The sequence below is a fragment of the Nitrincola nitratireducens genome (assembly GCF_000585235.1).
Taxonomy (GTDB): domain Bacteria; phylum Pseudomonadota; class Gammaproteobacteria; order Pseudomonadales; family Balneatricaceae; genus Nitrincola; species Nitrincola alkalisediminis.
On record NZ_AONB01000002.1, the window covers coordinates 113,915 to 171,585 of the forward strand.

The 57,671-nt window shown below is 48.2% G+C and carries 55 protein-coding genes and 3 pseudogenes (2 of these 58 running past the window's edge); 38 read left to right on the top strand and 20 right to left on the bottom strand.

What is annotated here, in order from left to right; all coding sequences use genetic code 11:
• Positions 1-465, bottom strand: partial view of a cytochrome b/b6 domain-containing protein gene (locus tag D791_RS03010; protein WP_036507645.1) — the 5' portion only. 213 nt of this gene lie to the left of the window's left edge; the window shows 465 of its 678 coding nt (coding positions 1-465); the start codon lies at positions 463-465; the stop codon falls past the left edge of the window.
• 88 nt (positions 466-553) lie between these two features.
• On the opposite strand from D791_RS03010, the gene D791_RS03015 reads away from it, so the two are divergent.
• The 7 genes from D791_RS03015 (at position 554) to D791_RS03040 (ending at position 8,557) form a co-directional block, all read left to right on the top strand.
• Complete coding sequence (locus D791_RS03015) at positions 554-2,410, top strand: ABC transporter ATP-binding protein (protein WP_237748489.1); 1,857 nt, start codon at positions 554-556, stop codon at positions 2,408-2,410.
• A 21-nt stretch (positions 2,411-2,431) separates the two neighbouring features.
• Positions 2,432-4,150, top strand: coding sequence for a sensor histidine kinase (locus D791_RS03020; RefSeq protein ID WP_036507647.1), 1,719 nt, complete (start codon positions 2,432-2,434; stop codon positions 4,148-4,150).
• On the top strand, positions 4,147-5,445 hold the full coding sequence (locus D791_RS18760; protein ID WP_051514082.1) for a diguanylate cyclase: 1,299 nt from the start codon (positions 4,147-4,149) through the stop codon (positions 5,443-5,445). The genes D791_RS03020 and D791_RS18760 overlap by 4 nt, the downstream gene beginning before the upstream one ends.
• Positions 5,446-5,880: 435 nt before the next feature.
• A complete protein-coding gene (locus D791_RS03030; RefSeq protein ID WP_036507648.1) occupies positions 5,881-6,930 on the top strand; it encodes an ABC transporter substrate-binding protein in 1,050 nt (349 codons plus the stop codon).
• 50 nt (positions 6,931-6,980) lie between these two features.
• Complete coding sequence (locus D791_RS03035) at positions 6,981-7,568, top strand: ABC transporter ATP-binding protein (RefSeq protein WP_237748490.1); 588 nt, start codon at positions 6,981-6,983, stop codon at positions 7,566-7,568.
• Complete coding sequence (locus D791_RS20620) at positions 7,520-7,759, top strand: hypothetical protein (protein ID WP_237748491.1); 240 nt, start codon at positions 7,520-7,522, stop codon at positions 7,757-7,759. Before D791_RS03035 ends, D791_RS20620 begins: the two co-directional genes overlap by 49 nt.
• A gap of 15 nt (positions 7,760-7,774) precedes the next feature.
• A complete protein-coding gene (locus tag D791_RS03040; protein WP_036507650.1) occupies positions 7,775-8,557 on the top strand; it encodes an ABC transporter permease in 783 nt (260 codons plus the stop codon).
• A gap of 64 nt (positions 8,558-8,621) precedes the next feature.
• Here the strand turns inward: D791_RS03040 and D791_RS03045 are convergent, their stop codons facing one another.
• A complete protein-coding gene (locus D791_RS03045) occupies positions 8,622-9,530 on the bottom strand; it encodes a LysR family transcriptional regulator (protein ID WP_036507652.1) in 909 nt (302 codons plus the stop codon).
• Positions 9,531-9,755: 225 nt separating this feature from the next.
• Between D791_RS03045 and aptA the strand changes: the two genes are divergently transcribed.
• Together aptA and D791_RS03055 are read left to right on the top strand one after the other, a co-directional pair.
• Positions 9,756-11,099: an omega-aminotransferase AptA gene (gene aptA / locus D791_RS03050; RefSeq protein WP_036507654.1), complete on the top strand. Its 1,344-nt coding sequence runs from the start codon at positions 9,756-9,758 to the stop codon at positions 11,097-11,099.
• A gap of 36 nt (positions 11,100-11,135) precedes the next feature.
• A complete protein-coding gene (locus D791_RS03055; protein ID WP_036507657.1) occupies positions 11,136-12,629 on the top strand; it encodes a CoA-acylating methylmalonate-semialdehyde dehydrogenase in 1,494 nt (497 codons plus the stop codon).
• A gap of 100 nt (positions 12,630-12,729) precedes the next feature.
• On the opposite strand, the gene D791_RS03060 is transcribed toward D791_RS03055, so the two are convergent.
• Positions 12,730-13,602 (bottom strand): LysR family transcriptional regulator, encoded by an 873-nt coding sequence (locus D791_RS03060; protein ID WP_036507660.1) that lies wholly within the window; start codon positions 13,600-13,602, stop codon positions 12,730-12,732.
• 152 nt (positions 13,603-13,754) lie between these two features.
• Between D791_RS03060 and D791_RS03065 the strand changes: the two genes are divergently transcribed.
• Positions 13,755-14,855, top strand: coding sequence for an NADH:flavin oxidoreductase/NADH oxidase (locus tag D791_RS03065; protein ID WP_036507662.1), 1,101 nt, complete (start codon positions 13,755-13,757; stop codon positions 14,853-14,855).
• A gap of 94 nt (positions 14,856-14,949) precedes the next feature.
• On the opposite strand, the gene rarD is transcribed toward D791_RS03065, so the two are convergent.
• A complete protein-coding gene (rarD, locus tag D791_RS03070) occupies positions 14,950-15,789 on the bottom strand; it encodes an EamA family transporter RarD (RefSeq protein WP_237748492.1) in 840 nt (279 codons plus the stop codon).
• Positions 15,790-15,972: 183 nt separating this feature from the next.
• On the opposite strand from rarD, the gene D791_RS03075 reads away from it, so the two are divergent.
• The 3 genes from D791_RS03075 to D791_RS03085 all read left to right on the top strand — a co-directional run bounded on the left by D791_RS03075 (position 15,973) and on the right by D791_RS03085 (position 17,157).
• The gene (locus D791_RS03075) at positions 15,973-16,260 is read left to right on the top strand and encodes a type II toxin-antitoxin system RelE/ParE family toxin (RefSeq protein WP_051514086.1); all 288 of its coding nucleotides are present in this window, start codon (positions 15,973-15,975) and stop codon (positions 16,258-16,260) included.
• Between the two features lie 31 nt (positions 16,261-16,291).
• Complete coding sequence (locus tag D791_RS03080) at positions 16,292-16,567, top strand: helix-turn-helix domain-containing protein (protein WP_036507664.1); 276 nt, start codon at positions 16,292-16,294, stop codon at positions 16,565-16,567.
• Positions 16,568-16,686: 119 nt separating this feature from the next.
• Complete coding sequence (locus D791_RS03085) at positions 16,687-17,157, top strand: Lrp/AsnC family transcriptional regulator (RefSeq protein WP_036507667.1); 471 nt, start codon at positions 16,687-16,689, stop codon at positions 17,155-17,157.
• On the opposite strand, the gene D791_RS03090 is transcribed toward D791_RS03085, so the two are convergent.
• Positions 17,154-19,433, bottom strand: a complete 2,280-nt coding sequence (locus tag D791_RS03090; RefSeq protein WP_036507669.1) for a bifunctional diguanylate cyclase/phosphodiesterase — start codon at positions 19,431-19,433, stop codon at positions 17,154-17,156. The genes D791_RS03085 and D791_RS03090 overlap by 4 nt on opposite strands.
• A 290-nt stretch (positions 19,434-19,723) precedes the next feature.
• Positions 19,724-20,611 carry a YghX family hydrolase gene (yghX, locus tag D791_RS03095; protein ID WP_036507672.1) on the bottom strand — a complete coding sequence of 296 codons (888 nt, stop codon included), beginning with the start codon at positions 20,609-20,611 and terminating at the stop codon, positions 19,724-19,726.
• 176 nt (positions 20,612-20,787) lie between these two features.
• On the opposite strand from yghX, the gene D791_RS03100 reads away from it, so the two are divergent.
• The 7 genes and pseudogenes from D791_RS03100 (at position 20,788) to D791_RS03130 (ending at position 26,811) form a co-directional block, all read left to right on the top strand.
• A complete protein-coding gene (locus D791_RS03100) occupies positions 20,788-21,129 on the top strand; it encodes an FKBP-type peptidyl-prolyl cis-trans isomerase (RefSeq protein WP_036508090.1) in 342 nt (113 codons plus the stop codon).
• A 135-nt stretch (positions 21,130-21,264) separates the two neighbouring features.
• Entirely contained in the window at positions 21,265-22,323 is a 1,059-nt protein-coding gene (locus D791_RS03105) for a threonine aldolase family protein (protein ID WP_036507673.1), read from the top strand.
• 106 nt (positions 22,324-22,429) lie between these two features.
• The gene (locus D791_RS03110; protein ID WP_036507675.1) at positions 22,430-23,227 is read left to right on the top strand and encodes a siderophore-interacting protein; all 798 of its coding nucleotides are present in this window, start codon (positions 22,430-22,432) and stop codon (positions 23,225-23,227) included.
• Positions 23,228-23,232: 5 nt separating this feature from the next.
• Complete coding sequence (locus D791_RS03115; RefSeq protein ID WP_051514088.1) at positions 23,233-24,144, top strand: siderophore ABC transporter substrate-binding protein; 912 nt, start codon at positions 23,233-23,235, stop codon at positions 24,142-24,144.
• The gene (locus tag D791_RS03120; RefSeq protein WP_164481312.1) at positions 24,119-25,105 is read left to right on the top strand and encodes an ABC transporter permease; all 987 of its coding nucleotides are present in this window, start codon (positions 24,119-24,121) and stop codon (positions 25,103-25,105) included. The genes D791_RS03115 and D791_RS03120 overlap by 26 nt, the downstream gene beginning before the upstream one ends.
• Before the next feature lie 67 nt (positions 25,106-25,172).
• Positions 25,173-26,056, top strand: a pseudogene (locus tag D791_RS21660) (iron chelate uptake ABC transporter family permease subunit).
• Entirely contained in the window at positions 26,053-26,811 is a 759-nt protein-coding gene (locus D791_RS03130) for an iron ABC transporter ATP-binding protein (RefSeq protein ID WP_036507676.1), read from the top strand. The pseudogene D791_RS21660 and the gene D791_RS03130 overlap by 4 nt, the downstream one beginning before the upstream one ends.
• Here the strand turns inward: D791_RS03130 and D791_RS03135 are convergent.
• Positions 26,777-27,709: a LysR family transcriptional regulator gene (locus D791_RS03135; RefSeq protein WP_036507679.1), complete on the bottom strand. Its 933-nt coding sequence runs from the start codon at positions 27,707-27,709 to the stop codon at positions 26,777-26,779. The two genes, D791_RS03130 and D791_RS03135, sit on opposite strands and share 35 nt — an antisense overlap.
• A gap of 150 nt (positions 27,710-27,859) precedes the next feature.
• Here D791_RS03135 and D791_RS03140 point away from each other — a divergent pair, with 150 nt between their 5' ends.
• From D791_RS03140 to D791_RS03165, 6 genes are all read left to right on the top strand, one after another.
• Positions 27,860-28,894 (top strand): ABC transporter substrate-binding protein, encoded by a 1,035-nt coding sequence (locus tag D791_RS03140; protein ID WP_036507681.1) that lies wholly within the window; start codon positions 27,860-27,862, stop codon positions 28,892-28,894.
• 67 nt (positions 28,895-28,961) lie between these two features.
• Positions 28,962-29,981: an ABC transporter substrate-binding protein gene (locus D791_RS03145; protein ID WP_081763698.1), complete on the top strand. Its 1,020-nt coding sequence runs from the start codon at positions 28,962-28,964 to the stop codon at positions 29,979-29,981.
• A 6-nt stretch (positions 29,982-29,987) separates the two neighbouring features.
• A complete protein-coding gene (locus tag D791_RS03150; protein WP_036507684.1) occupies positions 29,988-31,022 on the top strand; it encodes a FecCD family ABC transporter permease in 1,035 nt (344 codons plus the stop codon).
• Complete coding sequence (locus D791_RS03155; protein ID WP_036507696.1) at positions 31,019-31,771, top strand: ABC transporter ATP-binding protein; 753 nt, start codon at positions 31,019-31,021, stop codon at positions 31,769-31,771. The genes D791_RS03150 and D791_RS03155 overlap by 4 nt, the downstream gene beginning before the upstream one ends.
• A 17-nt stretch (positions 31,772-31,788) precedes the next feature.
• Positions 31,789-32,226 (top strand): pseudoazurin, encoded by a 438-nt coding sequence (locus tag D791_RS03160; protein ID WP_036507699.1) that lies wholly within the window; start codon positions 31,789-31,791, stop codon positions 32,224-32,226.
• 9 nt (positions 32,227-32,235) lie between these two features.
• On the top strand, positions 32,236-33,114 hold the full coding sequence (locus D791_RS03165) for a DMT family transporter (RefSeq protein WP_036507702.1): 879 nt from the start codon (positions 32,236-32,238) through the stop codon (positions 33,112-33,114).
• Between the two features lie 14 nt (positions 33,115-33,128).
• Here D791_RS03165 and D791_RS03170 read toward each other — a convergent pair whose 3' ends face one another.
• On the bottom strand, positions 33,129-34,055 hold the full coding sequence (locus tag D791_RS03170; protein WP_036507704.1) for a DMT family transporter: 927 nt from the start codon (positions 34,053-34,055) through the stop codon (positions 33,129-33,131).
• 849 nt (positions 34,056-34,904) lie between these two features.
• Here D791_RS03170 and D791_RS21960 point away from each other — a divergent pair.
• Positions 34,905-35,156, top strand: coding sequence for a helix-turn-helix transcriptional regulator (locus D791_RS21960; protein ID WP_202806804.1), 252 nt, complete (start codon positions 34,905-34,907; stop codon positions 35,154-35,156).
• Positions 35,157-35,391: 235 nt separating this feature from the next.
• Here the strand turns inward: D791_RS21960 and tnpA are convergent, their stop codons facing one another.
• The gene (gene tnpA, locus D791_RS03180) at positions 35,392-35,799 is read right to left on the bottom strand and encodes an IS200/IS605 family transposase (protein ID WP_420329333.1); all 408 of its coding nucleotides are present in this window, start codon (positions 35,797-35,799) and stop codon (positions 35,392-35,394) included.
• 64 nt (positions 35,800-35,863) lie between these two features.
• Here tnpA and D791_RS03185 point away from each other — a divergent pair, with 64 nt between their 5' ends.
• From D791_RS03185 to D791_RS03195, 3 genes are read left to right on the top strand one after another with little or no spacing between them, the layout of a single operon-like run.
• On the top strand, positions 35,864-37,114 hold the full coding sequence (locus D791_RS03185) for an RNA-guided endonuclease InsQ/TnpB family protein (RefSeq protein WP_237748494.1): 1,251 nt from the start codon (positions 35,864-35,866) through the stop codon (positions 37,112-37,114).
• A gap of 20 nt (positions 37,115-37,134) precedes the next feature.
• Positions 37,135-37,362 carry an efflux RND transporter periplasmic adaptor subunit gene (locus D791_RS03190; protein ID WP_036507710.1) on the top strand — a complete coding sequence of 76 codons (228 nt, stop codon included), beginning with the start codon at positions 37,135-37,137 and terminating at the stop codon, positions 37,360-37,362.
• An 8-nt stretch (positions 37,363-37,370) separates the two neighbouring features.
• Complete coding sequence (locus D791_RS03195) at positions 37,371-37,559, top strand: efflux RND transporter permease subunit (protein WP_036507712.1); 189 nt, start codon at positions 37,371-37,373, stop codon at positions 37,557-37,559.
• A 95-nt stretch (positions 37,560-37,654) separates the two neighbouring features.
• On the opposite strand, the gene D791_RS03200 is transcribed toward D791_RS03195, so the two are convergent.
• Genes D791_RS03200 through D791_RS03225 form a run of 6 tightly spaced genes read right to left on the bottom strand, consistent with a single transcriptional unit; the run spans position 37,655 to position 43,597 of the window.
• Entirely contained in the window at positions 37,655-39,394 is a 1,740-nt protein-coding gene (locus D791_RS03200; RefSeq protein WP_036507714.1) for an ABC transporter substrate-binding protein, read from the bottom strand.
• Between the two features lie 59 nt (positions 39,395-39,453).
• Entirely contained in the window at positions 39,454-39,726 is a 273-nt protein-coding gene (locus D791_RS03205) for a DUF2160 domain-containing protein (RefSeq protein WP_036507715.1), read from the bottom strand.
• Between the two features lie 11 nt (positions 39,727-39,737).
• Complete coding sequence (locus D791_RS03210) at positions 39,738-40,532, bottom strand: carbohydrate ABC transporter permease (RefSeq protein ID WP_036507717.1); 795 nt, start codon at positions 40,530-40,532, stop codon at positions 39,738-39,740.
• Between the two features lie 14 nt (positions 40,533-40,546).
• A complete protein-coding gene (locus D791_RS03215) occupies positions 40,547-41,416 on the bottom strand; it encodes a carbohydrate ABC transporter permease (RefSeq protein ID WP_036507719.1) in 870 nt (289 codons plus the stop codon).
• Entirely contained in the window at positions 41,406-42,506 is a 1,101-nt protein-coding gene (locus tag D791_RS03220) for an ABC transporter ATP-binding protein (protein WP_036507720.1), read from the bottom strand. The genes D791_RS03215 and D791_RS03220 overlap by 11 nt, the downstream gene beginning before the upstream one ends.
• A 2-nt stretch (positions 42,507-42,508) precedes the next feature.
• Positions 42,509-43,597, bottom strand: a complete 1,089-nt coding sequence (locus tag D791_RS03225) for an ABC transporter ATP-binding protein (protein WP_036507723.1) — start codon at positions 43,595-43,597, stop codon at positions 42,509-42,511.
• A 591-nt stretch (positions 43,598-44,188) separates the two neighbouring features.
• Between D791_RS03225 and D791_RS03230 the strand changes: the two genes are divergently transcribed.
• The 4 genes and pseudogenes from D791_RS03230 (at position 44,189) to D791_RS03245 (ending at position 46,956) form a co-directional block, all read left to right on the top strand.
• On the top strand, positions 44,189-45,859 hold the full coding sequence (locus tag D791_RS03230; protein WP_237748495.1) for a sigma-54-dependent Fis family transcriptional regulator: 1,671 nt from the start codon (positions 44,189-44,191) through the stop codon (positions 45,857-45,859).
• Positions 45,860-46,045: 186 nt separating this feature from the next.
• Positions 46,046-46,216, top strand: a pseudogene (gene tdh, locus D791_RS03235) (L-threonine 3-dehydrogenase); the annotation flags it as partial.
• Between the two features lie 123 nt (positions 46,217-46,339).
• Positions 46,340-46,636, top strand: a complete 297-nt coding sequence (locus D791_RS03240; protein WP_051514090.1) for a nucleotidyltransferase domain-containing protein — start codon at positions 46,340-46,342, stop codon at positions 46,634-46,636.
• Entirely contained in the window at positions 46,633-46,956 is a 324-nt protein-coding gene (locus D791_RS03245; RefSeq protein WP_036507727.1) for a hypothetical protein, read from the top strand. Before D791_RS03240 ends, D791_RS03245 begins: the two co-directional genes overlap by 4 nt.
• On the opposite strand, the gene glpD is transcribed toward D791_RS03245, so the two are convergent.
• Positions 46,953-48,494, bottom strand: a complete 1,542-nt coding sequence (glpD, locus tag D791_RS03250; RefSeq protein ID WP_036507730.1) for a glycerol-3-phosphate dehydrogenase — start codon at positions 48,492-48,494, stop codon at positions 46,953-46,955. The two genes, D791_RS03245 and glpD, sit on opposite strands and share 4 nt — an antisense overlap.
• Before the next feature lie 116 nt (positions 48,495-48,610).
• Positions 48,611-49,381 (bottom strand): DeoR/GlpR family transcriptional regulator, encoded by a 771-nt coding sequence (locus tag D791_RS03255; RefSeq protein WP_036507732.1) that lies wholly within the window; start codon positions 49,379-49,381, stop codon positions 48,611-48,613.
• 214 nt (positions 49,382-49,595) lie between these two features.
• Here D791_RS03255 and glpK point away from each other — a divergent pair, with 214 nt between their 5' ends.
• The 3 genes from glpK to D791_RS03265 are packed head-to-tail and all read left to right on the top strand — an operon-like array spanning position 49,596 to position 52,093.
• Positions 49,596-51,089 (top strand): glycerol kinase GlpK, encoded by a 1,494-nt coding sequence (gene glpK, locus D791_RS03260; protein ID WP_036507734.1) that lies wholly within the window; start codon positions 49,596-49,598, stop codon positions 51,087-51,089.
• Positions 51,090-51,122: 33 nt separating this feature from the next.
• Positions 51,123-51,446 (top strand): Rossmann-fold NAD(P)-binding domain-containing protein, encoded by a 324-nt coding sequence (locus D791_RS21665; RefSeq protein ID WP_337588589.1) that lies wholly within the window; start codon positions 51,123-51,125, stop codon positions 51,444-51,446.
• A gap of 14 nt (positions 51,447-51,460) precedes the next feature.
• On the top strand, positions 51,461-52,093 hold the full coding sequence (locus tag D791_RS03265; RefSeq protein WP_337588590.1) for an NAD(P)-dependent oxidoreductase: 633 nt from the start codon (positions 51,461-51,463) through the stop codon (positions 52,091-52,093).
• A 68-nt stretch (positions 52,094-52,161) separates the two neighbouring features.
• Here D791_RS03265 and D791_RS03270 read toward each other — a convergent pair.
• The 3 genes and pseudogenes from D791_RS03270 to amaB all read right to left on the bottom strand — a co-directional run bounded on the left by D791_RS03270 (position 52,162) and on the right by amaB (position 57,431).
• Positions 52,162-54,197, bottom strand: a pseudogene (locus tag D791_RS03270) (oxidoreductase).
• 310 nt (positions 54,198-54,507) lie between these two features.
• Positions 54,508-55,788: an L-pipecolate oxidase gene (gene amaA / locus D791_RS03275; RefSeq protein WP_036507736.1), complete on the bottom strand. Its 1,281-nt coding sequence runs from the start codon at positions 55,786-55,788 to the stop codon at positions 54,508-54,510.
• Between the two features lie 149 nt (positions 55,789-55,937).
• Positions 55,938-57,431 (bottom strand): L-piperidine-6-carboxylate dehydrogenase, encoded by a 1,494-nt coding sequence (amaB, locus tag D791_RS03280; RefSeq protein WP_036507739.1) that lies wholly within the window; start codon positions 57,429-57,431, stop codon positions 55,938-55,940.
• A 128-nt stretch (positions 57,432-57,559) separates the two neighbouring features.
• On the opposite strand from amaB, the gene gcvA reads away from it, so the two are divergent.
• Positions 57,560-57,671: the beginning of a transcriptional regulator GcvA gene (gene gcvA / locus D791_RS03285; RefSeq protein ID WP_036507743.1), read on the top strand. The gene runs 773 nt beyond the window's last position; only the first 112 of its 885 coding nucleotides appear in the window; it begins with the start codon at positions 57,560-57,562; the stop codon falls past the right edge of the window.

A 57,671-nucleotide genomic window follows, 5' to 3' on the forward strand; every position in this document is an offset into this window, starting at 1 on the left:
GATGTAATCAAAAAACTGATGATGCCAACTGGACATCCAGCGCGTTGTATCTCGGCTGGCACTGCTGTAAAGGGGACCCGAGTATAGAATGTCGTCACTGGTATACAAGCCTGTAAGTAGCTGAAAACCAACCGCACCCAGTAAGACGATGACCATCAAGCCACCCAGCGGGTTATGGCCAACATAGTGTAAAGGCTTGCGGGTTAGGATGGACTGAGTGTATTCAACTAGGGTTTTTGGGCCGACCAAAAAACGACTGAAACGAGCGGCAGGCGTTCCGATAAATCCCCAAATAACCCGATACACGAGCAACCCCATGAGTATTTGCGCGAGGAGCATATGATGTTCTAAGGCATCAAAGCTTTGGCTCTGAGTGGCGGAGAACCAAAGTAAAAATAGCAAAAGGGGTAAACACCAATGAAAAACACGGATACTCCAATCCCAGACTTTGACGGGTGTATTCATAATTGTCTCCTTGTGGATAAGCAATAACGGCTTAAATCTTGTAAAATCATAACATACTCATATGTTAAGTTGTGTTAAGGAACGTGAATTGCGCGCTCAAGTGTCCCGACCAGTGTCTCCTATCCAAAACACACTGAAAAACTTCTTTTCAGTCTTTAAGTACAGTCGTCGAGCGTTAGAGTTGGTGTGGAGTACATCGAAGCCCCTGACGGTGGGGTTGACACTCTTAACGCTGGTCGCTGGTGTTTTGCCGGCGGTTGCTGCCTACTTAGGTCAATTGATTGTTGATGAAGTGGTAAGTTCCGTTGCGCTGAATGCGCAAGGACTGGCCGTTGACTATAAGCCCGTGATTCAGTGGGTATTGCTAGAAGCCTTAGTGTTGATGATGTTGGCGGCTGCACAGCGAGGACTCTCGGCACAACAATCCATATTACGCGCACTCATGGGGCAGCGAGTGAACGTCATGATTCTAGAAAAGGCGCAAACGCTGTCATTAGAGCAGTTCGAAGACTCTGAGTTCTATGACAAGCTGACGCGTGCACGCCGCGAGGCTTCGACACGTCCTTTAGCCTTGGTAAACAAAACCTTCAGCCTGATTCAAAACTCACTCGCGCTTTTGAGTTTTTCGATTCTGCTCATTCAGTTTTCGCCTTGGGTATTGCTGATTCTATTTGTAGCGGCATTGCCAGTGTTTATTTCCGAAGCTAAATTTTCGGGCGATGCTTTCCAGCTGTCGCGATGGCGCTCCCCAGAGTTGCGCAAACAGCTTTATTTGGAAACGTTATTGGCCAGAGAAGATAGCATTAAAGAAGTAAAGCTCTTTGGCTTAGGCCCTCGTTTTTTGGATAAATACCGTGAGATTTTCAACACGCTGTTTGGTGCAGAAAAGCGCCTGATCATTCGGCGCGATCTCTGGGGATTTGTACTAGGGCTGTTAGGGACCTTGGCGTTTTATGGTGCATATGTATGGATAGTAGTCGACACCATACAAGGCATGATTACGCTTGGACAGATGACCATGTTTTTGCTGGTGTTCAAACAAGGACAAAGCGCGATCAGTACCAATCTAACTGCGATTAGTGGCATGTACGAGGACAACTTATATCTTTCGAATCTCTACGAGTATTTAGAGCAGCCTGTGGAAAAGGAAGCAGGGGTGTTAACCCAAGGACAAGACCCGACGCAGGGAATTGTCTTTGAGAACGTCTGTTTTACTTACCCCGGGGCGACAAAACCTGCCTTAGATAATGTGAGTTTTCATTTGCCGCCGGGACAATCCTTGGCCTTGGTGGGCGAAAATGGTTCGGGAAAAACGACCCTGATTAAATTGCTGACTCGTTTGTATACACCCTCCAGTGGGCGCATTTTGCTGGATGGCAATGATCTTAACGACTGGGCACCGCACGTGCTGCGTGAGCGTGTTGGTGTCATCTTCCAAGACTTCGTGCGCTATCAGCTCTTAGTGGGTGAAAATCTAGGTGCGGGCGATGTGTCAGCCTTTGATGATGAAACGCGTTGGAAAGAAGCCGCACGTTTGGGCTTGGCCAGTGAATTTATTGACGATTTAAGCCAACAGTACCACACTCAATTAGGTCGATGGTTTCAAGGAGGGCAAGAGCTGTCTGGTGGACAGTGGCAAAAAATTGCACTGGGGCGTGCTTTTATGCGCTCTAAAGCCGATATTCTTGTTTTAGATGAGCCGACCGCCGCGATGGATGCAGAAGCCGAAGCACAGATTTTTGAACACTTTCGGCGCCATACGGAGAGGCGAATGGTGATTCTAATTTCGCATCGCTTTTCCAGTGTCCGCAGTGCAGATCACATTATCCTCATGCGACAGGGCTGTATTGTTGAGCGAGGTAATCATGACTCTTTGTTAGCGCTGAATGGCCGTTATGCCGAATTGTTTCGAATACAAGCGAAAGGCTATCAATTGGATGACTGATTTCAATATGAGGGGGCTGAGATGAAGCGCTTGGTAACTGGGTTATCAGGCTGGATGCCCGATATGACATTAACCCGCATCTCATTAATGGTCCTTTGGGTCTTTTTATTAACGGTGTTGAGTTACTTTTATTTTGAAACGACCCGTGGTTACTTGAATCGTGCATTGATGCAAAGTGAGGCAAATGTTCGTGCCTTGGCATTGACTCAGAAAGAGTTGGTTGAGGCCAAGCTGTCTGAAGTTGATCGTTCGTTGTTATTTTTAAGGGACCTATGGTTTGAATCCCCTGAAGACATTATCACTCTTCAAAAAATCATGCTTGCTAAAAAGGAGGTGAATACAGAACTACTGGATTATCTATTGATCAATGCTGAAGGTGACGTTGATACTTGGTCTCGAGATGAAGAAAGGCCACATTTATCAGATCGAGCCTATTTTCAACATTTTCAGAACTCTTTAGATGATGTTCCGTACCTCTCTTCACCCAAGCACTCGCGGGTTAAAGACTCTAGGCTTTTTATTGCAGTTGCCCGTCCATTACGTCATCAAGATACCTTTTCTGGCGTTCTGATGGCGGCTTTAGATATTGAACGATTAGCAGATGATTTAGGAGGTATTTCTGCAGGTTTAGGGTTAACAACGGCACTTTTGAAGTTTGATGGCGAGGTAATTTATCGGGTTCCTTTTGGTGCCATTGAGCCCGGCACAGTCATTGAAACCTTACATCAATGGCAGGGAGCCCCGCCTGATGATTATAGTTATCGCGGTATGGCGCCTGTGGATGGACGTTTACGCCAAATACATTATCAGCACTTAAAAAACTGGCCTCTTTTAGTTGTTGTAACAAGTGACTTAGAGCCGTTAATGTTGGACTATCAGGCATTTGTTAAAAATGAACGCTTTAAATTTAGTTTTTTTCTTGCTAGCGCCACGCTCATACTTGCACTGTGTGGTTGGTTAATCGAACGGCGACGACGTTTGGAATTAGATTTAAAGCAGCAGGAGTTGCATTATTTAACCCATTACTCTGATGCGTTGAAACGTTCGAATGATGAATTGGAGCAGTTTGCTTACATTGCCTCTCATGACTTGCGCCAACCCTTACGAATGATTGTGAGTTTTAGTCGCATACTGAGTGCGCATCCCTCAATTGCTGAGAATCAAGAGGCAAAAGAGCAAATGAGTTATGTGCTCGAAGCAGGTCAGCGAATGGATGAAATGCTGATGGCACTGCTTGAATACTCACGGATTGGCCATGATGGCGAGCCGATTATAGAGCAGGATAGCCTAGCACTCGTACAGGAGGCTTTGGTGTATTTGCATCCGGATATTGTTAAATCTCAGGCGTCTATTTCTCTGGAAGGGGAATGGCCAAGGGTTTACCTGCCTCATAATGAAGGGGTGCGTCTTTTTCAAAATCTTATCAGTAATGCCATTAAGTTTAGACAGCCATCTCAATTACCGACTATTGTCCTCTATGCAGAGGAGGTAGAAAACAGCTATAAATTTATAGTTGAAGATCAAGGGATTGGACTGGAGCAGAATCAGCTTGACCGAATTTTTTTAGTGTTTCAACGCTTAAATCCGCGCAGTGCATATGAAGGAACGGGTATAGGTCTGTCTATTTGCAAAAAAATTATTGAACGTTGCGGTGGATCGATCCATGCAGAATCAGAGGGTATTAATCAAGGGTGCCGTTTGATCTTTACACTGCCAAAGAGCGATACGAGAGCTTTATGAATGATACTTCCATTTTACAGTCAGAGAAATCTTGTCGAGTTTTGCTCGTGGAGGATGAACCTGGTGATATTGAGCTGATTCGTTATGCATTTCGAATCACGGATGGTCAAACCTTCCATCTTGAAATCGTGACCTCGTTAAAAGAAGCCATTGAGCAGCTGTCTCAACAGGAGGACGAATTTGATGTTGTATTACTGGATTTGATGCTGCCAGACAGCCAGGGTATCGAAACCTTAAGAACGCTACGCCGTCACTGTGCTGATATTCCTGTGGTAATCTTGACGAGTGTATTACATAACAAACTGATCCAAGATGCTTTGCAGGCGGGTGCTCAGGATTACCTCGTGAAAGGTGAGGAACCCCGTGCACTTCGAAAAGCGGTTCACTATGCTGTTTTACGTCATGCATTTAATCAAACGGCTCGTTTATCGGAAGCAGTGTTTAATATTACCCACACAGCCATTGCCGTGTTTGACTCACATCTTCGCGCCAAACAACGCAACCAAGCGTTTTCGATGCTCATGCAGTCCTGCGATGCATCATTGGTCACACAAACATTGGATGGTGTCTTGGATGTTTTATTGGGACAGTGTTGCTGGCCTGATATACAGATTCAATTAGAGGAAGGGGGATGCTTTGAGAAAGAAGTGACCGTTCATGCCCCTGACGAAGCACTCACATTTTTGATGAGAATGCACCGGTTGGATCGCCCAGATGGTCATCTTTCCAACTACATCATGATGCTGGATGACATCACCGAAAAGAAAAAGGCAGAGCAACGACTTGCATACCAAGCGTCACACGATGCTTTAACGGGATTGCCAAATCGCAGTTTATTCAATGATCGGCTCCAGCAAAGCATTGTCGAAAGTCGTCGATACGGACAGAGTTTCGCACTACTTTTTATTGATTTGGATGGTTTTAAAGCGGTTAATGATACTTGGGGACATGCCGTAGGTGATCGGGTTTTGCAAGTGTGCGCGGAGCGGATGCTGAACGAAGTACGTGAGTCTGATACCGTGGCACGTTTATCAGGGGATGAATTTGCAGTATTGATTAAAAACAGTGCTGTACCTGCTCACATCAACCTCGTTGCTAAAAAACTCTTAGATAGCCTTGCAGCTCCGATTCGAATTGACAAGATTGACCTCGCTATCTCCGCGAGTATCGGTATTTCATCCTTTCCGCTTGATGCGACCTCTCCCGATGATATGCTCAGCCAAGCCGACTCTGCAATGTATGAAGCCAAGCGCGAAGGTCGGAATTGTGTACGTTGGAATCAATCCTCTGCCTAAGCGTAACGGTTCTTCATAACGTCATTATGTGCAGAGGAGGCTGATGATCGTTGCAAAGCTGCTCTGATTTGAAGCAACCTTGTTCGATATACATCCCCGTTTTGGTGCGTCGCGAGGGTTTTATTCTGATCAATCGGTGTGAGTGTAGCGTGGAATCTCAAACGGCTAAGGGATCAGTTGATTACACATTGACCCTTATATAGGTAAGTTTGAATGCAATACCGCTAGCCGACGATTGGGCTCCGCTGTAAGCGACCTTTATCATAGTGTCTTTGGCACAGCCTTTGCTTGTAAGAATCTGACTGAGTGGTCAGATTCTAGAGTCTTCTTGTTAGCATGTTCTCTATTTCCCTGGCCCTTTAATACGTCTGATGAATTTACCCCTTAACAACGCCCTGTCCTTGTTTCGGGCCTAACGTGATATAAGGATGAACCATGAATATTGCAAAACGCCGATCACTCAAAAAGCTGGCTGCACTTTGTGGTGCGGCGGCTGTGCTGACCTTTCCGACCTTGGGATTGGCTCAAAGTAGCCCTGCTACTAAAATCAATTTCACCTTAGATTGGCGCTTTGAAGGGCCGTCTGCACCCTTCTTGATGGCCTTAGAAAAGGGATACTTTTTGGAAGAAGGGCTAAATGTCACGATTGACTCAGGTAATGGCTCCGCTGGAGCGGTGACCCGTGTGGCAACTGGCGCGTATGATATGGGCTTTGCTGACTTTAGTGCCTTGGTTGAGTACGCATCTGCCAATGCAGACGCTGGTATCCAGGCTGTGTATATGCTCTATAACCAAACCCCTGCTGCTGTTTTCACGCTCAAAGAGTTTGGTATTGATACCCCCGCTGATCTTGCTGGTAAAACACTCGCGGCGCCCGTGTTTGATGCAGGCCGTAAAGCTTGGCCATCCTTTGCGGCACACAATGGTTTAGCTGTCGACTCTGTCACTTGGCAAAGTGTAGACCCTGCGATTCGTGAAACCCTGCTTGCCCGTCGCCAAGTGGATGCCATCACAGGATTTTACTTTACCAGCTTGTTAAATCTTGAAGCGCGCGGTGTCTCCTTAGATGAGATTACCGTGATGCCTTATGCCGACTATGGTGTGGCTTTGTATGGCAATGCCATCATTGCCAGCAAGAAAATGTTGGCTGAGCAACCTGAAGCCGTGGCCGGTTTTAACCGAGCGTTTAATAAAGCGTTGCTGGAAACCATCGCGGATCCTGAAAGTGCGGTTAAGTATGTGTCGAAGCGTGATCCTTTGGTGAATGAAGGCTTGGAGCTGCGTCGTTTAACCTTAGCGCTTGACGCTCAGGTGGTGACGGATGAAACCCGTGAGGAAGGCCTAGGAGCCGTTACGCTTGATCGTCTCAAGCAATCCATTGATGAAGCCGTTGAGTCGTTTGGACTGAGCAGTACGCCAGATGCTGAGACCCTGTTCAATTTTGCGATGTTACCTGAGAAGAGCACTCGCATCCTTCCCCATTAATATGAGGTGTCCGGTGATACCGGACACCTTTCAGTATTCGAGAAGTCTTTATGGCGTTTGTAAAGTTTGAAGAAGTCAGCTTAGCCTACGAGGAAGGGGGAGCGCTGGCAATTAAAGATATATCATTGTCGGTTCAGCAAAATGAATTTATCGCGGTGGTTGGGCCTTCAGGCTGTGGTAAATCAACACTGATGAAATTGGTATCCGGCTTATCAGAGCCCACCTCAGGTTATGTCTATATTGATGGACGCCAGATAGGCGGCCCTCAAAAATGCATCGGTATGGCCTTTCAAGCATCGAATCTGTTGCCTTGGCGAACCACGCTTGAAAATGTCATGTTGCCCTTAGAAATCGTGCAACCCTATCGCTCACAACTCAGGCGCAAACGCAAAGAGTTCGAGGCCATGGCGATGGAGCTCATTGAGCGTGTAGGCCTCAAAGGCTGGGAGCACAAATACCCTTGGGAACTGTCGGGTGGAATGCAGCAACGGGCGTCCATTTGCCGTGCATTAATTCATAAACCTCAGTTGCTGATGTTGGATGAACCTTTGGTGCTTTGGATGCGTTTACGCGTGAAGAGCTGTGGTGCATGTTGCAAGACCTTTGGCAGGAGCAGCCCTTTACCGTTATTTTGGTGACGCATGATTTGCGCGAAGCTGTGTTTTTGGCTGATACCGTGTATGTGATGAGTAAAGGCCCCGGTCAGATATTGGTCAAACGAGACATTGCCATTGAGCGTCCTCGTACACTCGCGGTGACCTACACTGAGCCTTTTGCAGCCCAAGTCCATGTCTTACGCGAGCATATTGGCTCCATTCGTAAGTCCTGAGAAGGAAAGAATAAAATGGCATTTAATCGAAGAAAGTTCATGATTAAAAACGCCAGTTGGATGCTCATCCTGCTGTTGTTACTGATATGGGAAATTATTTGCGTAGGGCTTAACGTCCCCGAGTACCTCTTCCCAGCCCCCTCTGCCGTTTGGTCGGCGGGCATCGCGCGTTGGGAACCGATCATGATGCATGCTTGGCAAACCTTTTTTACGACCCTTGTGGGGTTTGCGATTGCCGTGGTGGTGGGCGTGGTATTAGGTGTGGCGGTCGGTACCTATCCGATTGTCTACAAGGCCCTGTACCCCTTATTGGTTGGGTTTAATAGTATTCCAAAAGTGGCGTTTGTCCCTGTATTGGTCGTGTGGTTTGGCATAGGGACTGTTCCCGCTATACTGACGGCCTTTCTGATCTCGTTTTTCCCCGTCTTAGTGAATGTGGCGGCAGGGCTGGCAACGCTTGAGCCAGAGTTGGAAGATGTTTTGCGCTCTTTGGGAGCCTCGAAGCTTGATATTTTGCGTAAAGTGGGACTGCCGCGAGCTTTACCCTACTTTTTCGCATCCCTAAAGGTGGCGATTACGCTGGCCTTTGTGGGGTCCGTGATATCCGAAACCGTGGCATCGAACATGGGCATTGGCTATTTAATGATGGCGGCCAGTTCATCCATGGACATGGCATTGGTGTTTGCTGGCCTCATTGTAATTGGGGTCATGGGCGTGGTGATGTACGAGCTGTTTGCATGGATGGAGAAGCGCTTTACACGTTGGGCGAACCGGGGTGTGAATGCGGCAGCAGTGTAAGTTTGCAACACGCTAAACTATGGATAGACACAGGCTCGCTCAGATGCAAAGGGAGCGAGCCTGTTCAGGATAGAGACAAAGCCCCTAAAAACTGCTCTAACACCAGGTTTGATCGCCGCCCTGTGCGCGTAATCACCGCCAGAGGTGTGCTAAAAGCCAAGGTGTCTTCGTTCAGGCGTTTCATTTCGCCTTTGTTCACCCAGTTGGCCGCATAGTGATCGGGTAAAAAGCCTATATAGGCTCCTGTCAAAATCAGAAACGCAATCCCTTCTCGATCCGAAGCAGACGCCGTGCATGAGAGCGACTGATGCATTTCAATGGCCTCTAGCGTCATCGGGAAACTTGGAATCACTGTGCTGGCTTGACGTAACTCCGTTGAGCTAAGGGCTCTAGGGGTGTCAAAGTAGGGATGCTGTTTACTGCAATATAAGTAAGAGGTTTCTTCGTAGAGTTGCTGATATTCCAACCCAGACAGAGTATTTGTCCAAGGAATCACGCCGACATGCAGACGACCATCGAAGAGTCCTTTGGCAATCTCAGATGGCGTGCTCATGCTGATATTGATTTTGACATCTCCCTTGAACTGGCTTAAGTGCTCTAATGCCTGAGTCACTTTCATTTGTGGCTGAGTGACAAGGTTATTCACGATACCAATATTCAACTCACCTTTCAGTTGATGACTGATTTTGTTGAGCTGACTGCGAAAGTCTTCGATGGATGAAAACAAAGACTCGGCCGCTTTTAGTACTTCGGCCCCCTCATCGGTTAAAGAAAAGCCACTGCGCCCTCGTTGACACAACCGTAAACCGAGTCGCTTTTCAAGGTCGCTCATGTGCAGGCTAATCGCTGATTTTGTCATGCCGAGCGCCCCCTCTGCCCCCGAAAAGCTACCGCATTCAACGATGGTCTTGAACAGGCGTAAGAGTTTTAAATCGAAATCGGAGACTTGCCGTAAGGTGTTTTTCTTCTTCATGAATGACGCTGTCCGGATGAGGTTGACGGCTAGTTGTGTTGCCTTCGTGCTCTGTTTGTCTTGGTTTGGTTACCCTTAGGAGGTCTGTGTAGAATAGTTTCTTTTTTTCTAAACTAAAAGTTTAAAAGTTAAGATTTATGTAACCAATGAGGTTGCTTAGTATGTCCTTAATACACCTTCTTGCACTGAACAGTGAGCTTTGTGGGCGAAGCCCAAATGAGGACGATGATGAATCAAGCACACGCCGCCGGATTGACCGATAAACAACTCGATGCCTATTGGATGCCTTACACCTCAAACCGAGAGTTCAAAGCCAATCCACGCATCATTACCCATGCCAAAGGCAACTACTTATACGATGCTGAAGGGCGAAAGATTCTTGATGGTCTATCGGGTCTTTGGACCTGTGGTGCGGGCCATAGCCGTCCTGAAATTGCCGAAGCCGTGGCCAAACAACTGACCACGATTGAATATGCGCCAGCCTTCCAATACGGTCATCCATTGGCATTCCAACTGGCAGAGCGTATTGCGGATATGTCGCCTGCGGGCATGAACAAGGTGTTTTTTACCAATTCGGGTTCGGAGTCAGCCGATACCTCAACCAAGATTGCGCGTGCCTATTGGCGTCAACGTGGTGAAGCGACAAAAACACGGATCATTGGCCGTGCCAAGGGGTATCACGGTGCCAGTTGGGGCGGTATTAGTTTTGGTGGAATTGGCGGCAATCGCAAGATGTGGGGACAGGCCATGGAGTCTGACCATCTGAACCATACTTGGCGCCCAAGCATGGTGTTTAGTAAGGGGATGCCCACCGAAGGCGCTGAGCTTGCGAATGAGCTGGAAGATTTAGTCGCGCTACACGATGCATCGAATATTGCGGCAGTGATTGTCGAGCCCTTCGCAGGCTCTGCAGGGGTGATTGTTCCGCCTGTGGGATATTTAAAGCGCTTGCGTGAGATTTGCGATAAACACCGAATTTTGTTGATATTCGATGAAGTTATCACAGGTTTAGGCCGTGCGGGAGCTACTTTTGGTGCCGATGCATTTGACGTCGTACCGGATATGATCAACGTGGCCAAGCAAATTACCAATGGGGCAATTCCCATGGGAGCGGTCATTATCAAGGATGAAATTTACGAGACCTTTATGAATGCAGGCGGTGCTCATTACAATGTTGAGTTACCGCACGGGTATACCTATTCCGGTCACCCAGTTGCCTGTGCTGCCGCGATGGCAACATTGGATATTCTCGAAAAGGAACAACTGATTCAGCGGGTCGCTCAGCTAGCACCCGTCTTCGAAGAAAAAGTGCACAGTTTAAAAGGCATTAAGCATATTACCGATATTCGCAACTACGGCTTTGCGGCTGGTATGACGCTCGAAGCCTATCCTGGCGAACCGACACGTCGTCCTTGGGAAGTGGCTATGGAATGCTGGAAGAAGGGGCTTTATGTACGTTACGGTGGTGACACGTTACAGTTAGGCTTACCCTTCACGATGGACGTCAGTGAAATGGATCAAATTATTAATACCCTCGGGGATGCCTTTACAACACTTTATGGCGCCTAAGTGAGTTCTGGGGTCAAATTTTGGAGAAGACGTACAATGAGTAAGCGAGTTGGCCATTTAATTGGTGGTGAAATCCTGATCGAAGACGGTCGTAGTCAAGCCCTCTACAACCCATCAACAGGTGCAGTGAGTGGTGAGGTATGTTTAGCCAGTGTGGAAACCGTTGAGCAGGCGATTGCGAATGCCGAAGCGGCCTATCCGACGTGGCGTGATACACCGCCAAGCAAACGCGCTCAAGTGATGTACCGTTTTAAATCACTTTTGGAAGAAAACGCCGATGAAATTTGTCTGTTGATCAGCCAAGAACACGGAAAAGTCCTCCATGACGCCAAAGGTGAGCTGCAGCGTGGTATAGAGAACGTTGAGTTTGCCTGTGGCATCCCCCAACTCTTGAAGGGCGAACACAGCAAGAATGCAGGGCCAGCTATCGACAGTTGGAGTGAGTTTCAACCCATGGGCGTGGTGGCCGGAATTACCCCTTTTAACTTTCCAGCCATGGTTCCGCTCTGGATGTGGCCGGCAGCGATCATGTGTGGCAACACCTTTGTCCTTAAGCCGTCCGAGCGGGATCCGTCCAGCACACTGCGCATTGCTCAGCTTGCGCTAGAGGCTGGATTACCCAAAGGGGTGTTGAATGTTGTGAATGGTGATAAAACAGCAGTGGACACGCTGCTACAGTCGCCGAAAATACACGCCGTGAGTTTCGTGGGCTCCACGCCTATTGCGGAGTACATTTACAATGAAGCCGCTCGGACGGGCAAGCGTTGCCAAGCACTCGGCGGTGCAAAAAACCACGCGATTGTGATGCCGGATGCCGATCTCGATAATGCCGTGAATGCCTTGATGGGAGCTGCCTACGGTTCGTGTGGCGAACGTTGCATGGCTATTTCCGTGGCCGTGGCCGTGGGCGATGAGGTGGCCGATCAGTTAGTGGCGAGTCTTAAAGGCCACATTTCGGCGCTGAAAGTCGGTTCTGGTTTAGACAACAGCAATGAAATGGGGCCGTTGATTACCGCTGAGGCACGAGATCGTGTGAAGGGCTATATTGATGCGGGTGTTGAGCAAGGTGCGACCTTAGTGGTCGATGGTCGAGATATCCAAGTGCCAGGCCATGAAAAGGGTTTCTATGTTGGTGCGACCCTGTTTGATCACGTGACGGAGTCCATGTCGATTTACAGCGACGAGATCTTTGGGCCTGTGTTGGTGGTGGTACGCGTCAAGAACCTGCAAGAAGGTATCGATTTGATCAATCGCCATGAGTATGGCAACGGTACTTGTATCTTTACACGTGATGGTGAGGCTGCACGTTACTTCACCGATAAAATTCTCGTGGGTATGGTCGGTGTTAACGTCCCTCTGCCAGTGCCAGTGTCGTACCATAGCTTTGGCGGTTGGAAGCGCTCGCTCTTTGGTGATTTAAGTGCCTACGGCCCGGATGCGATACGCTTTTATACACGTCGTAAAACCATCACTCAACGCTGGCCATCCAGCGGCGTGCGTGAAGGCGTGTCTTTCTCCTTCCCGAGTTAAGTCCTGAAAAAAGACTGCAGCCGCCTTTTGATGGTTCAGAAGGCGGTTTTCGGATTCGAGTCAATTGTTTTCCGTGTAGACGACCGCATCACTTTTGTCATCACGAAGACAGCGTTGTTTTGACGCAGTTTAATACGTTCAGGACGCGACGTGATAAGGGCCAATCTGCCCGATAGATCGCCCAAAGTGTGTTTACCACTGGGTTTTCACAGTGCTTAAAGGCAATTTCATCTTGTTTAGCAAAGGCTTGTCGTGCATAGCGGGGCAGTACGGTAAAGCCCAGTCCTAATGCTACAGGCTCCAATATTAAGCTGATTTGGTTGCTAAAACCTGATCTAGGAAGGGTTTTAACTCCAGGATTTCCCGGAAAATGACGGCTGAGCAAGCGGTCAGCCATGGCGCGCCCGTCTGGATAGTCGATAATTCCGATGCGGATTAAGTCATCCCATGTTTCAACATTTTCATTGCGTGGATACACCAACTCTAATGGCTCTTTCGCAATGGGTTCAGCCCGTATTTTGGCATCTTGCGGATCAAAGGTGATAAGGCCAATATCGTATTGATTCGTAAGAATGGCTTGAAGCACTTCCGTATCGGGTGCGAATCGATGTCGAATGACTAAACCATCGTATTGATGCTGCAAAGCCAATAACCTCGGATATAGCAACAATCCACTGCTACCGGGAGTGATTAAACCAACCTCACCCACGAGACTATCGGTACTGCTTAAGCGCAATCGTAGCCGTTCATCTGCATCCTTAATCTCTTGCGCATATGATAGAACTTCGCGACCAATTGGAGTCAACTCAAGTGGTCGTGTTTTCCGCAGAATTAATAAACCAAACTCATCTTCTAAATAGCGTAAATGCTGGCTAACGGCCGCTTGTGTGAGATTTAAATGTTCGGCGGCTCGAGTGAAGTTTCCTTGCTCAACAATTGCTTGGAAGCTCATGAGCCATTGTGGATTGATCATAATGAATACTTATGATTTTAATAATGGTAATGATGTTTTTATTATAGTTTGGCTCTTCTAGAATGCACAGATCCATAACTACCCATTCTTGATTTAATTTTCGTCGGTGTTTTTACGCGGTTATTTACATAAACCTGAGGTGCTAATTTACCATGAGCCAACTGTTTACTCCCTTTACACTCAAAAGCATTACCTTACGCAATCGCATTGCTGTTCCGCCGATGTGTCAATACAGCGCGGAAGATGGCTTTACCAATGAGTGGCATTTATCGCACTACACCTCTTTAGCGAGAGGCGGGGCGGGACTCGTGATTGTCGAAGCCACAGCGGTATCGCCTGAAGGCCGCATCTCACCCGCTTGCACGGGGCTGTGGAGTGATGAGCATAAAACAGGTATGGCCGCTATTGCGCAGGGCATTAAAGCGGCAGGTGCTGTTCCGGGCATTCAAATTGCGCATGCAGGTCGCAAAGCAAGTGCAAATCGTCCATGGGAAGGGGATGATCATATTGCCGAAGATGACCCTCGTGGTTGGCAAACTCTTGCACCATCGGCCATTGCGTTTGGTGCGAATTTGCCAAAGCAGCCTCAAAAAATGTCTATTGAGGACATCCAGCGCGTCAAAGCTGACTTCGTTGCGTCGGCACGTCGTGCCTTAGAGGCCGGCTTCGAGTGGCTAGAGCTGCACTTTGCGCATGGGTATTTGGCTCAGAGCTTTTTCTCGGCTCACAGTAACCTTAGAACAGATGTATACGGCGGTGATTTAATCGGCAGAAGCCGCTTCTTATTAGAAACCCTACAAGCCGTTCGTGAGGTTTGGCCAGAGCATTTACCCTTAACCGCCCGATTCGGGGTGATCGAATTTGATGGCCGAGATGAAGAGACTCTGAAGGATGCGATTACCTTAGCCAAACAAATGAAAGAAATAGGCTTAGACCTGCTGAGCGTAAGTGTCGGCTTTACGGTTCCTGATACGAATATTCCTTGGGGGCCTGCTTTTTTAGCGCCGATTGCTGAGCGTGTTCAGCGTGAGTCGGGGCTTCCTGTGGCCTCGTCTTGGGGAATCGATACGCCTGAGTTGGCTGAACGTGCGATCGCCAATCAACAAATGGCGTTGGTTATGATTGGTCGAGCACACTTGGCAAATCCCCACTGGAGCTTTAAAGCGGCGAAAGCCTTAAACGTTAAAGATCCAGCTTGGGTATTGCCGACGCCTTATGCGCATTGGTTAGCACGTTACCAATCGAACGATTGATGAGAACCAGAGCGGTACACCTGTACCGCTCACTCCATGCGCCGCTTATGTTTTTGTAATCCCTGAAATCCTTCAACAATCAGCACCAAAACCGCTAACCAGATCGCAATGTACGTAGCCATTCGGCCGCGGTAATGGTCTCGCCGAGCAGCACGGCAACCAGCATTAACATGACGGGTTCAACATAAATCAGAAGTCCAAATAAACTTAGGTTTAAATGGGGGGCAGACAATGCTTGGAAGGCTAATGCCAAGGCGCTAATTAAGCCTAAGCCAAGCACTAGCCAAAGCAACGTTGAGTCGGTGTTTAGACTGGCGAGTACCTCTCCACCTTTAACAATAAAGAACAGGCTTAGAGGTAAACTGAGTGTCATATCAAACCAAAGTCCGCCTATATTATTTGTATCCGTTTTTCGTCTTAGCCAAAAATAACCAGGGTAACCTAAACAGACAGCCAGCGTTGGCCAAGCCAGAGTTTGTGACAACGCCAGTTGATTTAAAATGCCAATCAGCGCAAAAAAACAGGCAATTTGTTGAAAGCGTGACATTCGGTCCTTAAACGCAATACGGCCGACAATTACCATGGTAATAGGCAGCATAAAATAACCCAATGACACCGCCAGCCCATAACCATTCACCGGTGCCCACATAAACAGCCAGAGCTGTATACCCACCAAAAAAGACGACACGAGCCGAGTCGCCCAAAAATAGCGCTCACGATACAAACGCTGAAAAATACTCGTCACCTGAGGCCAATAGCCACTGAAAATAATAAACAGCGTGAGGCAGGGAAGGGTCAGTAAAATACGCCAACCGTAAATCTCCTCACCCTCTAGTGCTGTGAGCAAAGAGGTGTACGCAAACATGAGTGCGAAGAAAACCGAACCTATGACGTTCAACGTGACGCCAAGCGTGGTATTGGGGCTAGTGTGCATAATGAATTCTTAGTGTAATTTAGACAATGCGGTATTCTATTACGCGAGGCTTAATAAAAGGTCTCTATTTGCGGCATCTACATGGGAAAATTTCTCGCATGAGTGGTGGGTTGCTTATAGTTATTGATGTTGGCAAGCTTATCTGATTTTAGTTATCATATGCGATAACATGGAGGGTTGAGCGTGAAATGGCAAATAGACTTTTATGATGGGGTCGAAGAACAAATTCTTGAAATGCCAGTAAAGATCCAAGCTAGGATGATTAAGTTGTTAGAGTTGATGGAGAAACATGGCGCTAACTTAGGACCACCCCATACCGAGTCTATGGGAGATGGTTTGTTTGAAATCCGTGCAAAAGCTCAGGAAGGAATTGGTCGCAGCTTTTTTTGCTACTTACAAGGCAAGCAAATTTATATATTGAGCGCATTCGTGAAAAAGTCGCAAAAACGCCCAAGAGAGAGCTTGAGCTAGCTCGTGAGCGACAAAAAGAGGTTCAAAAACGATGAGTCTTCAATCATTAAAACAACGCGCTTTAGCAAACGCAGACGTGAAAACCGAATACGATAACTTAGAAAGTGAGTTCAGTCTAATTGATCAATTACTGTCTATGCGAACTACTGCAGGTCTCACACAAGAGCAAGTGGCTGAACGTATGCAAACCCAGAAAAGCAATGTGAGTCGCTTAGAAAGAGGAAACTCCAACCCAAGCTGGTCGACATTGCTTAAATATGCACATGCTTGTGGGTATGAGCTCACGATCAAGTCACAAAAGCTTTGATACGTTTGTATTGGAAGTACCGTAATGTGCTGAGTTATTGAATGAAATAGGCAATCAGATTGTATTTTTTAGCAAAAAAATAGCTCTATTTGCGGCATCTGCATGGGAAAATTTCTCGCATGAAAAACACACTATCCTTGGATAAGTTTGACTACGCTTTGCTTGAGCGTTTACAAAAAGATTGCCACACCCCGTTGCGGGAGCTAGCCGAAGTTGTTCACTTATCCACAGCGTCGGTTCAACGCCGTATTCAGAAGCTAAAAGAAGCCGGTTACATTCAAGCGAATGTAGCCGTGCTGGACCCCGAAAAACTCGGCCAAGTGATTACTATCGTGGTCGAGGTGCATGCCGAGAAAACACAAGCGGCAGATCTTGACGTACTGAAGAAGACATTTTCTGGGCCTGAGATACAACAGTGTTATTACGTTACGGGCGATGCCGATTTTTTGCTGGTATTAACAGTGCCGAGCATGTCGGCGTTTCAAGCGATCTGCGATCGCTTGTTCCATAGCAATCCGAATGTGAAATGGTTTAGAACCATTGTCGTATTGGATCGAGTGAAGGTGGGGATGGAGGTATTACTGAGTTAGGGGAAAAAGGTGCCTTTCACATAACGAATCAAGGCATCTTTGTCCATCGGTCGTGCAAAATAGTACCCTTGAAACCTGTCGCATCCAAAGCGCGTCAGCATTTCTAACTGTTCTTTAGTTTCAATTCCTTCAGCCACCACATCCATCTCAAGATTTTTACCTATGGTGACAATGCTTTGTGCCATTTGTTGCGCATTTTTACTTGTTAATGCCGCATCAATAAAGCTTTTATCAATTTTAAGCTCATCAATGGGAAGCATGCGCAACATACTCAAGGACGAATATCCTGTTCCAAAATCATCCATTGAGAGTTGCACCCCCTTGTTTTTAATAGCATGCAGAAGCGGCAAGACGCTTGAGGTATCCTCAATCAGCAAACTTTCCGTAATTTCGAGTGTAAGCCAAACGCCCTCGATGTTTTCTTGCTGCATCTTATTAATAAAGTAGGTTGCAAAATCAGGCTCCAACAGTTGTCGGGCGGATAGATTAATGGACGTAGAGAAAGAGATGCCAAGCGAGTGTTGTATTTGCTGAATATCGGCGAAGGTGGTTTCGATAATATAGCGCCCTAAGGTTGGCATTTGCCCTGACTCTTCCGCAATAGGAATGAAGGCATCAGGGGGAATACTGCCAAGGCGTGGATTGGTCCAGCGAATCAATGCTTCCACACCATAGAAAGAGCCATCGGTGGAGACTTGAGGTTGATAAACCATGTGAAGCTCATGGTTCTCTATCGCTCCGCGAAGCGCTTGCTCAATGTTGACGTTGCGAAGGTAGTTCTCTTGCATCGCATCTCGAAACAGGTGAGCACTGTTTTTAAGTCGCTTGGACTCGTACATGGCGATGTCGGCTGCCCGCAATAAATCGTCAATACTTTCACCATGCTCGGGATACTTTGCAATACCAACACTCGCACCGACATTTAAACGCATGGAGTTGATTAAGTAAGGCTTTGATGCTGTTTCGATGAGCGTATTGGCTAAGCCTACGAGCTCACTGTCGTCGTGAATAGTGCTCAGTAAGATAAACTCATCGCCCCCATGTCGCAACAAGGCTGTTTCTTGAGGTGATACCGCTTGCAACCGTTTAGCCAACTCCTGCAAGAGCATGTCTCCGAGGTGATGGCCAAAGCTGTCGTTAATGTTTTTAAAATTATCCAGATCCAGATAGAGCAGTCCAAAGGGGGAGGCTTGCGGATGGATCCATTGATGCACATTCTTGTTGAGATAGCTTCGGTTCAAAAGTCCCGTAAGTTGGTCATGGGTTGCTTGATGAAGTAAATCGGCGTTGCGTTTGGCTTCGGCGGTGGCAATGATGCGAAAGAGGGCATACAGCACACCAACAACGGATAAAAAAATCAAAAAATGAGCCGAAAAAAGTTTAACAAAATCTTTCCACAACACATCCAGTGGTGTCATAAGCATGAACCGGAGCTTATAGACGGTGTTGTTTTGGAATGAGATTAATTGTGGGCTCTTTTCGGAGGTGTAAACAAAGGATAAGGGTTGATCTAACCTCCAAAATGCATCTTCTTGGATATTGCCATGCAATCTTTCAATAGCCGTTATCATCGCCTGTTGTTTGTTCGTTGGCAGTAATTGTTGATAGCGCGAGAACTCATTTCCTTGGCTATCGCTTGCATATTGCAGGTACATATCATCTCGAACGATCAACGAAAGGTAGCGGTTTTCCTGATCAATGCTTTTGACAAGATGTCCAAACGAGTCATCTAAACGTAGGGCGGCTGTAATGACACGATAGACGCTACCATCTGGGTTACGTATGGCTTTGCGGATGGGAACAATCCAGTCTTGAAAGGGTTCGAAAAAATAGGTGCGTCCAAACACCATGGTGTCTGAATTCATTACTTCAATAAATGACTCACGGGATTGAGGTTGCTCCAACAAATTTGGAAAGTTCGATACATCTAAGTTGTTGGTTGCAAACAGCATGTTACCTTGTGGGTCGACAAGAGCGATAGAAATTATAGCGGGGCTGCCTTCAAGGGCGGCATCAAGAATGTCCATGGCGCTCTGATTGTCTTGGTAGGATGCATCTTCTAGAAAACGATGCCCGAGTATATCCAGCATGATTTCATTGGTTCGATATAGGGCTTGGGTAGAGTTGGCAATGAGCCTAAGGGTATTTTCTTGGGAGTTTTGAGCATTACCGAACAGTCGCTGCCACTGAGCATAAGAGACATAGGCAAAGTAAAGGGTTAAGCACGTGGTTAAAATATAAAAAATTGACCATAAGTTCTTTTTCAGGAGTGCCATGCAACTGACCTTTTATGAAGCTTGTATGAGCCCAACTTGCCAAAGCCATTCTTAGCTCTTCGGTACGGCGTATTTTATGCTAATAAGCTTATACATTGTTGTTATAAACTTGACGTTTGTCTAGGTTTTGTCTTCGTGTTTGTGTCTCAGAGTTGTGTGTGTTCAGTGCTTCATGAAGGTTAGTGAACTTTTATAAATGATATGCTGTTTATTTTTTAACGGCTGTCATACATTTGTGTTAGAGCCCTCCGTATTAAGGAAGGGCTATAAACAGGGTGTTTTTCCACATATCAAAGCAAATAATGCCTAAACCAAGCAATCGTTCGATCCCAAGCCAGCTTAGCTGCAGCTTCATCGTATCGAGGTGTCGAGTCATTGTGGAAACCATGATTAGTACCCGGATAGGTGTGTGCTTCGTAGGTTTTCCCGGCGGCTTTCAGGGCGTCTTCATAGGCTGGCCACGTGGCATTGATGTTTGGATCTGTCTCGGCAAAGTGAAAGAGTAAAGGGGCTTGAATCCGAGTAACATCATCTGGATTCGCCTGTCGCCCATAGAAGGGCACAGCGGCGGCAAGGTCAGGATATGCAACGGCGGCAGCGTTGGCAACTCCACCACCGTAACAGAATCCAGTGATGCCAACTTTCTCCGTGGTGTGCTCACTGGCTTGTAAAAATTCGATCGCCGCAAAAAAGTCATTCATGAGTTTCTGAGGGTCAACCTGTTGCTGCAATACTCGACCTTGATCGTCATTTCCAGGATACCCACCCACTGAACTTAGACCATCCGGTGCCAGTGCCACGAAACCTGCCTTTGCAACACGCCGGGCAACATCTTCAATATAGGGATTGAGTCCACGATTTTCATGTACAACCACTACTCCGGCTGCCTTCTCCTGTAGATTGGTTGGGCGTACTAAATACCCACGCACCTCACCATGCCCATTGGGTGAAGGATAGTGAATGTATTGTGCATGGATGTCGGGGTCGGTAAAGGCAATTTGTTGAGCCATAGCATAATTAGGACTGAGTGAGCTTAGGATGGCCGAAGCGGTAAGGCCGCCGACAGCGAACAGTGCGGCTCGATCCAAAAAGTCGCGCCGACTGAGACGTCCATGAACATATCCATCGTAGAGTTCCAGCAGGTCAGGATGAAAATCTTTGGCAGTGAGGCGAGACATATATTTCTCCTTGAGATATTCATTTTAAACCGAGTGGTGGATGTATGCGTTTTGTGATTCAGTTTAGTCGATAATTAAGGAGGTAAAGTTCCTGCCCAAGCAAAATCGACAGCGGTTTATCATGAGCCGCCATGGCCGTTATAATGCCATTCATTTCCTTATATGAAGAGCGCACTATGCAACCCGAAATAAAAATCGAAGAACTGATCGAAGGCAATGGCAAAACCGCTGAGCGTGGTGCGCTGATTACGGCGCATTATCGCGGTTGGTTGGAAGATGGCACTGAGTTTGATTCGTCCTACAAACGCGGCGAACCCTTCCAAGTGGTGCTGAGCAATAAGCGCGTGATCCAAGGCTGGATACTGGGCCTTAAGGACATGAAAGTCGGTGGAAAACGAAAGCTCTGGGTTCCCGCTGCTTTGGCCTATGGTGAACGTCAGATCGGCACAATGATTCCCGCAAACAGCAATCTGATTTTTGAAATTGAGTTGCTCGACGTATTAACGCGAGACGATTAAGCAGCACGACTCCTTTGCTCGTATTTGTACGTTGCCGAGATAGGTAATACTATCGAGTAAGCGTTAAGGGTACGGTGGCCTTTAGCATTGGTCTCCATTCTTTTGCTTTTAACCCCCTAATTTGAGGTGATGTGAATGTATTTTGGTAGTGATAATCAAGCGGGGGTTTCTGCAGCGATCATGCAAGCATTGGTTGAGGCGAATCAGGGCATCGCTGCTGCGTACAGTGATGATGAGTGGACGCATCGAGCTCGGGCAGCAATTGCCGATTGGTTTGAATGTGACGCTGATGTTCATTTTGTCAGCACCGGTACCGCTGCTAACTGCCTAGCTTTAGCCTGTAGTCTAGAGCCTTGGCAAATTGCGTTGTGCCATGGGCAAGCCCATATTATCAATGATGAGTTAACGGCTCCCGAGTTTTTTACAGGGGGCGCACGTTTACTTGGGCTTGATGCGCAAGCACCTAAGCTGAGTGCTATAACACTAGCGCATACACTAAGCCAAGGCTCTGCGCATCCTCCACACAATGCCGAACCCGCGGTACTCAGCCTGACTCAGCTGACAGAGTCAGGCCAAGTCTATAGCCTAGAAGAACTGCGTGAACTCACGGACATTGCTCATCAGTATGGCTTAATTGTCCACATGGATGGCGCTCGTTTTACAAATGCGTTGGTGAGTTTGGATTGCAGTCCGGCTGAAATGACATGGCGTGTTGGCATTGATGTGTTGAGCCTAGGGGCAACCAAAAATGGTGCCATGACTGCCGAAGCCGTGATCTTTTTTAAACCCTCCTTAGCCAAAAAATTTGTTCATATGCGTAAACGTTCTGGGCATCTGTTATCCAAAAGTCGTTGGATCAGTGCCCAGTTTCTGGCTTGGCTAAAAAACGACCACTGGCGGGAGCTGGCACTTCATGCCAACCAGCAGGCACGGCAACTGTCGGCAGGCATTGCTGAACACCCCAAGTGCCGCATCGTATGGCCAACACAAGGCAATGAGGTATTTGCAGTGATGCCCAAAGCATTTATTCAATCGCTTCGGGATCAAGGTGGCATATTTTATGAGTGGACGCCCAGTTTTGTTCCTGCAGAGCAGCGGGTACGAGAGCATGAGGCGATGGTACGCTTAGTCTGTTCCTTCCAAACTAAGCCCTGCGAGGTCGTGCAGTTTATTGATGCATTGCACCGAACGTAAACAGTATTCTAGACTGTTCGTTACAAAATAACTCTGTTAACATGAACCTTTATGATAATTATTCGTCTTAACTTGGCGATCATTACATAGGTTTAAGGAGTTAAGGATGCGTCAGTTACGACCTCGTATTGTTGAGGTGCGCTCAAAGCAGCGTTTGTCATCTCAACTTATGCGTTTAGAGTTACAGGGTGATCTTGAGGATTATCCTGTTCCGCAGCCTGCTGCACATATCAAGTTGATGTTACCTAAAGCAGGGCAGACATCACCTCAAATACCCGACATCGTTCAGGGTAAACCACGATGGGAAGATCTCTCTAGTAAACCTTGGGTGCGCACCTATACCGTGCGTCACTTCGATTCAGTCCGCCAATTGATGACAGTGGATATGGTGCTGCATGGGGCAGGGCCCGCTTGCGACTGGGCAAATGGCGCGGTTATTGGCAGTCGACTGGCCGTTACTTTGCCGGGTGGCCCAAACCCGATGTTGCCGCCAGCGGATGTTTACTGGTTAGCGGGTGATTTGACGGCCCTGCCAGGTATCGCCGCATTATTGGAGAACCTCCCAGACAGTGCTCAAGGACAAGTCTGGCTGCAGACGGCAGAAGACGTGCGTCATTTGTTGGGTGCAGTACCCGTTGGTATCGAGGTGCATTGGCTTGCAGCGTCTTCTACACCGGACGCTTTGCAGCTCTTACCGGCCCTGCAGGAAGCAAAGCTACCTGATCCTAAGTCCGTGTCATTTTGGCTTGCAGGGGAGCACCATGAAATCGTGGCCTTACTCAACTGGTTAAGACAGGAATGTGGTGTCGATAAATCGCACCTATATGCGGTGCCGTATTGGAAGCGACAAGCGGATGAGGAAGCGTATCACCGTGAACGACATCAAGTTATGGATGAGGAGTGAGTTGGATGCAGTTGTTTAGACAGGTGTGTGGATGGGTTGTGTTGTCAGTGATGTTGATCGGGCCTGTCTCGGCTGAGATTCTAGTGCAGCATAAACAAGGAGAGTTGCGGCTTCAGCAGGTTCCACAGCGAGTGGTGACATTTGATTTAGGTGTTTTGGACTCGCTGGATGCCTTAGGGGTGGATGTCGTAGGGGTGCCTAAGGACTTCTTGCCACCTCATTTAACACAGTATGCCGATGACCGTTACCAACAGATAGGTTCCTTATTTGAACCGAATTTTGAGGCATTGGCGGCTTTAAAGCCCGATTTAATTATCATTGGTGGCCGTTCAGCACCCAGTTTTCGTCAATTAAGTCGTCTTGCGCCTACATTGGATTTAACCCACGATTATACCGATTTTCTTCCCGATTTTTATCAAAATGCACGAATATTAGGGAAAGTCTTTGATAAAGAAGAGGACGTCGAAGCACGTCTGTCACAAATTGATACCCAGTTGCAAGACACCCGTGAATTGGCAGCCAATATTGAAAATGGATTGGTCATCATTACCTCGGGTGGGCGGGTATCTGCGTATGGCGTGGGTTCACGCACAGGCTGGTTGCATGAAAATCTAGGGATCACGCCAGCGGTTGATAATCTTAAAGAAGGTACGCATGGTGACCCTGTGTCCTTTGAGTTTATCCTAAAAACAGATCCTGAGTACTTGTTTGTTCTGGATCGTGATACGGCCATCAATTCAGGTGCGGGTGCTGCTCGGACTCTGCTCGATAATGAGCTGATGCATCAGACTCGTGCTTGGCAAGCGGACCGAGTGATCTACCTTAATCCGCAAATTTGGTACGTGACTGTGTCAGGGCTGAATGCGACTCCCGCCATGATTGAGGAAGTTCATGACGCGCTTCAACGAGCACAGTAAGCCGATTGTCTCCATGCGTTTGATGCTAGGCGTGGCTGTTTTAGCACTCTTAGCATTATGCAGCATGATGGTTGGAGTGATGGACCTTTCGTTGATGAATTTAACCGATGAATCAACTCAGGTCTTGCTGATCAGTCGAATCCCCAGAACCTTGGCGGTCATGCTCACCGGGGTTTCTTTGGCTGTTGCGGGTATGGTGATGCAAATGCTGGCCCGTAACCGTTTTGTAGAGCCGTCCACTACGGGCACGCTGGAGTCCGCTTTGCTGGGGATGCTAGTGGTGGCGTTGTTTGCTCCCGGTTTGGGCGTGATGTCCAAAACCTTGATTGCAACGGCCTTTGCAATGGGGGGGAGTTTGATATTCATGTTGCTCCTACGCTCAATACCCTTACGTTCAGCTGTCATGGTACCGTTGGTGGGCATTATGTTCTCCAGTGTTGTCGCGGCCGTGGCAACCTTTATTGCCTATCGCTTTAATCTGTTGCAGTCCTTGGCGAATTGGACCAATGGTGATTTTTCTGTATTGTTGCGCGGTCGTTATGAGTTGTTGTGGATCACCTTGGTCTGTGCCGTTTTGGCCTATCTCTATGCAGACCGTTTTACTCTGGCTGGCATGGGGCGAAGCTTCACCACTAATTTGGGGATGAACTATAGCGTCGTGCTGTTTACAGGATTGTTGCTGGTATCGATGATTGCGGCCATTACGGTGACAACAGCAGGTATGGTGCCCTTTCTTGGGCTGGTCGTGCCGAATGTGGTGAGTCTGCTGATGGGCGATAATCTGCGTCGGAGTCTGCCTTGGGTCGCCTTGCTCGGTGCTGGTTTTATGCTGTTTTGCGACCTTTTAAGCCGCTTACTTCGTTACCCCTATGAGGTGCCAGTGGGTACGGTGATGGGGGTGCTGGGTAGTGTGTTTTTTATCTATCTGTTACTGAAGCGAACTCAGCCACGCCATGTTTAGATCTTTGTCCCCCAGTATACGTCTGTGGTTGCTGTTGGGTGGTGTTATCCTCGCCAGCCTCCTTTTTATGACACTCAATGTGCGAGCTGGCTGGGCATTTACACTGCCCTTTCGCGGCGAAAAACTCTTGGGCTTGCTGTTGGTGGCGTATTGTATCGCTATCTCGACGGTGTTGTTTCAGACCCTTACCCATAATCGTATTTTAAGCCCCGGCATCATGGGGTTTGATTTTCTCTATTTGTTGCTGCAGTCGCTGATGGTGTACAGCTTTGGGACGGTTTTTTTCAGCCAAATATCCCCTTCTTTAAAATGGATCGGTGAAGTGCTGGTGATGGTCGGTGTCATGTGCCTATTATTCTATTGGCTGTTTATTCGTCAACAGCGTCACCTGCATGTACTGGTCTTGGTCGGGATTATTCTGGGCACCTTGTTTCGCAGCCTAAATGCCATGATTGCTAGGTTAATGGATCCGGTTGAATTTGATTTGCTGCAGGATGTGATGTTTGCCAGTTTCAATCAAATGGATTCAGCATTGCTGGGTGTGTCTGCGCTGATGGCGTTACTTGTGTCTGTTTTGGGATGGCGATACCGTCATGCCTTGGATGTATTGGCGCTGGGCAGTGATCAAGCGTGAATCTGGGCTTAAATCCACGTCGATTGATGATGCTGATTTTGATCGCAATCGCAATATTGGTTTCGGTCTCGACGGCGTTGGTGGGGCCGGTAACCTTTTTTGGATTGCTGGTGGCCAACCTTGCGTATTCGTTAGCCGGTACTCATCGACATGTGTATGTATTGCCGATGGCTTTTGGTTTAGCGGCAATTATTTTGATTGCCGGGCAGGCGGTGTTGGAGCATTTGCTTAGCTTTGGAACCGGGTTGAGTGTGATTATTGAGTTTATAGGTGGACTGTTTTTTCTGATGTTGGTGATACGGCAGGGTAGAAGATGATCGAGGTAAATGGGCTGAATAAGGCCTATCAAACACAAAAAGTCGTTGATCAGGTGAGTTTTCAACTGAAAGGCGCGGGTGTCACAGCCATCATCGGTCCAAACGGTGCCGGAAAATCGACGCTACTGGGGTTGATCAGTCGTTTGCAGCATCCAGATCAAGGTTGGGTTCGTGTGGATGAGCTGGATGTTCATCACTGTGCGGGTGATCGTTTAGCGCAAACTCTGGCGATTTTACGTCAGGAAAATCAAATCAGCACACGTTTGACGGTCAAGGACTTGGTTAGTTTTGGTCGATATCCTTACAGCAAGGGACGGATCAATGAACAGGATTTGTATAAAATCGAGCAGGCGCTGGTGTTTCTGGACTTAACCGACCTACGTCATCGTTATCTGGATGAGCTGTCCGGCGGGCAGCGACAACGCGCCTATATTGCCATGGTGCTGTGTCAGGATACTCGTTATCTGCTCTTGGACGAGCCACTCAATAACCTAGATATGAAACACGCCGTTGGTATTATGAAACTGTTGCGTCGTGCGGCAGATGAAATGGGCAAGCAGGTTGTGCTGGTGCTGCATGATATTAACTTTGCTGCCACCTACGCGGATTGTATTTTAGCGATGAAGGAAGGGCAATTGGTGTATATGGGCAGCCCTGAGGTCGTCATTACGCCTGAGATCATGCTGGACTTGTATGATCTGGAGATGACCATTCAGCAGGTTAGGGGCAAGCCAGTTGCGTTTTATTATAGCTAACATCGAAGGTTTGAGCATGAACTTCATCCATGCATTCAGCGAATGACTGAATGAGGTCTGCGTTGTGTAGGTTCTGATCATGGCAAAAATAATACGAAATAGGTGTTTGAGGTAAAAAGGGTTTGATGCAGAGACCTGTTTTTCGCCAATAGGCTGTTGCAGGATGAACCAGTCCCACGCCAAACCCAGATTCAACGAGGTTCATGACCAACGAGGCTGTGGTTGCGTTTATCGTGAGTTTTGGACTGCAATTAAACTGATCAAATAGTTTGCTTTGTACTGCACTGCATAGGTCATTTGGATTGTAGTCAACGAACTCAAACTGATGAAGATCCTGTGCATGAATGACGTCTTTACTCGTGAGTGGATGGTCTTGCGGCATCACACAGACTAAGGAGGAGCCCAACACCGTCTCAGAGACAAATGCAGGGTGATTAATGGGGGTTGAAATAATGCCTACATCCAGTTTTCGGCTAATGAGTAAATCTTTGATCATGGCGGTATTCCCCGTCATCAGAGAAAGATGGATCGTCGGGTGTCGTTGACGAAACGCTTTACACACCTCTGCCGAATAGCGACTCGCCAGTACAGGCAGGAGTCCAATTGAAAAGACTCGAGGACCTTCTTTTTTTAAAAGCTTTATTTCTCGACCCAGTTGAGACAGTTCGGTAAAGACGCGATCGCTGTGTTCGTAGAGTTTTAGTGCTGCAGGTGTGGGTTGCAGGCGTCCAGAGCGCCGTTCAAACAAGGTCAACTCAACATCCTCTTCCAGTGCTGAAATGAGTTTGCTAACGGCGGATTGGGTGATAAACAAACTATTGGCTGCGCGGCTGATGGATCCATGCTTAATAACGGCTCTGAAGGCTTCCATTTGACGAATATTGAAACTATCACACATACGTTGCCAGCCTATTGAACGCAAGTTGAGAAGGGGGTATTCCGTTTAGGAAAGTTGACTTAATATTAAATCAATTGATAATCATTAGCAATTGCAAGGATAATAGCCTTCTGATTAAATCACGCAGTGTTTGAACTGAAGGAGATCTACATGGCAGTTATATTTTCACATCCTATTTCACGTGCCTTGCTAATGGGCAGTCTGATGACTGGGCTTTCGAGCGTCGCTATCAGTCAAACGCAGGAATTGTCTGAAACACTTGATAACTGTGGTTATCAACTGAATGTGAGTGCTCCTCCTGAGCGAGTCATTACAGTTGGGCAAGCCTCTACCGAGTTGCTATATCGCTTGGGGTTACATGAAAAGGTTGTGGGAACGTCTAACTGGTTTACGGATGTTGCCCAAGAGTTTGAAGAGGTGAATGCCAATATTGAACGCTTGGCGGATAACTTTCCGAGTTTTGAAAGTGTCGTGTCAAAACGGCCCGATCTTGTCACGGCTGATTTTTTGTTCAGCGTAGGACCTCAAGGCGTGGTTGGTACACGTGAGCAGTTTCATACATTAGGTACCCAGACCTATGTAATGGCCTCACAGTGCTTGGATCAGGATTCCAGCCGTGGTGTGGATGGCGTTCGCACGGCAATGTTTACACTGGATAACCTATATAAAAGCATTCGTGATTTAGCAACAGTGTTTGATGTACAGCCAAAAGGTGAAGAAATCATTCGTGACATTCAGCAACGGGAAGCGAACGCTATCGCTAAAGCGGCTGAGCAGAATCTTGGTGATGTGTCCGCTGTATTTTGGTTTTCCAGTGCTGCGTTAGAAATGGATCCTTGGGTTGCAGGTAGTCAAGCGGTTCCTGGCTGGATGATGTCCACGTTAGGTATACGCAATGTTGTTGAGTCGAATGAGGTCTGGCCATCTGTTGGTTGGGAGTCAATCGCCAAGGCTAATCCAGACTTTATTGTCATTGCACAGATGCAGCGTCGTCGTTTCGAAGCCGATGATTACGAGAAAAAATTAGAATTTTTGCGTACAGACCCCGTGACGCGCCATATGGATGCTGTGGTGAATGATCGCATCATCATTATGGATGCGCATGCGATGGAAGTGACTCTTCGTTCAATAGAAGGTTTAGAAAGGTTAGGGGCGGCGCTAGAGACGTTTAAGAATAAGAGTTGAGTGAGCCGTTGTAGCGTTAAGAGCCCCTCTTAACAGCGGAAAATCATCAAGATTGAAGAGAATAGATATGTCATTTTTATTTGGGAAATTGTCTCGGTTTATCACCATAACGGGCGTTTTAGTGGGGGCGGTAACGCTCAATTATAGTCAAGCGTCAAACTTTCCTTTGGAAATAGAAAACTGTGGTAAAACTGTGCAGATGAGTGCTCCACCTGAGCGTGTGATTACGGTTGGGCAAGCCTCCACTGAGTTGCTGTATCGCTTAGGTTTGCATGAACGGGTGATCGGCACGTCTAACTGGTTTACGGATGTTGCCGACCAGTATGAGGAGGTCAATGCTAAGATCGAGCGCTTGGCGGATAATTTCCCTAGTTTTGAAAGTGTTGTCTCTAAACGCCCAAATCTTGTGACGGCAGATTTTCTGTTTGCAGTAGGGCCTCAGGGCGTAGTCGGCAACCCTGAACAGTTTCAGTCACTTGGGATTGCAAGCTATGTGCTTGACTCTGAGTGTGTCGGGTCGAACTCGGATGGTTCTCCAACGGCATTTCGCTTGGACAGTTTGTTCCAGAGTATTCGAAATCTTTCAAGTATGTTTGATGTGCAAGCGCAGGGCGATGAGCTGATTCGTGAGATACAAGGACGTGAAGCGGCTGCCATTGCAGACGCTCAGCAGCGTAATCTGAATACTCTTTCTGCCGTGTTTTGGTTTTCCAGCGCTGATATACAAATGGACCCTTGGGTTGCCGGAACAACGGGGGTACCTGCTTGGATGATGTCAACCTTGGGCATTAAAAATATCATCGACGCTCCGGAAGAGTGGCCTTCTGTGGGCTGGGAAAGCATTGCCAGAGCAAACCCAGATGTGATCGTTATCGCAGACATGACTCGTCGTCGCTTCGATGCCGATGATTATCAGAAGAAGTTGGAATTTTTACGCTCAGACCCTGTGACACGCCAAATGTCAGCTGTCGTGAATAATCGCATTGTTGTCATGGACGCTCATGCAATGCGAGCTACGTTGCGTTCGATTGAGGGGCTTGAGCATCTGGTCGAGGCCTTGAGCCCAATGGATTTGGCTGGGAAATAGTTGCACATGTCCACACTTGTTTTGCACAAAACCGCCAGCCTTGTGATTCAGTTGCTCAGAGGCTTATTGCTGGCGGCCAGTATTCTTCTGGCGGCTATTTTACTGGCCGTAACCATTGGCGAAAGTTCGATTAGCTTGCGGACGGTGTATCAAACACTGGCCAACAAACTTTTAGGTGCTCAGTATGCCGTTGATCTCATCGATGCCGGTATTCTATGGGAGTACCGCTTGAGCCGAGCTGTCATTGCCTCTTGCTGTGGAGCTGCTTTAGCGGTGAGCGGCGTAATTTTACAGTCGTTGTTACGAAACGTCCTGGTTGATCCCTATATTTTAGGGATCTCTGCGGGGGCCTCTGCCGGGGCTGTCGCTGTCACGATTGTGGGCATAGGTGCTGGTATGCTATCTATGTCAGCAGGGGCGTTCTTGGGAGCGCTGCTGTCATTCGGTCTCGTGTTGGCACTTTCCCGAGTCACAGGACAGATCATCTTGGCCGGAATAGCCGGGGCTCAATTGTTTCATGCACTTTCGGCGTTAATGATTACCAAATCAGCTAATGCTGAGGCCGCCCGTGGAATCATGTTTTGGCTGTTGGGGAATCTCAGTGGTGTGCGTTGGGGAGATGCTTGGCTTGCGGTTCCTATCGCTCTCATCGGTCTGGCCATCGCTCTATACTATGCCCGCGCTCTGGATGCCTTTACCTTTGGGTCGGAGTCTGCAGCGTCGTTGGGGATTCCAGTAAAGCGAGTGAGGTTAATTTTGATATTGGTAACGGCATCCATGACAGCCGTTATGGTGTCGATGGTTGGATCAATAGGTTTTGTAGGGTTGGTGATTCCGCATGCTGCACGCTATCTCGTCGGGGTACGTCATGCTGTGCTACTGCCTGTTTCCGCCTTGATGGGGGCTGTGTTTCTAGTTATGTCCGATATTCTTTCTCGTATTGTCGTGCCCGGACAAGTTTTACCCATTGGCGTAGTGACGGCCTTGATTGGCGCACCTGCCTTTGCCTTGATTCTGATTCGGGGGGCGAAGCACAAATGATTTCGGTCCAGAATGTCAGTTATCAACTGCGTGGTAAAACCTTGATCAGCCCGCTGTCCTTTGAGGTGCAGCCTGGTGAGGTTCTGGGATTGATTGGCCCTAATGGCTCGGGTAAATCAACGCTCTTACGCTTACTGGCGGGCATTACTCAGCCAAGTCGTGGTGAGGTCTTCTTAAAGGGGAAAGCGATACATCAGCTCCAACGAGGAGAGGTTGCACGCCAGATGGCCTTTGTGACACAGCAAGCCGAAACACACGAGCATATTCAGGTTCGTGATGCTGTTGAACTGGGACGGACGCCTTGGCTTTCTCTGCTGAACCCTTGGTCAGAACGGGATCGTTGCATTGTCGACGACGCCATGCACGCGCTCAGTATTCAGCACCTTGGGGATCGTATTTGGCAGACTCTTTCGGGTGGCGAGCGCCAGCGCGTTCATCTGGCCAGAGCTCTAGCGCAGCAACCTGAAATACTGCTGCTGGATGAGCCGACGAACCACTTAGACATTCAAAATCAGCTGGCTATTTTGCAGTTGGTCGAGACGTTAAAGACGACCATTGTCGTTGCTTTGCATGACTTGAATCAGGCCGCTCGCTGTGATCGTTTGATCATCATGCACGCCAGTCGTCTGGTTGCGATCGGTAAGCCTGAAGAGGTGCTCACACCTGATCGTATTTGGGACGTGTTTGGGGTAAATACTCGAACAATTCATGACCCTGAACTGCAACGACCCTTACTTCATTTTTTCTAATTACATAGGATACTCCAATGAGAACATTGCTATTACTGGCGTGTGTGCTGTTTATGCCGTATCTCGCGGCTGACACCCTTCACGAAGTGAAAATGCTCAATATGAATGCAACAGGTCCGATGCCATTTGAGCCCGATTTTTTGGCGATTAATCCAGGAGACAGCATTCGATTCATACCGGAACATCGGGGGCATAATGTCGGAACGATAAAAAACTTTATCCCTGAAGGTGCCGCAACATTTATGAGTAAAATAGACGAAGACTTTACAACGCAGTTTACCCTTGAAGGATGGTATGGGCTGAGATGTCCGCCCCATTACACCATGGGTATGGTTATGCTGGTCAAGGTTGGCAATCCATCGATTGATCAGCTGGTTCTCCCAGATGACCTGCCCGCTGCAGCATTAGAGCGTTTTAATACGATTATTGATCAACATGTGGCTGTGACAAGGTAATTCTCAGACATGAACGCTTGGAAGGGTATTTCGCTACGGCTCATTGCGACGGGTTTATTTGCCGGGATGGCGCTCTGTGTGAAGATCGCGTCAGCCGACGCGCCAGTGGGGCAGATTGTCTTTTGGCGTAGCAGTATCGCCTTGATTCCCATTGTGCTCTATTTGATGTGGATGAATGCCTTTCCAACGGCCTTGCGGACGCGGCATTGGAAAGGACACCTCTCGCGCAGTGCGTATGGTTGTCTAGCGATGTTTCTATCCTTTATTTCCTTGGCGTATTTGCCTTTGTCCTTAGCCGCTGCACTGGGCTTTTTGGCTCCGATTTTTGCGATTCCCTTGGCGGTTATGCTGTTGGGGGAAAGGCCCTCTTTTTATCTGGTCATCATGGTATTGACAGGGTTTTTAGGTGTTTTGATTATCTTATATCCTTCTTTGGAATCGCCTGATATGACCAAAAGCACGTTGCTGGGGTGTATGGCAGGGTTGGCGATGGCAATTACCACCGCCGTTGCAAAAGTGAAAATCAAACAGCTAACGCACACAGAACATGCGGGTAGCATAGCCTTTTATTTTGCACTGATTTGCAGCCTATTTGGCTTGTTGACCGCTTTCTTAGGGTGGGCACCATTGGATACGCACACCCTCTTTTGGCTTATCAGTGCAGGTTTATTTGGAGGAGTAGCCCATGTTGTTATGACAGAAGCCATGGCGAGAACATCGGTTTCTACGCTCGCAGTATTTGAATACACGGCGATCTTTTGGGCGCTCGGGCTCGACTATAGCGTCTTTGGCGGCCTGCCCGATCCCATCGCTCTGGTCGGTGTCGTGATCATTGTCTTGGCGGGTGTCGGTGTGCTGAAAATAGAGTCACGACCTGTAAGGGGGTAGTTGTTAAGCGAGGCTTAGTTCGCCGTTTTCATCCCCTTTTCTTCAGCCATTTTGGTTGTTGTAGGTTTTACCGAGCCCCCTTTAATAAACATGACCCCGTTACCCACCAAAATCATAACTAGACCGAGCACGGCTGGAAGTGTCCAGACATAGCCTTCGAAGAGCGTGGAGATACCCAAAGCGACCAGTGGGAAGAGCAGAGTGGCATAGGCGGCTTGGCCCGCCCCAATGCGTCCAATCAGCGCGAAGTAGGCGCCAAATCCTATCACTGAGCCAAATATTGCGAGATAGAATAAAGCGCTTAAATAACTAAAAGACGTATCCAATGTGAAAGGCGTACCCGTGAGCAGGACAATCGCGAGCAGAGTGAGGGCGCCATACGACATGGCATAGGCATTAGTTGAGAGTAAATCCAGTCCCTTGCGTTGATGGCGCAGACTAATCATATTGCCCAGAGAGAACCCGTAGGTGCCAAGGAGTGCACAGCCCAGTCCGAAGAGAACGTCCAGATTGAAAGACTCGCCCGTGAGATCTGGCCAGAAGAGTAGCAGCATGCCGATCAGACCTAATCCATTTGCCAGATAAATGCGCGAAGTAATGGGGAGCCGAAAGAAAATCACGCCATTGATGGCATTGAACATCACGGCCATGGAAAAAACGACCGAGTTCAGCCCCGATGTGATGTATTGAGTCGCCGTATAAAAGAGTAGAAAGTTGAAGCAAAAAACACACATGCCCTGCATCAGACAGAAAAGATGATCACGGGGATTAATACGGCGCAGTTTTCCAAGTACGGCAAGACACGTCAGCAAAAACAATGCGGCCAGCGCAAAGCGATAGAATACCGAGACAGTGACAGCGACTTCACCAAGTTGAAATGCAATAGCGATCCAAGTGGTGCCCCAAATTAAAACCGTAGTGATATACAAAAAAGCGTTCATGTTGATCCTCGAAACCTGCAGCTGATCAAATCTTCTGCGATGGTTATGTATTGGTGATGTGTCACTATAGCGAGGATGGCTGTGTTTGATCTTGCAGATTGCTGCACTTAACTTTCATATTCTTGCGCTTTTTTAACAGGTAGGGATGATGTCTGCTTGGCAGCAGCCGGAGGGATGTTTAGTATCCTGAAATAGGAGAGGCTAACATTGAGCAGGGGGCGTTATGCATTCACACTATCAAGTTTTTAAGCAGATGAGTCGACACAAACCCGTGTTGAAAGCAGGCTCTAGCCTTGAGAACGGTATGGGATTGGCGCGCTGGTTTAATGACGATGATCATATTGCTCTGGACAAGTCAGAGCATCACACATTGAGCCTGTACGTTGCCGATGGCTTCGAGTGCTACCGCAAAACACCACATGGATGGCGCAACGGCGGTGCGCCCGGTCGTTTTTGCCTGATGCCAAAGGAGCACGAGTCCGCTTGGGATATTCGCGGCCCACTGGAGTTTGTGCATCTCTATTTCACGGACCAGCACCTCAATACCCTGACTGAACAGGTGTGGGACAAGTCGCCATCCAGCCTGTTGCTTGATGAAATGCATTTTGCTGAAGATGCCAGTATTACCCTTCTTTACCATCAGTTTTTGTTAAATCTAAATTGGCAAGAGCGCAGTGATCAGCTGGCCCTGAGCAGTGCGACAACCTTATTACTGATTCATTTACTCAAAACCTATGCTCAGTGCAATTGGCAGCTCCCTCAGACACGGGGCGGATTGGCACCCTATCAACTCAAGCGTGTGCGTGAGTACATCGAAAGTCATTTGAATCAACCTTGTTGTTGCGAGACTTGGCGGCTCAGGCATGCCTTAGCGAGTACCATTTCTCGCGCATGTTTCGTCAGAGTCAAGGCCTGGCGCCGCATCAATACGTGTTGCACAGACGCCTACAGCGGGCCGAAATGTTGTTGAAAGAGACGTCCTTGCCCTTAGTGGATATCGCCCTGGAATGCGGGTTCAGCTCATCGAGCCATTTATCCAATCGATTTCGGCAGGTGAAGGGTGTGCAGCCTTCATATCTAAGAAAATCACTTACGGTCTAAACAAATACTGTCGTTATAAAGACATCTCAAATGTATAGACTTAACCAGTCTTGTTTGAGTAGACATGACGGTTGGAACAATATTCAAATGTGTACTAGTGTTTCTGAAGAGGTTGTTCGTCCAGCCCGTATTGAAAGGGTGCAAGCTGTATTAGCAAAACTCCGCGTAAACCCTCGCCCAATCGGGCGGGGACAGTGTGCCCCTTGGGTATACAAGCGGGAACCGCGCAGCGGTTCTATTCTGGTGTAGCCTGACTCTGCACATACTCTCTCAGTGTTTCGATAGTTGCCCCGCCTGCACTACAGGCAAAGTAGGAACGTGACCAGAGCGCTGCGCTTTTGCTTTGCCGGGGTATGTGGGTATTGAGTATGCGTATCCGGCGTGATGAAACCGATTTCAGGTTGTTCACCATAACGCTGATCGCCAGCTTCGGCGGATAGGCTATCAGCAGGTGAACGTGATCCGCTTCACCGTCCATTTCCAGCAGGCCACACTCCAACTTCTCGCAAGCAGACTCAAACGCTTCACGTAGTTGCTCAATCATATAGCCGTCGAACAGTTTTCGCCGGTACTTGGTGGTAAAGACCAGATGCACAACCAGCTTGGTGACGCTGTGGCGTTTTCGGAGGTAATTTGAAAGCAACTCTTTGTTATGCGCACTCACTTGAAATATGACCTTACTGGCTTATAATAACTGAATCATATCAATGAGCGCTGAAATGTTAAAGGCCACGAAAGTACGCATCTACCCGACACCTGAACAGGCGGAATTTCTCAACCGCCAGTTCGGTTCTACGCGGTTTGTGTACAACAAGGCGCTGCATATCATCAGCTCACAGTACAAACGCCACGGCCTGAAGCTCAAGGCCAAGAAAGACCTTAAGCCGCTTTTGGCGGTGGCGAAAAAGTCCCGCAAGTATCACTGGCTCAAGGATTTTGATTCGATTGCACTCCAGCAAGCGTGCATCAACCTCGATAAAGCCTTCCAGAACTTTTTTGACCCGAAGCTCCCCGCCCGTTACCCCAAGTTCAAGCGCAAGCATGGCAAACAATCCAGCTACCACTGCATGAGTGTGAGTGCTGGTGAAAACTGGATCAAAGTGCCGAAGATGAAACCGATTAAGGCGCGGGTTCACCGTGAGCTGGACGGAAAGCTCAAGAGCATAACTCTGTCGCGCACGGTAACAGGGAAATACTATGCCTCGCTGTTGGTCGAAGACGGCTTGGAAACACCTGCCCCATTGCACACCGTTGATACCGTGCTGGGCGTTGATATGGGACTAACCCATCTTGCTATCGACTCCGAAGGAAACAAGACGGCAAATCCCCGTTTCCTGAAACGCGCCCAATCTAACTTGCGACGCAAGCAAAAGGCCCTGTCCCGATGCCAGAAAGGCAGTAAGGGCCGTGCGCAAGCTTGCCTTAAACTTGCCAAGGCGCATGAGCACCTAGCGAATGCCCGTGCGGATTTCCAGCACAACCTGTCCCGACAACTTATTGATGAAAACCAAGCGGTGGTAGTCGAGACCCTAAAAGTAAAAAAACTGCTGAAGAACCGGAAATTGGCGAAGCACATCGCAGACGCAAGCTGGTTCAGCCTGATTCAGAAACTGGAATACAAGGCGAAGGAGCAGGGCAAACATCTGGTCAAAATCGACCAGTGGTTCGCCAGCTCCAAGACCTGCTCCTGCTGTGGGCACAAGGTAGACACCCTGCCGTTGTCGGTGCGTAACTGGTCGTGCCCTGCTTGTACAGTAGAGCTTGATCGCGACGTAAACGCCGCGATCAATATCCACCAGCAGGGTGTTATCAAACTACGGGCCGAAGGACTGTCGGTTCCTGCCAATGGAGCTTGCGTAAATCCGGCCACGCGCCGGTTGCTGCCTGAGAAGTTGGAAGCCTCGCCCGTCAGGGCGGGGAGCAGTCACCCACAGATCTTGTTTTCAACGGAACACTAAGGTCGGCACAGCGTGCTGAAATGGCATTCAAAGTGGCGGGCCGTATCGAGGAGATTCGAGTCAATGAGGGACAGTTGGTTCAACAGGGCGATGAGCTTGCGCGCTTGGATGATCGAGAAATCAGGGCGGCATTTAACTCAGCACAAGCTGAGTTTACATCGGCGGATAACGATTATCGTCGAGGGAAAGCTATTTTTGACAGTACCCAAGCCATTATGAAGGGGAAGCACACTATCCGGCCGTTGTAGAGGCCTGTTTGAGTCGAGCACGACCGGTGGTGCTGGGGGCATTAACCACCATTTTAGGTGTGGCTCCGCTCTTAGTGGATCCTTTCTTTAAGAGTATGGCCGTCACTGTTATGTTTGGTCTTACCTTTGCGACAGCCTTGACGTTAGTTGTTTTACCGCTCTTTTATGTTCTGGTATTTCGGATACGTCCAACTTAAATCGCTAAGGCGTATTGCCTTGATGAATCACTGTTGGTTTAAAAAATTGGCGGCCTCGGGCAAATGAGGCTGCCAATTTTAGATTTCACTTACACTTAATTCCCCGCTTCTAACCAATTGGCCATTAACTCATCATATGGCAGAGTCCGGCCCTGTTCTTTTTCATTTTCTAAGCGTGGCTTAGGTGCGCCCGGTTGAGCAAACCAGTATTCAGGGTCTCTTGGTTCATTCAATACAGGGGCATATTGTGAAAAGACATTGGCACGTGCCAGGCGCATCATGGTGTTGTCCATCGCTGCGGCTAGATTATCCAGCGCTTGTTGAGCCGAAATTTCACCGCTGACGGCCGGTGCAAGGTTTTGCCACCAAAGCGGAGCCAAGCGGGGGTAGTCAGGGACGTTGGTTCCTGTCGGTGTCCACATGCTTTCATTCGGGCTGCGGTAGAACTCAATTAAACCACCAAATTTGGGAGCCAACTCTGTCATGGCATCGGATTCGATGTCAGAACGGCGAATCGGTGTTAAACCGCGAATGGTTTTCTCCAAGGAAGTGGTTTTGGCTACAGTGAATTGCGCCCATAACCAAGCGGCGGTACGGCGATCTTCAGGTGTTGAGTTAAAGAAGGTCCAAGCGCCCACGTCTTGGTAACCGACTTTCATCCCCTCTTGCCAGTATGGGCCAACAGGAGAAGGAGCCATACGCCATTTTGGGTTCCCCTCATCATCGGTCACTGGCAATGCTGGATCCGTCATGTCCGCAGTAAAGGCAGTGTACCAGAAGATTTGTTGAGCGATGTTGCCTTGAGCGGGAACGGGGCCTGCCTCACCAAAGGTCATGCCTTGTGCTTCTGGTGGAGCATAGTCACGCAGCCATTCCACCATTTTACGCACGGCGTATTCAGCCGCTGGTGAGTTGGTGGCACCACCACGAGACACGCTAGAGCCCACAGGATTTCCGGTTTCGTTGACGCGAATACCCCAGTCATCGACAGGGTTCCCAAAGGGCACACCAGGGTCACCCATACCTGCCATGGAAAGCCAGGAGTCATGGAAGCGCCAACCCAACGACGGATCACGGCGGCCATAGTCCATGTGGCCGTAGACGCGCACGCCATCGATTTCTTTTACATGGTTAGTGAAGAAATCCGCGATGTCTTCATAGGCCGACCAGTTTAAAGGCACGCCTAAATCGTAACCGTATTTTTCTTTAAATTGCTGTTGCAGGTCTTCACGTTCAAACCAGTCGGCACGGAACCAGTAGAGGTTGGCAAACTGTTGAGTGGGCAGTTGGTAGATTTTGCCATCAGGCCCTGTTGTGTATTGAATACCGATGAAATCTTCGAGATCCAGCGTGGGCAGGGTGTAGTTTTTCCATTCGTTCTCCATCGCATCCGAAATCGCGATGGTCTTACCGTAACGAAGATGGGTACCGATGGCATCGGAGTCGTTTACAAACGCATCGTAAATGTTTCGATCCGATTGCATCTGGGTTTGCATGGTATCAACAACATCCCCCTCACTGATGATATTGTGTGTCACCTTGATACCCGTGATTTCACTAAAGGCTCTGGCCAGCACATTGGCTTCATACTCGTGAGTGGTTAAACCCTCGGCGACGGTTCTGATTTCCATACCACGGAAGGGCTCAGCGGCTTTAATAAACCATTCGAGTTCAGCCAACTGCTCTTCTCGGCTTAAGGTCGAGCGTTGGAAGTTGCTATCGATCCATCGCTCGGCGGCAGCTCGATACTGATCCGCTTGGGCATGCAATTGCGCACTGGCAAATAATAAGCTGGCCGCAAGAACAGAAAGGCGCATGGTTTTATTGTTTTTCATATCCACCTCATTTTTATTAAAACGACGTCCTTTTCAATTTTGGTCCGTCCTGGTTTTCATTAACCCCAGCGCATCAGGATCGCCATCCATATGGCGGAAATGGCTGTGGCTACTAAAATTGATAAGTCGGTAAATCCAACAATGCCTAAATGAATAAAGGCACTGGTTAAGAGTCCAATAAACAGGCGGTCTCCACGTGTGGTTTTAATCGGAAGAAACCCTTTTCGCTCAATTGAGGGCGAAACGTATTGCCAAATTGACATGCTTGCCAAAATCAGCCCGATACCGATAAAAAAGCCTGCTGTGGGCGTGGTCCAAACCATCCAGCTCATGATATGTCTCCTTAGGTTCGACCGAGGGCAAAGCCCTTAGCGATATGGTTACGAACAAAGTAAATCACAAAAATACCGGGGATAATGGTCAGTACGCCGGCGGCAGCTAAGACGCCCCAGTCAATACCGGATGCGCCAACGGTACGGGTCATAATGACCTGAATAGGCTGGGCCTCTGTCGCCGTTAAGGTTCTGGCGAGGAGCAATTCAATCCACGAAAACATGAATAAAAAGAAGGCCGTCACACCGATCCCTGAACCAATCAGAGGGATAAAAATCTTGGCAAAGAAGCGTGGAAAACTGTAGCCATCGATGTAAGCCGTTTCGTCAATTTCTTTCGGCACGCTGCTCATAAAGCCTTCCAAAATCCACACGGCAAGTGGGATGTTGAATAGACAGTGGGCGAGGGCCACGGCGATATGGGTATCAAAGAGCCCGACGGATGAATACAGCTGAAAGAAAGGCAAAACAAAGACGGCCGGTGGTGCCATTTTGTTGCTGAGCAGCCAGAAGAAAAGGTGTTTGTCGCCCACAAATTTGTAGCGAGAGAACGCATAGGCTGCGGGCAAGGCAACGGTTAAGCTAATGACCATGTTGAGGGACACATAGATCATTGAGTTAATGTAGCCTTTGTACCAGCTTGGGTCTGTTAGAATTTTTTGATAATTCTCAAAGGTGAAGTTTTGCGGCCAAAAGGTGATGGCACCCAGGATCTCTTGGTTGGTTTTGAACGACATGTTCAATAACCAATAGATGGGCAGCAAAATAAAGAGAATGTACACAATTAGCGCGATACGGGATTTCATAAGGCGATCCTTTATTATTTTTCTTTTTGCATGTTCATAATGGTGGTGTAGAACACCCAGCTCACGGCTAAGATGATCAAGAAGTAAATAATCGAGAAGGCCGCTGCAGGTCCAACATCAAACTGACCGATAGCCATGGTCGTCAGGGCTTGGCTTAAAAAGGTGGTTGAACTGCCCGGACCGCCACCAGTTAAGACAAAGGGCTCGGCATAGATCATGAACGAGTCCATAAAGCGCAGTAAAATACCGATGATTAAAACATTGGTTAGCTTGGGCAATTGGATGTAGCGGAAAATAGCCCAGCGCGAGGCACGGTCAATGCGTGCCGCTTGGTAGTAAGCCTCGGGGATAGAGCGCAATCCGCTGTAACAAAGCAAGGCAATCAGAGGTGTCCAGTGCCAAACATCCATCAGAATAATGGTGGCCCAGGCATCCACAGGGTTGCGTGAGATGTTATAGGCAACGCCCATTTCGCGCAGGCTCCAGCCCATCAGGCCAATGTCACTGCGTGTGAAAATCTGCCAAATGGTACCCACCACATTCAAGGGTATGAGCAGGGGAAGTGCAATTAACACGAGACACAGGGACGCCGCCATCCCTCGCTTTGGCATGAGCAACGCGATACCGATACCCAAAGGAATTTCGATGCTGAGCGTGGTAAATGAAAACATAAACTGCTTCATTAAAGCACTTTGTAGCGCAGCATCATTCAAGATGGCTTTGAACCACTCGGTTCCGACAAAATAACGAGTATTGGTGTCGAACACATCTTGTACCGAGTAGTTAACAACGGTCATTAATGGGATGATCGCGGAAAAAGCGACCAATACGAAGACTGGCAGCACTAGGAACCAGGCTTTATTGTTTTCGATTTTATTCATCATCAGCCTCCACGAGGTATTCGTTCACGTATACCTTCAGCCACTGGTCAGGAAAGCTGATCCAGGCTTTGTGCTTAGGAATGCGTTGATCTTCATGTAAACGTGCTTTGAGCAGTTGGTTTCTGAGCTTGAAGGTCATGATGTGGTAAGTGCCTAGGTCTTCACTGTCAATCACATCCACTTCGTAGGCTTCATCGTTCTTTTTGTCCCAAACATGAACAAACTCAGGACGTATCCCCAGCTTGATCGACTCATAGGGCAAATGCTGAATCTTATCGAGAATCTTTTCGGGCACCTTCAGCTTCATGTCTTCAAACACGAAGTGCTGCTCTTCAAGTTGCACATTCATAAAGTTCATCCCTGGGCTGCCAATGAAGTAGCCAACGAAGGTGTGCTTGGGGTTTTCGAAGAGTTCGTGGGGTGAGCCAAACTGAACGATTTGGCCTTCATACATCACCGCAATTTTGTCGGCGAAGGTGGCGGCTTCCAGCTGGTCGTGGGTGACGTAAATCATGGTGATGTTAAATTGATCGTGAATTTGCTTGAGCTTGCGCCGCAGCTTCCATTTTAACTGTGGGTCAATCACCGTGAGGGGTTCGTCAAATAAAATAGCGGACACATTGTCCCGAACTAGGCCACGCCCCATGGAGACCTTCTGCTTTTCATCAGCGGTTAGGTTTTTTGCTTTTTTATGGAGTAGAGGGCTGAGTTCCAGTATGTCGGCAATTTCATGGACTTTGGATTGGATTAAGTGTGCCGGTGTTTTCATATTCCGCAGAGGGAAGGCGAGGTTATCAAACACGGTCATGGTGTCGTAAATCACCGGAAACTGAAACACCTGAGCAATGTTGCGCTCCTCAGGAGGTAAGCTATTGACCTTGACGCCATCAAACAGAATTTCGCCGTCAGAGGGTTCAAGCAAGCCTGAGATAATGTTCAGTAGGGTCGACTTACCACAGCCTGATGGTCCGAGTAGGGCGTAAGCGCCCCCTTGCTCCCAGACTTGATTCATTTGCCGTATGGCATAGTCTTGGGGGGCATTTGGCTTTCTGGAATAGGTATGCGCGAGGGCATTTAAGACGATTTCAGCCATGGTTAAACTCCTGAAATACGGGCAGGTGCATGAATCAACTGACCCTGCAAATCAAAGGCGTAGAGTTTGTGCGTCGGAAAATAGATGGTAATTTTTTCATCGACAGCATACTCATGAACCCCCGGTAAATGTAAAACCAAGGAAAGATGGTCATTGCGCACATGCAAAAAGGTCTCTGATCCACTAATTTCAGCGAGGTCAACGGTGACCGGAAGTTCTAGGTCATCGTCCGCATGCGGGACTAAGCCGATATGCGATGCGCGGACACCGAGGTTGTACATACCTGGTGTGAGATGGTTTAAATCTTTGTTCAGTTGGAAATGCACCGTCTCATCAAAGGTCACTTCACTCTCGGTGACTTTACTTTTCACGATATTCATCGGTGGCTCAGAAAACATCACCGCGGTTTCGATGGACGTCGGACGGTGATACACCTCGGCTGTTTTGCCATGCTGCAAGAGCCGTCCTTCATGAAGCACTGCGGTATTTCCACTTAATGCGAGGGCTTCATTCGGCTCAGTGGTCGCGTAGACAGCAATACAGTTGCGTTGTCTAAAGAGGCTGCGCAACTCTTCACGGAGTTCTTCACGCAATTTATAGTCGAGGTTGACTAGGGGCTCATCAAACAAAATCAACTCGGCATCCTTCACCAAGGCCCTTGCCATGGCCGTACGCTGCTGCTGTCCACCTGACAGCTCAAGGGGTAGCCTATTTAAAAAGGGCTCGATGCGCAGCATTTTGGCTGTTTCATATACGCGCTCTTTAATCTCTTTCTCAGACATTCTGGCGAGACGCAAAGGGGAGGCGATGTTTTCAAATACGCTTAAATTGGGGTAGTTAATAAACTGTTGGTAAACCATCGATAGGTTGCGTTCCCTAACAGGCTTGCCCGTCACATCCGCACCGTTCATGATGATGCGACCTTCAGAGGGCTTATCGAGACCCGCCATTAAGCGCATTAAGGTGGTTTTACCGGCCAGCGTTCGGCCAAGCAGTACGTTGAAGGAGCCTGGTTCTAATGTCATGTTGATATTAGAAACCCAAGTCTGTCCCTCAACGATTTTCGTTACATTTTCTAACACTAAGGACATGTTTACACCCATAGTTATTGTTATGTTTATGACGACTGGGTAAGAATCTCTATATAGAAAGCAAGGGGCGTGCCATAAAAAGAAAATCCGATTTTTAATATTTAACTGCATGATTTGTTTTGTTTTTTAATGGAGTGGTCTAATAAAATGAAAATCCATAGCCGTTCGGAACTGTTAAATAACTGTTCATAAATGATCAATTATGTTCATTTGTGTTAACAGTGAACACTTTTGATCAAAGTGGCTTTACATTTTATTCGTTTGCTTTCAAACTAGGGAAATCCTTTAGGGGATCGCGTGATCCTAATTCATAATAAAAAGAACAGCGCTTATGCACCCAGTATCTGAAACAGATGAGTCCTCCTTGTCTCATAAAGAGGTGATTGAAGCTTCTTGGTATCGCTGCGAGTCTTATGGCTTGTCTCATGGAAGTGATCCTGATTTTGGGGAACGCCAAGCCGGAGAGGTCTCAGCGCTACTGGATCAACATCACAATTTGGTTAAAACAACCGAGAGTGAAGTCTTACCCTATTATGAAAATATCCTGACGAACTCCTCTTGTATTATTGTCTTGGCCGATAGCGAGGGCAGGTGCTCAATACTTGGGGAGCCTCACGTTTTTTGCCTCGGATGCAGCATGGCTTGTTACCCGGTCATTTGTGGAAAGAAGAGGGCGTGGGGACCAATGCCATCGGAACGGCATTAGCGACGGGGCAAGCGGTGCAAGTCAATCGTGATGAGCATTTTCTACGCGCAAACCGCTTTATGGCAGGATCGGCTTCGCCCATCTTCGACACACAAAAGTCATTAGTGGGGGTGCTTGATATCTCCACGGATGCCTATTTACCTCAAGATCATACCTTGGGGTTGGTCAAACTCATGTCGCTCTGTGTTGAAAATCAACTGATACTGAGTGCGTTTCAAGACAACTATCATATCTTAACCATCAGTACTCACACGCGCAGCTTGGACAGCCATTGGGCAGCCTTGGTCGTGATCGATTCGGAAGGCGTGATTATTTCGTCCAATCGACGTGCGTCGATTATGTTATCGGACCATTTGGCGTTGATGAACGTTGAAGAATTGTTTGGTTGTCGTGTTCGTGACCTCATCAATCAGCCGGCCACCGTTCCTTTATCCTTGATGGTTCAAGGGCGCTTTCGAGTGTGGGTTCGTGTGCAACCCCCCGCTAAGCCTTCATTAGCCTTGGTGCTACCGGATTATCGAACGCATGCCAACTATGAACAACCGAAAGCGCAACTTCAACCGAAAGCACAGCCCACACCCGCCCTAACCAACTCGCTGCCAGACGATGTCATCCCCTTTGACGAGCTAGAGCAGGGCGATGACACCCTACGCAAAGTGCTGCATCAGGCCAAGAAGATCATTGAAAAAGACATTCCGATTTTAATCTCCGGCGAAACTGGGGCAGGTAAAGAGGTGTTAGTTCGCTCTCTGCATTACCATAGCTCCCGGGCCAATGCCTATTTTGTGGCGGTGAATTGTGCCTCAATTCCAACGGAGTTGGTTGAATCTGAACTCTTTGGGTATGAAAAAGGTGCTTTTACTGGTGCCAGCAGTCGTGGCTACCAAGGGCTGATCCGCCGTGCGCATAAAGGCACCTTATTTTTAGATGAAATTGGCGAAATGCCGATCCATGTTCAAGCACGATTATTGCGTGTGTTGCAGGATCGAATTGTTACCCCACTGGGTTCGACTGAGTCGTATCCGGTTGATATTCGTTTGGTGTCGGCGACGAACCGAGATTTAAAGCACGAAATCGCGGCGGGCCGTTTCCGTCAGGATCTCTATTACCGTATCGCTGGACTCAATCTTGAAATTTTGCCCTTGCGTCAACGGCAAGATAAAGCAGCCTTGATTCAATATATCTTTAAGCGTATTTGCCGAGAATACGAGTCGGCGGGCATGAGCCTAGAGGTGCGGAGGCTGTTAGAGTCTCACCCTTGGCCTGGCAATGTTCGGCAGCTGGTCAATGTATTGAAGGTCGCTTTAGCCATGGCCGATGGTGAGTTGCTAGAACTCGAACATTTACCGCTCGATATTCTAGAGGAGATTCGCCTTTCTCCCAACTCAGAAATGGACGAGGACAATACCGATGGTGACTCGGAGGATATGGATACGTCTTGCAATTTAGCCGAGCAGATCCCTCAGCTCTATGCGCGTTTTGGTGGAAATATCTCCAAAACCGCTCGTGCAGCGGGTGTGAGTCGCAATACGGTGTATAAGTATCTGAATCTTTAAGGCTAAGGTGGATTTACGCGTCTTGAACGCTAGACACTTTGGCGTGCAGAGGGTTAATCTTATGGCGTGACTCATTCTAATAATAAAGGAGATAGGAATGTCCAACGTCTGTTGTAGGACACAACGATCTGTTGATCCGCATTCGAAAAACCGCCATCTGTGGCACAGATGTTCATATTTATAATTGGGATGAATGGTCGCGAAATGTTCGAGACTTGGTACAAAATGGCGGCCTTGATTCAGTCAGGACTGGATCTCACGCCGATGATCACCCACCATTTTCCGGTAGACGAGTTCCAAAAGGGCTTCGATGTGATGCGCTCAGGGCTGTCGGGTAAGGTGATTCTGGAGTGGTGATTGATGAGGCTATGTTGCAGTATTGACTTTGTTGGAGTGTTTATCGTGTAAGTGTAAGCTGATGGCTTCAAACTTGTAGCTGAGCTTTTTAAAGCCTAATATCTTTAGATAAAAGGAGGGGCTGTGAGCAATAACGTCAGGCTAAGCCAAGAAGAACAAGATGCAATTCTATCCATTCTGCATGAAGCTGACCCAGAGGGTGAAATTTATGTTTTTGGCTCACGTGCTGATTTAAATAAGCGTGGTGGAGATATCGATGTTTTTTTCCAGACGAACAAAAAATTGACACTAAAGCATCGGTTGATATTGGAATACCGGATGGGCTCAAAGTGTAATACAAAGGTCGATTTATTGGTTAAGAACATTGATGAGCCAGATCAGCCTATTCATGATATCGCTAGACAAGGTGTCCATTTATGAATTCGAATGCTGTTAAGTTGCTTCGTTCTAACCTGTTGGCCTGTGAGCAGCGTATTCTAAAGCTTCAGTATTCTCTCGACAAAGTCGCTGCTTTATTTCCGCTTACACATAGCACCGCTTCGTTATTAAATGATGAGCAAGAAGAATCGATAGATGCTTTAATTTTACGTTACTCTCAGTCTGTTGCCATGATTCAAGATCATATCTTTCGTGGTATTGCTTTAGTAGAGCAGGAGGATATTTCAGATAAATCCAATCGTGAAAATAAATTATCAGTACCGACATCTACAAACTACCGAGCCTCTATTGGCGCTGCTTAAGCACTAACTGTTATTTGAGAACCAGATTCTTCACTCTGCCCAACGCCCAAATAGGTTTGAATCATTCCAGATATCTCATTTTGAATATCTGGAGCCATGCCGATGCCTGTTTTAGTCCGTCTCCAGATCACGTCTTCCAGGCTCCTCGCCCATTCGTGTTCAATCAAGTAGCGAACTTCTTTTTCAAATAGAGGGCCAAAACGGCGCCCTAAATCCGATAGCTGCTGTGCATTCGCTAACCAATTTTTGGCAAGGCTTCCGTAGGTGGATGCCAATCGGCGTGCAGTTGTTGTGTCCAAAAATGGGTAAGCTCGTTTGAGCTCAATGGCATAGGCTTCAGGTGAGGCCACACCTTCAGCGCCTGGCAGACGGGCGTGGTGAGTCCAGCTGGGTGTTGTCTCTGGAAAATACGCCTGTAAGGCATTCACGGCGGCTTCGGCCAGTTTGCGATAAGTGGTGAGTTTGCCACCAAATACCGACAGCAAGGGGGCCTGTCCTTGGCGATCTTCAACTTCAAAGTGATAGTCGCGTGTGACTTTAGCGGCAGCCTTTCCTTCCTCGCGCTCACCCTGCATTAAAGGACGCACGCCGGAGTATGTCCAGACGATGTCATTTCGGGTCAGTGGATAGGTGAAATAGTCACGTGTGATCCGAATAAGGTAATCGATTTCATCGTCATCTATCTCAGAATGACGCGGGTCGCCAACATAATCAACGTCAGTTGTGCCAATGAGCGAGTAATCGTCCAGATAGGGGATAACGAAGACAATGCGGCCGTCTTGGTTTTGTAGAATATAGGCCTCTTCTTCAGCATGAATTTTGGGCACGATAATATGACTGCCTTTGACCAGACGTATCCCTTTTCCAGGTTGTGTATTTTCAACCTTGCTAAGTACTTGGCTGACCCAAGGGCCTGCGGCATTGACCAGTGCTTTTGCACGGAGGGTGTCGCGCACGCCTTGCGGGTTTTCAAACTCGACTACCCATACATCCCCTTCTCTAACAGCACTGGTTACTCTTTGACGAGTGACAATGTGAGCGCCTTTTTGCTCAGCAAGCTTCGCGTTCATGATGACTAAGCGCGCATCATCCACTCGACAGTCGCTATACTCAAATCCACGTGTGTACGTTGGGTGCAAAGGACCTTTCTCTGGGTCAAAGCGAATACCCTTTGACGCTTGCAAAGACACGCGTTTACTCAAGTGATCATACAGGAACAAGCCTGTTCGAATCATCCAGCCTGGGCGCAGCCCTGAGTGATGGGGGAGTTTAAAGCGTAACGGCGTAACCAAGTGAGGTGCCATGTTCAGTAGCACTTCACGTTCGGCAAGGGCTTCTTTAACTAAACGAAATTCATAATGTTCAAGATAGCGTAAACCGCCATGTATCAGTTTTGAACTCCAAGACGAAGTGGCGCTAGCAAGGTCTGATGCTTCGATGAGGGTAACGGATAAATCTCGGCCTGCTGCATCTGCCGCAATACCGACACCATTTATACCACCGCCAATCACAACAAGATCTTGAATAGGGTTGCCCATGTTTGCCTCTACACTTAAGGTTCAAAAAACGAAAACATCCTTCGATGCTTTCGATATTGGATAAATATAGAAGTAGATGTTGGCTTTTACAAGTGTTTTTTGTTCTTAAATGTTCGTTATTTTTCTTTTTTAGCGATGTAAAGTTGCACCTGAGCTTTGTCCATAAGGTTTCTGACTTTCTCTGGTGGCTTTTGATCTGTAAATAAAGCCGTGCATTGCGTGAGGTTGCCCAAACGAACCATCGCATTGCGGCCAAACTTTGAGTGGTCAGCTGCCAGATACACAAAACGAGAATTGCTTATGATGGCTTGAGCAATCCGCACTTCCTGATAATCAAAGTCGAGTAAGCTGCCCTCATCATCAATACCACTGATACCTATGATGCCGTAGTCTAATTTGAACTGATGAATAAAGTCGCGAGTGGCCTCGCCAACAATGCCGCCATCACGACTGCGGACTTCACCCCCAGCAATGATCACCGTGAAGTCAGGTTTGACGCTGAGTATTGAGGCAACGTTGAGATTGTTCGTGACGACTTTTAAGCCTGTCTTACTCAATAGGGCTTGGGCGATGGCCTCGTTGGTGGTGCCTATGTTGATAAACAATGATGCATGGTCGGGGATATGATCGGCGAGTAGTTGCGAAATTTTTTGCTTCTCTTCAGAGAGCTGCGATTTACGCGTATGGTATTCCGTATTCTCTGTGCTCGAAATAGGCCCCGCTCCACCATGATGACGCTCTATATCGCCACGCTTGGCCATCTGATTCAAATCACGTCGGATGGTTTGAGGGGTGACGTCTAATGCAGCAACGAGTTCATCAATGGTTTGATAGCCTTTTTGTTTGATGCGTTCAAGAATACTCGCTTGTCGTAAGGTTTGGTTCATAACATCATCACTGGTCGATTAGGCGATTAAATATCCTGAATAGTACCATATTCATCTTGAAAGAATGAGGCTGGATGCGGTGTTGCTCGAGTGCCTATTCGACATGTTTTCGATTAAATTTGTTCACTTGAAAAAAGTGAGTAAACAAGCTATAAGTTCAAATTAGATTAAAATTCTCATATTCGAACAATCAAGAAAAAATAAGAAAATAAATATGACTGATTACATCCTCGCCATCGATCAAGGTACGACGTCTAGCCGTGCAATCCTCTACACCAAAGCCATGGAGGTTGTTGCAACCGCACAAGAAGAGTTTCAACAGCACTTTCCACGCAACGGCTGGGTTGAGCATGACCCTGAAGATCTATGGCAAACGGTGTTAAGTACCTGTCGCGCTGTTCTGGCAAAATCCAACGTGCCTGCAAGCGCCATTTTGACCATAGGTATTACGAATCAGCGTGAAACCAGTGTGATTTGGGATAAAAAGACCGGAGAGCCTGTCTATAATGCGATTGTTTGGCAAGACCGTCGCTCCTCCCAGCTCTGCCAAACCTTAAAAGCAGAAGGGTTGGAGCCAAGGTTTCAAGCGAAAACAGGGTTGCTGCTCGATCCTTATTTCTCGGGCACCAAAATCAATTGGGTGCTCAATACTGTCAAAAATGCCAGAGAGCGGGCTGAAGCGGGTGACTTGTGTTTTGGTACGGTCGACAGCTTTTTGCTTTGGCGTTTCTCCAAAGGGCGCATGCATGCCACTGATGCAACCAATGCATCACGCACCCTAGTGTTCAATATTCATACACAGACTTGGGATAAAGAACTTCTCGACCTGCTTCAAATTCCCGTTGCCATGATGCCACGTGTCTTAAACAGCGCGGATAACTTTGGTGTGGCGGATGCACAATGGTTAGGTGCCGAGATTCCAATCTCCAGTATGATTGGCGATCAGCAAAGTGCCCTAGTAGGGCAGGCGTGTTTGGAGCCCGGCATGTTGAAAAGCACTTATGGCACAGGATGCTTTGCGATTGTGAATACGGGCAATAAAGCCATTACCAGTCAGCACCGTTTATTGACCACAGTGGCGTATCGGGTTGCGAACCAAACCACCTACGCGATTGAAGGCAGTATTTTTATGGCGGGAGCCATTATTCAGTGGTTACGAGATGGCGTGGGCATTCTCAAATCGTCCGCTGATTCTGAGGTGATGTCACGCAGTATTCGTCACGACCAATCTGAAATTATGGTCCCTGCATTTACGGGCTTGGGCGCGCCCTACTGGGATCCCGATGCCCGAGCCGCCATTTTCGGTATGACGCGAGACACAGGGGCCGCGCAATTGGTGGCCGCTGCCATTCGCAGCGTTGCCTTCCAAACAGAAGATCTTTTGCGTGCTATGGCGCAGGATGCAATCGATATTACGTCTTTGCGTGTGGATGGTGGTATGGTTGAGAATCGTTGGTTCTTGCAGGTGTTGGCGGACCTGACTGGAATTCCGGTCGTTAAAAGTCATACCGCAGAGACAACCGCAAAAGGTGCGGCGTTATTGGCGGCGTACCAAATGGGATTGTTTAGCAGCCTTGAAGAGATGTCGCAAACTTGGAAGGTGGCGGAAAACTATCAGCCCTCGCTCATTGAAGATGTTCGTGCTGGCTACTATGATCGATGGTTGGATGCCGTTTCTAGGGTTAAAGCAACACCAGAAGCGTTGTGACTGCTAATTAAGGTTCGAGCAAGCAGGTGTGATATGAAGATAGCGGTGCTGGATGATTACCAAAACGTTGTGAAATCATTGGACTGTTTTAAATTGCTTGAAGGACACGAGGTGCAGGTCTTCAATGAGACCTATACCGATGTTGATACCTTGGCTGAGCAGCTAGTGGATTTCGAAGCCTTGGTGTTGATTAGAGAGCGCACAGTCATTTGCCAAGCGTTACTGGCGAAGCTGCCCAAACTAAAACTGATTAGCCAGACGGGCAAAGTCAGTAATCACATCGACCTAAGCTCTGTCATGACTATGGGGTGGCTGTTGCAGAGGGCGTCGGCTCGCCCATCGCGCCTGCGGAGTTGACCTGGGCGCTGATAATGTCCGCTTCTCGACATTTGCCTACCTATGCTTCGAACCTATCCAAGGGTGTTTGGCAACAATCAGGTTCCTTGGGGTTAGGACGTGTGTTGCAGGGCTTAACGCTTGGGATTTGGGGGTATGGGAAAATTGGTCAGCGCATTGCGCGGTATGCTGAAGCGTTTGGCATGCGCGTATTGGTCTGGGGGCGTGAGCCTTCGCTGCAATTGGCGCAAGAGCAAGGTTTTGAGGCGGCTGCATCGAAAGACGATTTCTTTAAAACCGCCGATATTGTAAGCCTGCATTTACGTTTGAATCCGGCGACAATGGCTTGCGTGACAGAGCAGGATTTAGCACTGATGAAAGCCGATTCCTTATTGGTGAATACCAGCCGTGCCGAATTGATCGAAGACGGTGCGCTTTATCGTCAGCTTAAAGCTCATCCAACCAAGCGTGCCGCAGTGGATGTGTTCAGCCACGAACCTGCCACGCTGGATAATGAACCTTTATTGGCGTTACCCAATGCTCTCTGCTCACCTCACTTGGGCTACGTTGAGCGTAATAGCTACGAGCTTTACTTCCGCATTGCATTTGAGAATGTTCTGGCGTTTGCGCAAGGGCAGCCGCAGAATTTGGTGCATGTGGATATATAAGATCTGAACCCATACGCTCTGAACCCTGCCCAGTGAGTGCTTTTAATTGACTCACTGGGCATATCTACTCAAATATCCTTCACTAAACGCAACGCATCGTAAATTGCGGCATGAGTGTTGCGTGTCGCGACGGCATCGCCAATTCTAAAGAGCTGAAATTGCCCCTCAGAATTGCGCACGACGGTTTGAGGCTGCCCAGCCAACAGCTGTTCATGAGCGGTTTCTCCATGGTTAGATGACAAGGGTTTTAACTCAAAATACAGCTCATCCAACGGAATAATGCCATGATTGATCACCACTTGATCGAACTCACGGGTTTGCTCGACGCCGCCATAGTCACTGCCGATGTAGGCTTTTAAACCTGATGGCACTTTCTCAAGTGCGTGTAAACGGAAGGTTACCGTAAAGCGTGTGTTCAAGGCTTGTAAGCTGCGCATATAGGGAACGAGATTCATGGCCATGACTTCAGGTGCAAAGGCGCGATCAGGTGTCATGATTTCCACGGCAGCTCCACTTTTAGCGAGAATTTCAGCCGCCTGAAGGCCTGCGTGATCGCCCGCATCATCAAACACCAACACATTTTTACCAGGCTTAACATCACCCGAAATAATGTCCCAAGACGAGACAACCCACTCGTTGCCCTTCGCTAACACATCGGTATGCGGTAAGCCCCCCGTGGCAATAATGACCACGTCAGGGTGTTCGGCTTGCACCTGGTCAGACTCGGCCCAGGTGTTGAACTCAAAACGCACCCCTAAGCGCTCACATTGGGCCATCCGCCAATCGATGATTGAAATCATTTCTTTGCGACGCTCGCTTTGTGCCGTTAAGCGAATTTGCCCACCCGGTTGGCTGGCCGCTTCAAAGACTACCACTTCATGCCCGCGCTCACCCGCTACTCGAGCGGCCTCTAAACCGCCGGGTCCCGCGCCGACGATCACCACTTTTTTACGAGTGGGGGCTTTCTCAATTTCGTGGGGCATGCTTTCTTCACGGCCGGTGGCCGCGTTGTGAATGCAATAGGCTGATCCGCTTGGTAAATACGGTCTAAACAATAGTTCGCACCGACACAGGGGCGTATTTCATCCTCACGTTTTTCGATGATTTTTTTGATGATGTGTGGGTCGGTCATGTGAGCTCGGGTCATACCGATCAAGTCCACTTTTCCTGAGGCAATGGCGTGGCGTGCGGTCGCGACATCGGGAATTTTGGCCGCATGGAAAACCGGGAAATTGGTTGCGGCACGGATGTCACCGGCAAAGTCCAAGTGCGGATTGTTGGTCATGCCTTGTATCGGAATCACATCGGTTAGCCCTGCATCTGTATCAATATGCCCTCTCACCACATTTAAAAAATCAACCATACCGCTGTCTTTAAGTCGATGAGAAATGGTCATGCCATCGGCTGCACTTAAGCCCTGCTCAAGCATTTCATCCCCTGTGTAACGAACACCCACGATAAAGTCAGTTCCGACGCGTTTACGAATCTCGGTTAAGACATCAAACGTAAACTTCAAACGGTTATCTAACGAGCCGCCGTAAGGGCCTTCAAGCTCATTGGTTAAGGGCGACCAAAACTGATCCATCAAGTGACCATAGGCTTGTAACTCAATTCCATCCATTCCACCGGCTTTCATACGCTCGGCAGCATCGGCGTAATCCTTAATAATGCGTTCAATATCCCAGTCTTCCATTTTTTTGGGGAAGGCTCTGTGTGCGGCTTCGCGATGGTGAGAGGGGGAAACAACCGGAAGCCAATGGCCTTTATCCCAGCGCGTGCGACGTCCTAAATGGGTGAGCTGAATCATAATGGCCGCGCCTTGCTCGTGTACGGCATCGGTCAGATCCTTCATCCAAGGCACCACTTCATCCTTGTACACCAGCAGGTTGTTAAAAACAGGTGGACTGTCTTTCGACACCGCCGCCGACCCTGCCGTCATGGTCATCGCTACGCCGCCTTTGGCTCGCTCAACATGGTAGGCACGATAACGTCCTTTGGGCATACCATCTTCAGGATAAGCGGGCTCGTGGGAGGTCATGATAATGCGGTTGCGTAAAGTGAGGTGTTTCAGTTGATACGGCTGTAATAAGGGATCATTTGACATGGTTGTGCTCCCGCATGGTGTGTTTGGGTGGCGTCTTTTTGATCAAATTTAGGCTTTATGTACATATGTGTCAATTATGTGTTCATTGTTGTTATGAGAGGGTGTCGCTTTTGGGATGATGTGTCGTTATTGCGCAGTTTGCCTCTTAAATGAGTTGGGTGAAGGGATGATTGCCGCTAGCCGAGCCTGAATCTGTTGATGACGTGTTTATTTAATTTTTGTTATCGATTCAGGCAGTCAGTGCATGTTGGAGATCCATCTCTCTGCGGTAGATAAAAGAGGGGCACTGTTTAAGGTTGTGACTCAGAGGCTAAACTAAAACTCTCATGCATTGGCCAGTATGATAGAGCGTGAATCCCGCTTCGTAGCCAAAACTTCTGGCCGCCTTTGCTTGAACGGGACGGTGGTTTTCAATCGGTAGGGGTAATAAAGAGTCGTCATTATGCGTTATGTAATGCGCGAAGCCTTTGCCGACGATGGTTCCCGTTGTGATGCCACGCCCGTTATACCCAGTGACGGATAAGAGTCCGGGAGCGAGCTCCCATATTCTCAGCGTGTGTTCTGGAGTAAAGGCGATACGACCGCTCCACGTGCATTCCCAATTGACTTTCCCGAGTTGGGGGAAATAGTGATGTTGAATGCGGTCAGCCCAGCCTCTGATGTAGGCTTCTGGTCGGCCTTGTCCTTGCCCAAGGCTACCTAGAATTAAGCGGCCATCGGCATCACGACGAATGCTGCTTAACACCATGCGCGTGTCCCAAGCGCCTTGTTTACCCGGTAGAATTTCGTTAGCAAGTCTATCGCTAAGCGGCGATGAAGCGACTTGAAAGTAGTAGCCTGGGAAAAAATGCTGTTTTACCTGGTTCCAATCATCGTTTGTGTAGGCGTTGGTTGCCATCACCACTTTTGATGCCTTAATACGTCCTTTCGGTGTGGTCACAACCCAGTCATGTTGGGGACGTGTCACTCCCGTGGCAGGGGTGTTTGTGTAAATTTTGACACCTAAAGACAGTGCCGCACGTGCTAATCCTCGCGTATACGCGGCTGGGTTGACTGTTCCAGCGCGACGATCAAGCAAAGCTCGTCGAATCCGACGGGTTCCCACTGCTTGATAACAACGTTCATCTTCAATAATCTCGACTGGGGCACCACGACTTTCCAGTTGGGCAAATCGTCGGGTAAGATCCAATTCACCTTTTGCGTTGTGAGCAAGATGAAGCGTGCCAGTGCGAGTGGCATGGCATTGAATCTGATAACGATCAATTAAGGAAAATACCTCAGCGGGAGCTCCGCCAAGAATTCGAGTGGCGCGTTCGCCTTTCTCGGCACCTAGTATATCGACAATGTCATCAGGAGGTATCCATAAGCCTGCATTCACTAGCCCAACATTGCGGCCTGACCCTCCATTAGGAATGTCATGTGATTCGATGAGGCTGACTGAAACACCGGACTCCGCGAGATGAATCGCGGTGCTGAGTCCTGTAATGCCACCGCCAATGATGGCAACGTCTGAAGTCAATTCAGTCTCAAGAGAGCTGAGCCTTAAAGGAAGCTCTGGGGATGTTTCATGCCATAGACATGCTTCTTTCATATGGACTCCTATAAATACGCGCCGAACAACAGCGACAAGCGTACTGTTGATAATACGAATAGATTGGGTACCTAAAGATCGATACCCAATCCGAAGGTGCTCACTGCACCCTGTTCACGCATTCAAATGCTAGAGTTGAATTCTGGGTGTCAATCAAACTTGATGCCCTGAGCGAGCGGCAATTCACGAGAATAATTGACGGTGTTGGTTTGGCGACGCATATAGCTTTTCCAAACATCCGAGCCGGATTCACGGCCACCGCCGGTTTCTTTTTCACCCCCGAATGCACCACCAATTTCAGCACCACTGGGGCCTATGTTGATGTTTGCAATACCACAATCACTGCCGACATCTGAGACAAACAACTCTGCTTCACGGATATCTGTTGTGAAAATACAGGACGATAGGCCTTGGGGGACGTCATTGTTCAGAAACAGGGCATCTTCAAAGTCACGATAACTGAGCACGTAGAGGATCGGTGCAAAGGTCTCGTGCTTGACCAATTCATCTTGAACATTGACTTCAACAATGGCGGGACTGACATAATAGCCATTAGGGTATTCCGCTTGCAATTGGCGTTCACCACCAAACACTTTGGCACCGCACTGGCGGGCTTTCTCCAGAGCGATTTGCATGTCTTCAAATGCATGAGAGTCAATTAATGGGCCAATCAAGTTGCCTTCCATTGGGTGGCCAATTCGGATATTAGCGTAGGCATTTTTCAAACGACTCACCACTTCATCACGAATAGATTCATGCACAATCAAGCGGCGAAGGGTTGTACACCGTTGTCCAGCCGTGCCGACCGCAGAGAAAAGAATCGCACGAATGGCCATATCCAAATCGGCGCTTGGTGCGAGAACCATGGCATTATTGCCACCAAGTTCTAAAATGCTGCGCCCGAATCTAGCGGCGACACGCGGGGCGATTTCACGGCCCATACGCGTACTGCCTGTCGCACTGATTAAAGGAATGAGTGGGGAGTCCGTTAAGCGCTCACCTGCTTTGCGATCACCAATGATGACTTGGCTGAGATCTTTTGGAGCTTCATCACCAAAAATATCAATCGCTTTTTCAAGCAAGGCTTGGCACGCCAATGCGCTCAATGGCGTTTTTTCAGAAGGTTTCCACACTAAGCTATTGCCACATACCAGTGCTAATGCGGCATTCCATGCCCAAGGAGCCATTGGAAAGTTAAAGGCAGTGACTAGACCGATTGGGCCCAATGGGTGCCACGTTTCACGCATGTGGTGTCCAGGGCGTTCAGAAGCAATAGTCAGGCCATAGAGTTGGCGGGATTGGCCAACGGCTAAGTCGCAGATATCAATCATTTCCTGAACTTCGCCTAAGCCTTCTTGCAAAATCTTACCGCATTCTAGGGTGATGAGAGCGCCTAGATCGTCCTTGTGGAGCCGCAATTGCTCACCGAATAGACGCACAAGTTCGCCACGACGAGGCGCGGGTACTTTACGCCAGATTTCAAAGGCAGCTTGGGCCCGTTGAATGCGTTGATCGACCTGTTCGTCAGATTCTAAAACGACCTTGCCAATGATGTCCCCGTCAATAGGGGAGGTTACTGAAAAATGGCCACCTTGGTAGAGTGAATCAGGTACACCTAAACGCTGCATAATAGAGTCAATCATTGATCCTCCTAACGATTTGTCGATTGATTCAAGACGCAAGCAGTATTGCCGCCAAGGTTGACCTGTATCAAGCGACAGTTTATAACAATGTCATTCCATTTTTTCTTGATTGAGTTGTCTTGCCTATCATGAATCGTCGTTATTTACCCTCCATAACCGCTATGCAATGTTTCGAGTCTGCAGCGCGACACTTGAGTTTTACTCGAGCATCCGTCGAGCTCAACCTGACCCAAAGTGCCG

What these genes read in the sequence shown, in the direction of transcription:
- D791_RS03020 (WP_036507647.1), top strand. Translation starts at nt 2,432, where the DNA reads ATGAAGCGCTTGGTAACTGGGTTATCAGGCTGGATGCCCGATATGACA.
- D791_RS18760 (WP_051514082.1), top strand. Translation starts at nt 4,147, where the DNA reads ATGAATGATACTTCCATTTTACAGTCAGAGAAATCTTGTCGAGTTTTG.
- D791_RS03030 (WP_036507648.1), top strand. Translation starts at nt 5,881, where the DNA reads ATGAATATTGCAAAACGCCGATCACTCAAAAAGCTGGCTGCACTTTGT.
- D791_RS03035 (WP_237748490.1), top strand. Translation starts at nt 6,981, where the DNA reads ATGGCGTTTGTAAAGTTTGAAGAAGTCAGCTTAGCCTACGAGGAAGGG.
- D791_RS20620 (WP_237748491.1), top strand. Translation starts at nt 7,520, where the DNA reads ATGTTGCAAGACCTTTGGCAGGAGCAGCCCTTTACCGTTATTTTGGTG.
- D791_RS03040 (WP_036507650.1), top strand. Translation starts at nt 7,775, where the DNA reads ATGGCATTTAATCGAAGAAAGTTCATGATTAAAAACGCCAGTTGGATG.
- D791_RS03045 (WP_036507652.1), bottom strand. Translation starts at nt 9,530, where the DNA reads ATGAAGAAGAAAAACACCTTACGGCAAGTCTCCGATTTCGATTTAAAA.
- aptA (WP_036507654.1), top strand. Translation starts at nt 9,756, where the DNA reads ATGATGAATCAAGCACACGCCGCCGGATTGACCGATAAACAACTCGAT.
- D791_RS03055 (WP_036507657.1), top strand. Translation starts at nt 11,136, where the DNA reads ATGAGTAAGCGAGTTGGCCATTTAATTGGTGGTGAAATCCTGATCGAA.
- D791_RS03060 (WP_036507660.1), bottom strand. Translation starts at nt 13,602, where the DNA reads ATGATCAATCCACAATGGCTCATGAGCTTCCAAGCAATTGTTGAGCAA.
- D791_RS03065 (WP_036507662.1), top strand. Translation starts at nt 13,755, where the DNA reads ATGAGCCAACTGTTTACTCCCTTTACACTCAAAAGCATTACCTTACGC.
- rarD (WP_237748492.1), bottom strand. Translation starts at nt 15,789, where the DNA reads ATGCACACTAGCCCCAATACCACGCTTGGCGTCACGTTGAACGTCATA.
- D791_RS03080 (WP_036507664.1), top strand. Translation starts at nt 16,292, where the DNA reads ATGAGTCTTCAATCATTAAAACAACGCGCTTTAGCAAACGCAGACGTG.
- D791_RS03085 (WP_036507667.1), top strand. Translation starts at nt 16,687, where the DNA reads ATGAAAAACACACTATCCTTGGATAAGTTTGACTACGCTTTGCTTGAG.
- D791_RS03090 (WP_036507669.1), bottom strand. Translation starts at nt 19,433, where the DNA reads ATGGCACTCCTGAAAAAGAACTTATGGTCAATTTTTTATATTTTAACC.
- yghX (WP_036507672.1), bottom strand. Translation starts at nt 20,611, where the DNA reads ATGTCTCGCCTCACTGCCAAAGATTTTCATCCTGACCTGCTGGAACTC.
- D791_RS03100 (WP_036508090.1), top strand. Translation starts at nt 20,788, where the DNA reads ATGCAACCCGAAATAAAAATCGAAGAACTGATCGAAGGCAATGGCAAA.
- D791_RS03105 (WP_036507673.1), top strand. Translation starts at nt 21,265, where the DNA reads ATGTATTTTGGTAGTGATAATCAAGCGGGGGTTTCTGCAGCGATCATG.
- D791_RS03110 (WP_036507675.1), top strand. Translation starts at nt 22,430, where the DNA reads ATGCGTCAGTTACGACCTCGTATTGTTGAGGTGCGCTCAAAGCAGCGT.
- D791_RS03115 (WP_051514088.1), top strand. Translation starts at nt 23,233, where the DNA reads ATGCAGTTGTTTAGACAGGTGTGTGGATGGGTTGTGTTGTCAGTGATG.
- D791_RS03120 (WP_164481312.1), top strand. Translation starts at nt 24,119, where the DNA reads ATGACGCGCTTCAACGAGCACAGTAAGCCGATTGTCTCCATGCGTTTG.
- D791_RS03130 (WP_036507676.1), top strand. Translation starts at nt 26,053, where the DNA reads ATGATCGAGGTAAATGGGCTGAATAAGGCCTATCAAACACAAAAAGTC.
- D791_RS03135 (WP_036507679.1), bottom strand. Translation starts at nt 27,709, where the DNA reads ATGTGTGATAGTTTCAATATTCGTCAAATGGAAGCCTTCAGAGCCGTT.
- D791_RS03140 (WP_036507681.1), top strand. Translation starts at nt 27,860, where the DNA reads ATGGCAGTTATATTTTCACATCCTATTTCACGTGCCTTGCTAATGGGC.
- D791_RS03145 (WP_081763698.1), top strand. Translation starts at nt 28,962, where the DNA reads ATGTCATTTTTATTTGGGAAATTGTCTCGGTTTATCACCATAACGGGC.
- D791_RS03150 (WP_036507684.1), top strand. Translation starts at nt 29,988, where the DNA reads ATGTCCACACTTGTTTTGCACAAAACCGCCAGCCTTGTGATTCAGTTG.
- D791_RS03155 (WP_036507696.1), top strand. Translation starts at nt 31,019, where the DNA reads ATGATTTCGGTCCAGAATGTCAGTTATCAACTGCGTGGTAAAACCTTG.
- D791_RS03160 (WP_036507699.1), top strand. Translation starts at nt 31,789, where the DNA reads ATGAGAACATTGCTATTACTGGCGTGTGTGCTGTTTATGCCGTATCTC.
- D791_RS03165 (WP_036507702.1), top strand. Translation starts at nt 32,236, where the DNA reads ATGAACGCTTGGAAGGGTATTTCGCTACGGCTCATTGCGACGGGTTTA.
- D791_RS03170 (WP_036507704.1), bottom strand. Translation starts at nt 34,055, where the DNA reads ATGAACGCTTTTTTGTATATCACTACGGTTTTAATTTGGGGCACCACT.
- D791_RS03185 (WP_237748494.1), top strand. Translation starts at nt 35,864, where the DNA reads ATGAGCGCTGAAATGTTAAAGGCCACGAAAGTACGCATCTACCCGACA.
- D791_RS03190 (WP_036507710.1), top strand. Translation starts at nt 37,135, where the DNA reads ATGGCATTCAAAGTGGCGGGCCGTATCGAGGAGATTCGAGTCAATGAG.
- D791_RS03200 (WP_036507714.1), bottom strand. Translation starts at nt 39,394, where the DNA reads ATGAAAAACAATAAAACCATGCGCCTTTCTGTTCTTGCGGCCAGCTTA.
- D791_RS03205 (WP_036507715.1), bottom strand. Translation starts at nt 39,726, where the DNA reads ATGAGCTGGATGGTTTGGACCACGCCCACAGCAGGCTTTTTTATCGGT.
- D791_RS03210 (WP_036507717.1), bottom strand. Translation starts at nt 40,532, where the DNA reads ATGAAATCCCGTATCGCGCTAATTGTGTACATTCTCTTTATTTTGCTG.
- D791_RS03215 (WP_036507719.1), bottom strand. Translation starts at nt 41,416, where the DNA reads ATGATGAATAAAATCGAAAACAATAAAGCCTGGTTCCTAGTGCTGCCA.
- D791_RS03220 (WP_036507720.1), bottom strand. Translation starts at nt 42,506, where the DNA reads ATGGCTGAAATCGTCTTAAATGCCCTCGCGCATACCTATTCCAGAAAG.
- D791_RS03225 (WP_036507723.1), bottom strand. Translation starts at nt 43,597, where the DNA reads ATGTCCTTAGTGTTAGAAAATGTAACGAAAATCGTTGAGGGACAGACT.
- D791_RS03245 (WP_036507727.1), top strand. Translation starts at nt 46,633, where the DNA reads ATGAATTCGAATGCTGTTAAGTTGCTTCGTTCTAACCTGTTGGCCTGT.
- glpD (WP_036507730.1), bottom strand. Translation starts at nt 48,494, where the DNA reads ATGGGCAACCCTATTCAAGATCTTGTTGTGATTGGCGGTGGTATAAAT.
- D791_RS03255 (WP_036507732.1), bottom strand. Translation starts at nt 49,381, where the DNA reads ATGAACCAAACCTTACGACAAGCGAGTATTCTTGAACGCATCAAACAA.
- glpK (WP_036507734.1), top strand. Translation starts at nt 49,596, where the DNA reads ATGACTGATTACATCCTCGCCATCGATCAAGGTACGACGTCTAGCCGT.
- D791_RS21665 (WP_337588589.1), top strand. Translation starts at nt 51,123, where the DNA reads ATGAAGATAGCGGTGCTGGATGATTACCAAAACGTTGTGAAATCATTG.
- D791_RS03265 (WP_337588590.1), top strand. Translation starts at nt 51,461, where the DNA reads ATGTCCGCTTCTCGACATTTGCCTACCTATGCTTCGAACCTATCCAAG.
- amaA (WP_036507736.1), bottom strand. Translation starts at nt 55,788, where the DNA reads ATGAAAGAAGCATGTCTATGGCATGAAACATCCCCAGAGCTTCCTTTA.
- amaB (WP_036507739.1), bottom strand. Translation starts at nt 57,431, where the DNA reads ATGATTGACTCTATTATGCAGCGTTTAGGTGTACCTGATTCACTCTAC.